The sequence below is a fragment of the Burkholderia sp. Ap-955 genome (assembly GCF_011753045.1).
In the GTDB taxonomy this organism is placed as follows: domain Bacteria; phylum Pseudomonadota; class Gammaproteobacteria; order Burkholderiales; family Burkholderiaceae; genus Burkholderia; species Burkholderia lata_D.
In genome coordinates this window covers 1-57,325 of the sequence record NZ_VWWH01000038.1, presented here as the reverse complement: position 1 = coordinate 57,325, position 57,325 = coordinate 1, and the positions used below count along the sequence as shown (strand labels likewise).

47 protein-coding genes (1 of these 47 cut by a window edge) are annotated in these 57,325 nt (G+C 67.9%); 29 read left to right on the top strand and 18 right to left on the bottom strand.

All coding sequences use genetic code 11. The features are described from left to right. On the bottom strand, positions 1 to 963 hold the 5' portion of the coding sequence (locus F3J15_RS20570) for a chemotaxis response regulator protein-glutamate methylesterase (protein WP_166893701.1). The gene continues 42 nt to the left of window position 1, outside the view; 963 of the gene's 1,005 nt are visible here — the first part of the coding sequence; it begins with the start codon at positions 961 to 963; its stop codon lies beyond the left edge, outside the window. A gap of 339 nt (positions 964 to 1,302) precedes the next feature. Here F3J15_RS20570 and F3J15_RS20565 point away from each other — a divergent pair, with 339 nt between their 5' ends. Further along, positions 1,303 to 1,731, top strand: a complete 429-nt coding sequence (locus F3J15_RS20565; protein ID WP_166893699.1) for a hypothetical protein — start codon at positions 1,303 to 1,305, stop codon at positions 1,729 to 1,731. A gap of 46 nt (positions 1,732 to 1,777) precedes the next feature. On the opposite strand, the gene F3J15_RS20560 is transcribed toward F3J15_RS20565, so the two are convergent. Then, positions 1,778 to 2,002 (bottom strand): hypothetical protein, encoded by a 225-nt coding sequence (locus F3J15_RS20560; RefSeq protein WP_089486105.1) that lies wholly within the window; start codon positions 2,000 to 2,002, stop codon positions 1,778 to 1,780. A 337-nt stretch (positions 2,003 to 2,339) separates the two neighbouring features. Here F3J15_RS20560 and F3J15_RS20555 point away from each other — a divergent pair, with 337 nt between their 5' ends. The 4 genes from F3J15_RS20555 to F3J15_RS20540 all read left to right on the top strand — a co-directional run bounded on the left by F3J15_RS20555 (position 2,340) and on the right by F3J15_RS20540 (position 5,448). After that, the gene (locus F3J15_RS20555; RefSeq protein ID WP_166893697.1) at positions 2,340 to 3,029 is read left to right on the top strand and encodes a DUF969 domain-containing protein; all 690 of its coding nucleotides are present in this window, start codon (positions 2,340 to 2,342) and stop codon (positions 3,027 to 3,029) included. Next, positions 3,026 to 3,976, top strand: a complete 951-nt coding sequence (locus F3J15_RS20550) for a DUF979 domain-containing protein (RefSeq protein WP_166893694.1) — start codon at positions 3,026 to 3,028, stop codon at positions 3,974 to 3,976. Before F3J15_RS20555 ends, F3J15_RS20550 begins: the two co-directional genes overlap by 4 nt. A gap of 10 nt (positions 3,977 to 3,986) precedes the next feature. Continuing rightward, entirely contained in the window at positions 3,987 to 5,009 is a 1,023-nt protein-coding gene (locus tag F3J15_RS20545) for a DUF2891 domain-containing protein (protein WP_166893692.1), read from the top strand. Between the two features lie 115 nt (positions 5,010 to 5,124). Then, entirely contained in the window at positions 5,125 to 5,448 is a 324-nt protein-coding gene (locus F3J15_RS20540; RefSeq protein WP_166893690.1) for a hypothetical protein, read from the top strand. Between the two features lie 30 nt (positions 5,449 to 5,478). Here F3J15_RS20540 and F3J15_RS20535 read toward each other — a convergent pair whose 3' ends face one another. Further along, entirely contained in the window at positions 5,479 to 6,303 is an 825-nt protein-coding gene (locus tag F3J15_RS20535; RefSeq protein ID WP_166893688.1) for an IclR family transcriptional regulator, read from the bottom strand. Between the two features lie 187 nt (positions 6,304 to 6,490). Between F3J15_RS20535 and F3J15_RS20530 the strand changes: the two genes are divergently transcribed. The 7 genes from F3J15_RS20530 to F3J15_RS20500 all read left to right on the top strand — a co-directional run bounded on the left by F3J15_RS20530 (position 6,491) and on the right by F3J15_RS20500 (position 18,094). Next, entirely contained in the window at positions 6,491 to 8,146 is a 1,656-nt protein-coding gene (locus F3J15_RS20530) for a choline dehydrogenase (protein ID WP_166893686.1), read from the top strand. Positions 8,147 to 8,273: 127 nt separating this feature from the next. After that, complete coding sequence (locus F3J15_RS20525; RefSeq protein WP_166893684.1) at positions 8,274 to 9,578, top strand: MFS transporter; 1,305 nt, start codon at positions 8,274 to 8,276, stop codon at positions 9,576 to 9,578. A gap of 570 nt (positions 9,579 to 10,148) precedes the next feature. Then, entirely contained in the window at positions 10,149 to 11,564 is a 1,416-nt protein-coding gene (locus F3J15_RS20520) for an FAD-binding oxidoreductase (RefSeq protein WP_166893682.1), read from the top strand. A 180-nt stretch (positions 11,565 to 11,744) separates the two neighbouring features. Beyond that, entirely contained in the window at positions 11,745 to 13,166 is a 1,422-nt protein-coding gene (locus F3J15_RS20515; protein WP_069251247.1) for an amino acid permease, read from the top strand. A gap of 241 nt (positions 13,167 to 13,407) precedes the next feature. Further along, entirely contained in the window at positions 13,408 to 16,344 is a 2,937-nt protein-coding gene (locus F3J15_RS20510; protein WP_166893680.1) for a molybdopterin oxidoreductase family protein, read from the top strand. Positions 16,345 to 16,360: 16 nt separating this feature from the next. Continuing rightward, positions 16,361 to 17,107 (top strand): 4Fe-4S dicluster domain-containing protein, encoded by a 747-nt coding sequence (locus F3J15_RS20505; protein ID WP_166893678.1) that lies wholly within the window; start codon positions 16,361 to 16,363, stop codon positions 17,105 to 17,107. A 39-nt stretch (positions 17,108 to 17,146) separates the two neighbouring features. Beyond that, a complete protein-coding gene (locus F3J15_RS20500) occupies positions 17,147 to 18,094 on the top strand; it encodes a DmsC/YnfH family molybdoenzyme membrane anchor subunit (protein WP_166893676.1) in 948 nt (315 codons plus the stop codon). Between the two features lie 32 nt (positions 18,095 to 18,126). On the opposite strand, the gene F3J15_RS20495 is transcribed toward F3J15_RS20500, so the two are convergent. Beyond that, the gene (locus F3J15_RS20495; protein ID WP_166893674.1) at positions 18,127 to 18,879 is read right to left on the bottom strand and encodes an IclR family transcriptional regulator; all 753 of its coding nucleotides are present in this window, start codon (positions 18,877 to 18,879) and stop codon (positions 18,127 to 18,129) included. A gap of 197 nt (positions 18,880 to 19,076) precedes the next feature. On the opposite strand from F3J15_RS20495, the gene F3J15_RS20490 reads away from it, so the two are divergent. Then, positions 19,077 to 20,063 carry an AAA family ATPase gene (locus F3J15_RS20490; protein ID WP_089486092.1) on the top strand — a complete coding sequence of 329 codons (987 nt, stop codon included), beginning with the start codon at positions 19,077 to 19,079 and terminating at the stop codon, positions 20,061 to 20,063. Further along, positions 20,060 to 21,781, top strand: coding sequence for a cobalt chelatase (locus F3J15_RS20485; RefSeq protein ID WP_166893672.1), 1,722 nt, complete (start codon positions 20,060 to 20,062; stop codon positions 21,779 to 21,781). The genes F3J15_RS20490 and F3J15_RS20485 overlap by 4 nt, the downstream gene beginning before the upstream one ends. Before the next feature lie 109 nt (positions 21,782 to 21,890). Here F3J15_RS20485 and F3J15_RS20480 read toward each other — a convergent pair whose 3' ends face one another. The 6 genes from F3J15_RS20480 to F3J15_RS20455 form a co-directional block, all read right to left on the bottom strand. Continuing rightward, positions 21,891 to 22,658 (bottom strand): sulfite exporter TauE/SafE family protein, encoded by a 768-nt coding sequence (locus F3J15_RS20480; RefSeq protein ID WP_069251254.1) that lies wholly within the window; start codon positions 22,656 to 22,658, stop codon positions 21,891 to 21,893. Next, positions 22,655 to 23,689, bottom strand: coding sequence for a phosphate acetyltransferase (gene pta, locus F3J15_RS20475; protein ID WP_166893670.1), 1,035 nt, complete (start codon positions 23,687 to 23,689; stop codon positions 22,655 to 22,657). Before pta ends, F3J15_RS20480 begins: the two co-directional genes overlap by 4 nt. 127 nt (positions 23,690 to 23,816) lie before the next feature. After that, the gene (gene xsc, locus F3J15_RS20470) at positions 23,817 to 25,634 is read right to left on the bottom strand and encodes a sulfoacetaldehyde acetyltransferase (RefSeq protein WP_166893668.1); all 1,818 of its coding nucleotides are present in this window, start codon (positions 25,632 to 25,634) and stop codon (positions 23,817 to 23,819) included. 160 nt (positions 25,635 to 25,794) lie between these two features. After that, a complete protein-coding gene (locus tag F3J15_RS20465; protein WP_089486087.1) occupies positions 25,795 to 26,193 on the bottom strand; it encodes a nuclear transport factor 2 family protein in 399 nt (132 codons plus the stop codon). A 375-nt stretch (positions 26,194 to 26,568) separates the two neighbouring features. Beyond that, positions 26,569 to 29,454 (bottom strand): GH92 family glycosyl hydrolase, encoded by a 2,886-nt coding sequence (locus tag F3J15_RS20460; RefSeq protein WP_205190886.1) that lies wholly within the window; start codon positions 29,452 to 29,454, stop codon positions 26,569 to 26,571. Between the two features lie 482 nt (positions 29,455 to 29,936). Next, complete coding sequence (locus F3J15_RS20455) at positions 29,937 to 31,463, bottom strand: PLP-dependent aminotransferase family protein (RefSeq protein WP_166893666.1); 1,527 nt, start codon at positions 31,461 to 31,463, stop codon at positions 29,937 to 29,939. Positions 31,464 to 31,732: 269 nt separating this feature from the next. Here F3J15_RS20455 and F3J15_RS20450 point away from each other — a divergent pair, with 269 nt between their 5' ends. Together F3J15_RS20450 and phnY are read left to right on the top strand one after the other, a co-directional pair. Further along, complete coding sequence (locus F3J15_RS20450; RefSeq protein WP_166893664.1) at positions 31,733 to 32,071, top strand: GNAT family N-acetyltransferase; 339 nt, start codon at positions 31,733 to 31,735, stop codon at positions 32,069 to 32,071. 43 nt (positions 32,072 to 32,114) lie between these two features. Further along, positions 32,115 to 33,569: a phosphonoacetaldehyde dehydrogenase gene (gene phnY / locus F3J15_RS20445; protein WP_166893662.1), complete on the top strand. Its 1,455-nt coding sequence runs from the start codon at positions 32,115 to 32,117 to the stop codon at positions 33,567 to 33,569. A 45-nt stretch (positions 33,570 to 33,614) separates the two neighbouring features. Here phnY and F3J15_RS20440 read toward each other — a convergent pair whose 3' ends face one another. Next, complete coding sequence (locus F3J15_RS20440; protein WP_166893660.1) at positions 33,615 to 35,855, bottom strand: TonB-dependent receptor; 2,241 nt, start codon at positions 35,853 to 35,855, stop codon at positions 33,615 to 33,617. Positions 35,856 to 36,178: 323 nt separating this feature from the next. Here F3J15_RS20440 and F3J15_RS20435 point away from each other — a divergent pair, with 323 nt between their 5' ends. Next, positions 36,179 to 37,243, top strand: coding sequence for an asparaginase (locus F3J15_RS20435; RefSeq protein ID WP_089486081.1), 1,065 nt, complete (start codon positions 36,179 to 36,181; stop codon positions 37,241 to 37,243). 97 nt (positions 37,244 to 37,340) lie between these two features. On the opposite strand, the gene F3J15_RS20430 is transcribed toward F3J15_RS20435, so the two are convergent. Next, entirely contained in the window at positions 37,341 to 38,315 is a 975-nt protein-coding gene (locus F3J15_RS20430) for a LysR family transcriptional regulator (RefSeq protein ID WP_166893658.1), read from the bottom strand. 142 nt (positions 38,316 to 38,457) lie between these two features. Between F3J15_RS20430 and F3J15_RS20425 the strand changes: the two genes are divergently transcribed. Further along, positions 38,458 to 39,864 carry an aspartate ammonia-lyase gene (locus tag F3J15_RS20425; RefSeq protein WP_089486079.1) on the top strand — a complete coding sequence of 469 codons (1,407 nt, stop codon included), beginning with the start codon at positions 38,458 to 38,460 and terminating at the stop codon, positions 39,862 to 39,864. A gap of 108 nt (positions 39,865 to 39,972) precedes the next feature. Further along, a complete protein-coding gene (locus F3J15_RS20420) occupies positions 39,973 to 41,484 on the top strand; it encodes an amino acid permease (RefSeq protein WP_166893656.1) in 1,512 nt (503 codons plus the stop codon). 62 nt (positions 41,485 to 41,546) lie between these two features. On the opposite strand, the gene F3J15_RS20415 is transcribed toward F3J15_RS20420, so the two are convergent. After that, a complete protein-coding gene (locus F3J15_RS20415) occupies positions 41,547 to 42,230 on the bottom strand; it encodes a phospholipase (protein WP_166893654.1) in 684 nt (227 codons plus the stop codon). A 212-nt stretch (positions 42,231 to 42,442) separates the two neighbouring features. On the opposite strand from F3J15_RS20415, the gene vapB reads away from it, so the two are divergent. Both vapB and F3J15_RS20405 read left to right on the top strand, forming a co-directional pair. Then, a complete protein-coding gene (vapB, locus tag F3J15_RS20410) occupies positions 42,443 to 42,685 on the top strand; it encodes a type II toxin-antitoxin system VapB family antitoxin (protein ID WP_089442828.1) in 243 nt (80 codons plus the stop codon). Continuing rightward, positions 42,682 to 43,089 (top strand): type II toxin-antitoxin system VapC family toxin, encoded by a 408-nt coding sequence (locus tag F3J15_RS20405; protein WP_166893651.1) that lies wholly within the window; start codon positions 42,682 to 42,684, stop codon positions 43,087 to 43,089. Before vapB ends, F3J15_RS20405 begins: the two co-directional genes overlap by 4 nt. Positions 43,090 to 43,151: 62 nt before the next feature. Here F3J15_RS20405 and F3J15_RS20400 read toward each other — a convergent pair whose 3' ends face one another. After that, positions 43,152 to 44,639: an aldehyde dehydrogenase gene (locus tag F3J15_RS20400; protein ID WP_166893649.1), complete on the bottom strand. Its 1,488-nt coding sequence runs from the start codon at positions 44,637 to 44,639 to the stop codon at positions 43,152 to 43,154. Between the two features lie 28 nt (positions 44,640 to 44,667). Then, complete coding sequence (locus F3J15_RS20395; protein ID WP_089486074.1) at positions 44,668 to 45,246, bottom strand: thioesterase family protein; 579 nt, start codon at positions 45,244 to 45,246, stop codon at positions 44,668 to 44,670. Positions 45,247 to 45,519: 273 nt separating this feature from the next. Here F3J15_RS20395 and F3J15_RS20390 point away from each other — a divergent pair, with 273 nt between their 5' ends. Beyond that, complete coding sequence (locus F3J15_RS20390) at positions 45,520 to 46,650, top strand: porin (protein WP_166893647.1); 1,131 nt, start codon at positions 45,520 to 45,522, stop codon at positions 46,648 to 46,650. Between the two features lie 215 nt (positions 46,651 to 46,865). Here F3J15_RS20390 and F3J15_RS20385 read toward each other — a convergent pair whose 3' ends face one another. From F3J15_RS20385 to F3J15_RS20375, 3 genes are read right to left on the bottom strand one after another with little or no spacing between them, the layout of a single operon-like run. Next, complete coding sequence (locus F3J15_RS20385) at positions 46,866 to 49,001, bottom strand: acetate--CoA ligase family protein (protein ID WP_166893645.1); 2,136 nt, start codon at positions 48,999 to 49,001, stop codon at positions 46,866 to 46,868. 52 nt (positions 49,002 to 49,053) lie between these two features. Next, entirely contained in the window at positions 49,054 to 50,211 is a 1,158-nt protein-coding gene (locus tag F3J15_RS20380; RefSeq protein WP_089427807.1) for an acyl-CoA dehydrogenase family protein, read from the bottom strand. A 3-nt stretch (positions 50,212 to 50,214) separates the two neighbouring features. Then, a complete protein-coding gene (locus F3J15_RS20375) occupies positions 50,215 to 51,003 on the bottom strand; it encodes an enoyl-CoA hydratase-related protein (protein ID WP_166893643.1) in 789 nt (262 codons plus the stop codon). A gap of 145 nt (positions 51,004 to 51,148) precedes the next feature. On the opposite strand from F3J15_RS20375, the gene F3J15_RS20370 reads away from it, so the two are divergent. The 7 genes from F3J15_RS20370 to F3J15_RS20340 all read left to right on the top strand — a co-directional run. After that, a complete protein-coding gene (locus F3J15_RS20370) occupies positions 51,149 to 52,315 on the top strand; it encodes an ABC transporter ATP-binding protein (RefSeq protein ID WP_166893641.1) in 1,167 nt (388 codons plus the stop codon). A 114-nt stretch (positions 52,316 to 52,429) separates the two neighbouring features. Then, the gene (locus tag F3J15_RS20365; RefSeq protein ID WP_166893639.1) at positions 52,430 to 53,539 is read left to right on the top strand and encodes an ABC transporter substrate-binding protein; all 1,110 of its coding nucleotides are present in this window, start codon (positions 52,430 to 52,432) and stop codon (positions 53,537 to 53,539) included. A gap of 25 nt (positions 53,540 to 53,564) precedes the next feature. Beyond that, complete coding sequence (locus tag F3J15_RS20360; protein ID WP_166893637.1) at positions 53,565 to 54,440, top strand: ABC transporter permease; 876 nt, start codon at positions 53,565 to 53,567, stop codon at positions 54,438 to 54,440. 20 nt (positions 54,441 to 54,460) lie between these two features. Next, on the top strand, positions 54,461 to 55,255 hold the full coding sequence (locus F3J15_RS20355; protein WP_166893635.1) for an ABC transporter permease: 795 nt from the start codon (positions 54,461 to 54,463) through the stop codon (positions 55,253 to 55,255). Positions 55,256 to 55,296: 41 nt separating this feature from the next. Continuing rightward, positions 55,297 to 56,025 (top strand): NAD(P)H-dependent oxidoreductase, encoded by a 729-nt coding sequence (locus F3J15_RS20350; protein ID WP_166893633.1) that lies wholly within the window; start codon positions 55,297 to 55,299, stop codon positions 56,023 to 56,025. A 64-nt stretch (positions 56,026 to 56,089) separates the two neighbouring features. Next, positions 56,090 to 56,728, top strand: a complete 639-nt coding sequence (locus F3J15_RS20345) for a MarC family protein (protein ID WP_166893631.1) — start codon at positions 56,090 to 56,092, stop codon at positions 56,726 to 56,728. A gap of 55 nt (positions 56,729 to 56,783) precedes the next feature. Then, positions 56,784 to 57,325 (top strand): thiamine pyrophosphate-binding protein (locus F3J15_RS20340; RefSeq protein ID WP_275691232.1); only part of this gene is annotated, 542 nt, incomplete at its 3' end.

Here is a 57,325-nt window from a genome sequence, read left to right as displayed (position 1 = left end):
GAGCGGCAGGATCGCGCGCGCCGCGCCGAGCGTCGCGGCCGCCTTCGGCATGCCGTACACGGCGCTCGTCGCCTCGTCCTGCGCGATCGTATGGTAGCCCTTCATCCGCAGTGCCTTCAGGCCGATCGCGCCGTCGCGGCCCATCCCGGTGAGCAGCACGCCGACCACGCGGCCGGGCCAGTGCTCGGTCAGGCTGTTGAAGAACACGTCGACCGACGGGCGATACGGCGTGGCGGCCGGCTCACGCGTGTATTCGAGCGTGCCGGCGCGCGTGATGCGCAGGTGGTCGTCGGTCGCGGCGAGCAGCGCGACGCCCGGCTGCGGGCGGTCGCCTTCGCGCGCGACGCGCACGGCGAGCGGCGTCTGGCCGTCGAGCCATTGCGCCATGCCTTCGGCGAACGCGCGGTCGACGTGCTGGACGATCACGATCGGTGCACTGAAATCGGCCGGCAGGCCGCCGAGGATCGACGCGAGCGCGCCGGGGCCGCCGGCCGATGCGCCGATCGCGACCAGCGGGCCGCCGCCGGCGCGCGAGGCCGTGCCGGCGAGGCGCGTGCCGCCGGGCGCGTCGAGCAGGCGGCCGATCTGGTCGATCTTCGCGAGCAGTAGCCGGGTCGTGTCGCCGGCCGCGCCGTCGCCGAGCCGCGGCGTATCGACTGCGTCGAGCGCGCCGGCGCCCATCGCCTCGAACACGCGCCATGCATTCGCGCCGATGCAGCTCGTCACGATCAGGATCGCGCACGGTCGTTCGGATCGCATGATCCGCCGCGTCGCTTCGATCCCGTCGAATTTCGGCATGATCAGGTCCATCAGCACGACGTCGGGCGGCTGCGCGGCGCACAGCTCGACGGCTTGCGCGCCGTCGGTCGCGACCCACAGCACGCGGTGCTCGGGCCGGCGCGCGATCGCGCGGCGCATCGCCTCGACGGCAAGCGGGAGGTCGTTGACGATGCCGATATTCACAAGCGGAATTCTCCGGTCGGTTCGTAGTGTTGGAGGTGGGCCGGGTTCATGGAAGGGGCTGCCTGTTCGGCGCCGCCGGACGGCATCGGCGGCCGGACGGCACGACATTGTTTTCGGTTGGCGACGCCCGCATGCTGTCATGCGGCGCGGGCGGCGGCAATCGAAAAATTCGCGCATTGTGCCGTTTCAGTGCGTTTCCTCTATGACGGTGGGGTGTTGGCGGAGGGTAGGGGAACCGGGCCGGCCCGCGCATGCCTGTCCGGCGGTTTCGGCACGACCGGCCGCGGAAGCCGGCATGTTACCGTGGCGACTTCGATAAAAAGACGGGGAGAATGCCGGATGACCGTGCCCGACACCCTGCTGGTCAGCCGCGATCCATACGCGCCGATCGTGACCGAGCAAGACGGCCGGTTGCTGTACCGGATCCACATCGAGAGCGGGCATGCGTCGTTCCACCGCGATTTCCCGGTCGATCCGGACGCGGTGCGCGTGCTGCGCGACGACGCCGAGCGCTTTTATTTCCTGTTCGCGGCGCTTCACCATCCGTACCAGCTACGCGCAACGAACCTGTCCGACGCGGAACGCGAACGCTACTTTCGAACGATCCTGTTTGCCGCTCGCGACGAAGTCGAAGCGTTCATGACGGAACTCGACCGCGCCAGCAACGGCGCGGTCGCGAACCTGCTGAGGATCTTCACGCAGGCCGACTACCGGCAACTACGCGCGGGCCGGTGGTTCGACATGGGCGCCGGTACGCCGGCCACGTAGCGCCCGCGCCGGCCCGCCATCCGCTTCAACGGGTGGGGCCGCGCCGTCAATGGCTGCGCGCGTACCCCTGGATCAGCGCGCGCATCATGCCTTCGACCGTTGCGTCGAGCAGGTCGGCTTCCTGCTCGGACTCCTCGACGAGCGCGGCATACGCGGTCGCGAGCGTCACGCGATCGACCTCATGGCGTTGCTCCTTCAGCGTCACCATCCCGTCCTTCGCCAGATGAGCGGAGAACGCGCGGCTGCCGATGGTCTGGAATACGTCAATCATGGCGGCTCTCCCGTCCGTTGCCGATGCTTTCCAGTGTAGTCGGCGCATCGGGGCTCCGCCACGCGCGGCGGCCCGCTGCACGTCGCCGGCCGGGCCGCCGACGCGCGTGCCGCAACCGGTGCGTTCGCGCCGTCCGTCCGTCCCCCGATTCCTCGGATGAAACACCGCCGACACCTGCCCCGGGCACGGTGTTCGCACGCTTCAACGTTTACCCGAAGCAGTAAATTGTCGACTTTTTGTCGATAAAGTCTCGTGTTAGATTGCGCCGTCAGAGCCCGGTCCAAACCGGGCAGGCGGCGCAGGCCAAGGCGCCGCGCGTCCGATACAAGGAGGAGCAATGCTGGTGCTGATTGGGGTGCCGATCGTCGTGATCGGTTTTGCGCTGCGCTTCAATGCGCTGCTGGTGGTCACGATCGCGGGGCTCGCGACGGGGCTGGCGGGCGGGCTGAATCTCGTCGACATCGTCAGCGCGTTCGGCAAGGCGTTCACCGAAAACCGCTACATGGGGCTCATCTGGCTGACGCTGCCGGTGATCGCGCTGCTCGAGCGCAACGGGCTCAAGGAGCAGGCGAAGCGGATGATCTCGCGCGTGCAGGCGGCCACCACGGGCCGCGTGCTGATGCTGTACTTCGTGCTGCGCCAGGCGACGGCCGCGCTCGGCCTCACGTCGCTCGGCGGCCATGCGCAGATGGTGCGGCCGTTGATCGCGCCGATGGCCGAGGCTGCCGCGGTCAACCGGCATGGCGAGCTGCCCGAATCGGTGCGCCAGCAGATCCGCGCGCATGCGTCGGGCGCCGACAACGTCGCCGTGTTCTTCGGCGAGGACATCTTCATCGCGATCCAGTCGATCCTGCTGATCAAGGGCTTTCTCGAACAGAACGGCATCGCCATCGAGCCGCTGCACCTGTCGGTGTGGGCGATCCCGACCGCGATCGCGGCACTCCTGATCCACTGCACGCGCCTCGCGCTGCTCGACCGCCGGCTCACGCGCGGCTGCGGCCTGATGGCGCAGGAGGGCGCGCGATGATCGGCCTCGAATCGCTGTACACGCTCGCGGGGCTGATGTTCGCCGCGTTCGCCTACTTCAACCTGACCGATCGCACGAACCCGCGCCGCATCGTCAATTTCGCGTTCTGGGCGATCTACGCGGTCACGTTCCTGTTCGGCGCGCGGCTGCCGCATTTCGTGACGGGCTGCCTCGCGATCGCGCTCGCGGTGATCGCCGGCTCGGGCAAGCTCGGGCGCGGCAAGTCCGACGAAGCCGGGGAAGCGGCGGCCGTGCGGCGCGAGACGCGCGCGCAGCGTTTCGGCAACACGCTGTTCCTGCCCGCGCTGCTGATTCCGGTCGTCACGCTGATCGGCACGTTCGCGCTGAAACTCGTGCCGTTCGTCGACCCGAAGAGCGTGACGCTGATCTCGCTCGTGCTCGGCACGCTCGTCGCGTTCGCCGTCGCGCTCGCGATGCTGCGCGATTCGCCCGTGCATGCGGTGAAGGAGGCACGCCACACGATGGACGCGGTCGGCTGGGCCGCGATCCTGCCGCAGATGCTCGCGGCGCTCGGCGCGCTGTTCGCGGTCGCGGGTGTCGGCGGCGTGGTGTCGGGGCTCGTGAAGGACTGGGTGCCGATCGATTCGCCGTTCGCGGTGGTCGCGGCCTACACGGTCGGCATGGCGCTGTTCACGATGATCATGGGCAACGGCTTCGCCGCGTTCCCCGTGATGACGGCCGGCATCGGCCTGCCGCTGATCGTCCACCAGTTCCACGGCAACCCGGCGATCGTCGGCGCGATCGGGATGCTGAGCGGCTTCTGCGGTACGCTGATGACGCCGATGGCCGCAAACTTCAACATCGTGCCGGCGGCGCTGCTCGAACTGAAGGACAAGAATGGCGTGATCAAGGTGCAGTGGCCGACGGCCTTGCTGCTGCTCGCCGTGAACACGCTGCTGATGTACGCGTTCGCATTCCGCTTCTGACGAGATCCCGATGACCGACCGACTGACCCCCGAACTCGCCTCGAAATTCGCGTCGCTCGCGCTCGCGCACCTGACCCGCGAATATCCGAACAAGCTCACGCATTCGCTCGAAGGTCCGCACGACGTGCAGGGGCCGCGCGCACTGCACCCGATCTTCTACGGCAGCTACGACTGGCACTCGTGCGTGCACGGCTACTGGCTCGTGCTGCGCGTGCTCGAACGCTATCCGGCATTGCCGGAGGCCGAACGCATCGTCGCCACCGTCGACGCGCACTTCACCGATGCGAACGTCGCCGGCGAGCGCGCGTATCTCGCGCGGCCGCACAACAGCGGCTTCGAGCGGCCGTACGGCTGGGCGTGGCTGCTCGCGCTGTCGGCGCAGCTGGAGCGGCTCGCACTGAAGGGGGCGATGCCGCAGGCCGCGCGCTGGGCGAAGACGATGGCGCCGCTGACGGACCTGTTCGTGTCGCGCTTCGAGACCTTCCTGCCGAAAGCGACCTATCCGCTGCGGGTCGGCACGCACTTCAACACCGCGTTCGCGCTGGCGCTCACGCTCGACTTCGCGCGCGACACGCAGCGCGACGGGCTCGCGGCGCTGATCGTCGATACCGCGAAGCGCTGGCACCTGAACGATGTCGCGTGCCAGGCATGGGAGCCGTCGGGCGACGAATTCCTGTCGCCCGCGCTGATGGAGGCGGAGCTGATGCGGCGCGTGCTGCCGGCTGCCGAATTCGACGGCTGGTTCGCGCGCTTCCTGCCCGATCTCGCGCGCGGCGAGCCGGCGACGCTGTTCGAGCCGGCGACGGTCAGCGACCGCAGCGACGGCAAGATCGCGCACCTCGACGGGCTGAACCTGAGCCGCGCGTGGTGCCAGCGCTCGCTCGCCGGCGCACTGCCGGAAGGCGATGCGCGGCGCGCGAAGCTGCTCGACGCGGCGGACCGGCATCTCGCGAGTGCGCTCGCGCACGTGGCCGGCGACTACATGGGCGAGCACTGGCTCGCGACGTTCGCGCTGCTCGCGCTGGAGGCGTAGCGCGCGAAACCCCGCCGGCGGCAAGGTCTTCGGCACGCGGCTATACTCGCCGCTCGGGCTGCATCGCGCCGCATGCGTTGCGCGATGCAGCCATCTGTTTCCTTGCCGCCTCGCCATGGACAAGCTCATTACCTACGTCGCCGCGATCCACGGGCTCGCGGGCCCGGTATCGATCGTGTCACACGCGACATCGCACGACCGCTGGACCGACGACGACGTCGAGGTCACGCGCGACGAAACCGAATACCGCTTCGACAACGGCGCGATCGTGCGCCGCTCGGTTGAGCAGGATCGCGCGCCGTCCGATCTGCTGTGTGCCGAATGCTGGATCGACTACGACGTGCTTCGTCATCCCGATGCGCAACCGATCGGCCCGACGCGGATGACGTTCGACAACGCCTGCCGCGAGACTTTCTGGTTGCGTTATCACCTGGCTTGAACGCTTCAACGCTTTAGCGCGTAACGGCAATCAACCCGGCGGCGCACCCTCAGCCGCATGCAGCAGCGGCGCGAGCCGCGTAGCCGCGTCCCGCATCTTCGGCACGTTCTCCAGCAGGTCGTTGAGCGTCGCGCGCGCGGTCGGCGCATGCACGGCGAGCGCCGCGAGCACGCGGCCGCTTGCTGCTTCCTTCACCGGCACCGCTACCGCCACCATCCCGCGCACGAACTCCTCGTTGTCGATCCCGATGCCGCGCGCGGCGAGCCGGTCGAGCTCGGCCGCGAGCAACTGTGCATCGGTCAGCGTCCGGTAGGTCATCTTCTTCAGCGTGAGCCGCGCGAGCATCGCGTTGCGCTCCAGCGCATTCATCTGCGACAGGAACAGCTTACCGCTCGCCGTGCAATGCAGCGGCACGCGCATGCCGGGCCGCATTTCGAGCCGCAACGGCTCGGTCGTTTCGACGCGTTCGACGTACAGCACCGTGTCGCCGTCGAGCGCGGTGAGGTTGCAGGTTTCGCCGAGCACGTCGACGAGCGCACGCAGTACCGAGCGGCAGCCGCGCGTGAACGTGTTGTTCGACAGCGCCGCGAGCGCGAACTGCGCGGCGCGCGGGCCGAGCGCGATGCCGCGATCGTGGCCGCGTGAGTCGGGCATGTGGATCACGTAGCCACGCGTTTCGAGCGATTCGATCAGGCGCAGCAGAGTCGCCTTCGGGATATGCAGCCGCGCGGCGAGCTGCGACAGCGTGTAGGGCTGGCCGGCCGACGCGAGCGCTTCGAGCACCGCGAGGGCGCGCAGGACGCGCGCGTCGTCGGCGGGCGCGCCATCGGGCGGCGCGGGGGCGGTGTCGCGCATATGTCTCCTCCGTCGGGATCGGCGTGCGTCCCGGGATGGTGTGTGCGTGGGAAATGAAACGAATTGAACGGTTTTTGTACCACATTCGCGGCGTGGACAATAAATCGGCTTGTATGCGTTCCGTGTGCTCAATAAATTTGAACAAAACATACCGGATTTTTCCAAAACCCCGGAACGGAGACACGGAATGACACGCAGCTTCGACTATGTCGTGGTCGGCGCGGGATCGGCCGGTTGCGTCCTCGCCAACCGGCTGTCCGACGGCGGCCGCCATACGGTGTGCCTGCTGGAGGCCGGCCCCGCCGACCGCTACATGTGGATCCACGTGCCGATCGGCTATGGCAAGACGATGTTCCACCCCGTGTACAACTGGGGCTTCCACACCGATCCCGATCCGAACATGCACAACCGCCGCCTGTACTGGCCGCGCGGCCGCACGCTCGGCGGCTGCAGCTCGATCAACGGGCTGATCTACGTGCGCGGGCAGCAGCAGGACTACGACCATTGGGCCGCACTCGGCAATCGCGGCTGGAGCTGGCGCGAGTGCCTGCCGTATTTCCGCAAGCTCGAACACAACACGCTCGGCGAAGGGCCGACGCGCGGCACCGGCGGCCCGCTGTGGGCGTCCGCGATCCGGCAGCGGCACGAACTCGTCGATGCGTTCGTGGCCGCGTCGAACCGGCTCGGCGTGCGCACGGTCGACGATTTCAACACGGGCGACCAGGAAGGCGTCGGCTATTACCAGCTCACCACGCGCAACGGGCTGCGCTGCTCGACGGCGGTGGCCTACCTGAAGCCCGCGCGCGGGCGGCCGAACTTGCATGTCGAAACCGATGCGCAGGCGCTGAAGGTGCTGTTCGACGGCGCCCAGGCATCGGGCGTGCGTTACGTCCAGCACGGCAAGGTGCATGAGGTGCGCGCGTTGCGCGAGGTGATTCTCGCGGCCGGCGCGCTGCAGTCGCCGCAACTGCTGCAGGTGTCGGGCGTCGGGCCGGCCGCGCTGCTGAACCGGCACGGGATTCCGGTCGTCGCCGATCGCGCGGGCGTCGGCGAGAACCTGCAGGATCACCTGCAGATTCGTCTGATCTACGAAGTAACGAAGCCGATCACGACCAACGACGAGCTGCATTCGTGGATCGGCCGCGCGAAGATGGGGCTGCAATGGGCGCTGTTTCGCGGCGGCCCGCTGGCGATCGGCATCAACCAGGGCGGGATGTTCTGCCGCGCGCTGCCGGACGAATCGGCGACGCCGGACATCCAGTTCCATTTCTCGACGCTGTCGGCCGATTCGGCGGGCGGCAGCGTGCATCCGTTTCCCGGCTGCACGTATTCGATCTGCCAGTTGCGGCCCGAATCGCGCGGCACCGTGCGCATCCGCACCGACGATGTGCGCGACGCGCCGTCGATCCAGCCGAACTATCTCGACACCGAGCGCGATCGCCGCACGACGGTGGCCGGCGTGCGCTTCGCGCGACGCGTCGCGGCGACCGAGCCGATGGCGCCGCTGATGAAGCGCGAGGTGCGGCCGGGCGCGGACGCGCAGACGGACGACGAGCTGCTCGAGTTCTGCCGGGAATACGGGCAGACGATCTTCCATCCGTCCGGCACCGCGAAAATGGGCGTCGCGAGCGATCCGCTCGCGGTCGTCGACGAGCGGCTGCGCGTGTACGGCACGCGCGGGTTGCGCGTGGTCGACTGCTCGATCATGCCGACCCTCGTATCGGGCAATACCAACGTGCCGATCGTGATGGTCGCCGAGAAGGCGTCCGACATGATCCTCGAGGACGCGCGCGCGGCCGATCGCGGCCGCAGCGTCGCGCCGGCCGCCGAAGCGCTCGCGTAGGGCCTCGCCACGCATCACCCGCGTGGCCCGTGCGCCTGCGCCCGGACGGCCGCCGCGCGTTCATCGATGCCCCCGCCGGTACGGCGCCGGGGCAGGTTGCGGCGCATCCTTACCTGGAGAAGCTCGCATGGCAATCGATTCCCGGGTCGTCCGACGCGTGGCCGCGGCCAGCGTGATCGGCGCGACCGTCGAGTGGTACGACTTTTTCCTGTACGGCGTGGTCGCCGGCATCGTGTTCGACAAGCAGTACTTTCCATCCGGCGACGCGTTCGTGTCGACGATGCTCGCGTATGCGACGTTCGCGGTCGGCTTCATCACGCGGCCGCTCGGCGGCTTGCTGTTCGGCCATCTCGGCGACCGCGTCGGGCGCAAGTCCGCGCTGATCCTGACGATGCTGATCATGGGTGTGTCGACGGCCGGCGTCGCGTTCCTGCCGACCTACGCGCAGATCGGGATGTGGGCGCCGGTGCTGCTGCTGACGCTGCGCGTGCTGCAGGGCATCGGCCTGGGCGGCGAGTGGGGCGGCGCGGTGCTGATGGCCTACGAGTACGCGCCGCCGCACCGGCGCGGGCTGTATGCGAGCCTGCCGCAGATCGGGCTCGCGATCGGGCTGTGCCTCGCGGCCGGCGTGGTCGCGGCGCTGTCACGCGCGCTGCCGGACGCCGCGTTTCTCGCGTGGGGCTGGCGCATTGCGTTCGCGGCATCGCTGCTGCTGGTCGCGGTCGGCTTCTACATCCGCACGCGCGTGGCCGATACGCCCGAGTTCGTCGCGCTCAAGCGCCAGCGGCGCGATACGAAGCTGCCGGTCGTCGAGCTGCTCGCCAACTATCGGCAGGCGATCCTGCTCGGGATGGGCGCGCGCTATATCGACGGCGTGTTCTTCAACGTGTTCGCGGTGTTCTCGATCGGCTACATGACGCGCAACCTGTCGATCTCGCGCGGCGACGCGCTGCTCGGCGTGATGAGCGCGGCGGTCGTGATGTGCGTGTTCATCCCGGTGTTCGGCAGCCTGTCGGACCGGATCGGCCGCGCACGCGTGTACCGGTGGGGCGCGACGCTGTGCGGGCTGTCGGTGCTGCCCGCGTTCTGGCTGCTGCAGACGCAGTCGACCCACCTGCTCGCCGTGTGGCTCGCGCTGGTGATCCCGTTCGGGATCTTCTATGCGATGGCGTACGGGCCGGAAGCCGCGCTGTTCGCGGAGCTGTTCGACGCGAACGTGCGTTACACGGGCATCTCGTTCGTCTACCAGGTGTCGGGCATCTTCGCGAGCGGGCTCACGCCGATCGTTGCGACCGCGTTGCTGCGCGTGAACGGCGGGGCGCCGTGGCTCGTCGGGGTTTACGTGATGTTGTCTGCACTCCTGTCGATCGTGTCCGCGCGGGCGATCGAGAAGCGCGGCGGCGTGGACGGCGTCGCGGTGCGCGCGATGTGACGGCGGGCGGGGCGGATGGGGCGGGGCGCGGTTGGGGTCGTATCGGCGCCCGGTCTTGTGGCGGTGTCGTGCTTGCGACGCTGACCGTCGCCGTCTGCCGGTCGCTCGCTGTCGCCCGCCGTTCGGTGTCCCGGTCGTCCGGCGGCGTCGTGCCCACGCCGCTGACCCTTGCCGACCGACGCCGTCTGCCGTCTGCCCGCTGTTGCCCGCCGCTCAGCGTCCCGATTGCCCGGCGGCGGCGCGCCTGCGCCGCTGATCCTTGCTGACCGTCGCCGTCCACCTGTCGCCCGCTGTTACCCGCCGTTCGCTGTCCCACACGCTGGTCCAAGCGAATCCGGTCCACTGGCCCTACCTGCGAAAAATCGGCCTGCCTACACTTTCCTCGACAGATCGCCGCATTGAAGCATCTGCACACGATCGACCCGAAGAGAACGATCAGGAGACAGGCATGACCAACAGGCAGTCGGCAGCATTCGCCCGTGCGGCGAACGCGCGCCCCGCATCAGTCAGTCGAATCGCCTCGTGCGCCCGTTGCGGCGCGGCAGGCCAGCCCGCGTCGGAGGTCTGAGCATGTCGACCCCTTCCATCGAACGGTCCGCGAGCGGCTTTGCCGGCGGCCGGCCGAACGACACGCGTTACGACCCGACCTACGATCCGCTCGTGTCGCCGGGGCCCGGGTGCGGCAGGCAGTACGCGCCGACCTACTGGGTCGCGACGGCCGGCGCCCCGCCGCCCGACGACGGCCCCGTGACGCGCGATCTCGATGTCGACGTCGCGATCATCGGCGCCGGCTATACGGGCCTCGCGACCGCGCTGTGCCTCGCGCGGGACCATGGCATCAAGGCCGTCGTGCTGGAAGCCAACCGCACGAGCTGGGGCTGCAGCAGCCGCAACGGCGGGCAGGGGCAGAACGCATCGGGCCGGCTGTCGCGCTCGCAGTGGATCGAGCGCTGGGGCAAGGACGTCGCGCTGAAGATGCACGACGAGATCCTCGAAGGCTTTGAGCACTTCAAGTCGCTCGTGTCGGAAATCGACTGCGACCCGCAGTCGGGCGGCCATTTCCTGATCGCGCACCGTCCGCGCATCATGGCGAAGCTCGCGGCCGAGGCGAAGGTGTGGAAGGACGTGTTCGGCTATCCGTCCGAACTGCTGAGCGCGGAAACCTTCCGCCGCGAATTCATCAATGATCACGAAGCGGCCGGCGCGCTGCACGAGCCGGAAGGCATCGGCATCCATGCGCTGAAGCTCGCGTTCGGCTACCTGCGCCTCGCGCGCGAAGCCGGTGCGAAGGTGCATACGAGCAGCCCGGTGCTCGGCTTCGAGACGATCGACGGCGTGCACCACCTGCGCACGCCCGGCGGCGTCGTGCGGGCCCGTGCGGTGGGCATCGCGACCGGCGCGTACACCGCGCAGACGCTGCATCCGTCGCTGCGCAGCAAGGTGATGCCGATCCTGTCGAACTCGATGGTCACGCGCCCGCTCACCGACGCGGAGATCGATTCGTGCAACTTCCGCACGACACAGGTGCTGACCGATACGCGCACGCTGCGCTTCTACTACCGTTTCCTGCCCGATCGCCGTCTGCAGATCGGCAGCCGCAGCGCGATCACCGGTGACGATGCGCCGAACCCGCGTCACTTCGAATTGCTGAAGGAAGGGATGGCGCGCAAGTTTCCCGCGCTGCGCGGCGTGGAGATCGACTATTCATGGTGGGGCTGGGTCGACGTGAGTCACGACATGATGCCGCGCGTGTGCCAGCCCGACCCGCGGCAGTCGGTGTACTACGCACTCGGTTACGGCGGCAACGGCGTGTCGTATTCGCAGCAGGCCGGCCGCCGTCTGGCCGAGCAGATCGCGGGGAAGGGCGCACGCCAGACGCTGCCGATCTTCACGTCGCCGCTGCCAGGCCATCCGTTCGCGCCGTTCCGGCGCCTCGGGCAACGGATGCTCTACCTGTCTTACTTCAGGAACGACGAAAAGCCCTGAACGTAGTGCATATCGCCCGGCGTGACGTAACGCGCGCCGGGCTGTCGAACACAATAAAAGCAACAGAAATCCGTGCGGCCGGGGCTGCAGGCGCCCCTGCACGCGCCGTCGCCGGCGGCGCCCGCGCTCACCCGATGGTGGCGTGCGGGCGGCGTCCGGACAACTGGATATGGAGAAGACATGCAACCCTCGAATCAGAGTGACCTGAAGTGTGGCCTCAAGCAGCGCCACATGACGATGATCGCGCTTGGCGGCGTGATCGGTGCCGGGCTGTTCGTCGGCAGCGGCGTGGTGATTCAGCAGACCGGGCCGGCCGCGATCCTGTCGTTCCTGATCACGGGCGGGCTCGTCGTGCTCGTGATGCGGATGCTCGGCGAGATGGCATGCGCGATGCCGGCCGTCGGTTCGTTCTACGAATACGCGCGGCTCGCCTTCGGCAACTGGCGCGGGCCCGGCAAGATGGCGGGCTTCCTGACCGGCTGGATGTACTGGTATTTCTGGGTGATCGTCGTCGCGCTCGAAGCGGTGGCGGGCGCCAAGCTGATCCAGTTCTGGCTGCCGGATACACCCGCGTGGATCATCAGCCTCGCGCTGCTGGTCGTGCTGACGCTCACGAACCTGATCTCGGTCGGCAGCTACGGCGAGTTCGAGTTCTGGTTCTCGTCGATCAAGGTCGGCGCGATCATCGTGTTCCTGTTCCTCGGCGGCCTTTACGTGCTCGGCCTGTGGCCTGCGTCGATGCATACGACGTCGGTGCTGCCGACGTTGCTCGGCCACGGCGGCTTCATGCCGCTCGGCATCGGGCCGGTGATGAGCGGGGCGGTCGCGGCGACCGGCTTCTACTTCGGCGCTGAAATCGTCACGATCGCGGCGGCCGAGGCCAGGGAACCGGCGAAAGCGGTCGCGAAGGCCACCAATTCGGTGATCACGCGCGTGCTGGTGTTCTACGTCGGCTCGGTCGCGCTCGTCGTCGCGCTGGTGCCGTGGAACTCGCATCAGATGGCCACGCCGTACGTGAGCGCACTCGAAGTGATGGGCCTGCCGGCTGCCGCCAACGTGATGAACGCGATCGTGCTGACGGCGGTGCTGTCCGCGCTCAACTCGGGCCTCTATGCGGCGTCGCGGATGCTGTTCGCGCTGACCCGCCACGGCGACGCGCCGGCCGCGCTCGCGAAGGTCAACAAGCGCGGCGTGCCGGTGCGCGCGATCCTGCTCGGCACGGTGTTCGGCTACGTGTCGGTGGTGATGTCGTACGTGTCGCCCGATACCGTGTTCGCGTTCCTCGTCAATTCGTACGGCACCGTCGCGCTGTTCGTGTACGTGCTGATCGCGTTCTCGCAACTGCGCCTGCGCAAGCGTCTCGACCCGGTGGCCGCCAGCAAGCTGCGCGTCAAGATGTGGGCGTATCCGTACCTCACCTGGGTCGCGATCATCGGCATGGTCGGCATTCTCGTCGCGATGGCGTTCATTCCGGACCAGCGCAAGCCGCTGTGGCTCGGTGTCGCCAGCCTCGGCGTGCTGGTCGTCGCCTACGGGCTCACGCGCCGCAGCCGCCGCGAGCATCTCGACGACAGCGAACTGCTCGCCTATCCGCCGCGTTGATGCGGGGTAATACGCGGTAACGCCTGACGCCGAAGGCCCGGCCCGCGTGCCGGGCCTTCATGCATGCGGCTTCCGGCGCGATCCGATGGTTGATCGGCGCAACTATCGGGCCGACCGATAGCACCGATCAGAGGATGCGACTTTATGTCGGCCGCGTGCCGGCATAGCATGGATGAACCGATTCACGGGTGCGCCCCGCCGGGCGCACCCTCATCCGCGAATCCGCGAACGAGGACAAACGATGGAACATCGGGCACGCGAGCGGGACGAGCAGGCCGAGATCAAGACGACGACGTGCTACATGTGCGCGTGCCGCTGCGGCATCCGCGTGCACCTGCGCGACGGCGAGGTGCGCTATATCGACGGCAATCCCGCGCATCCGCTGAACCAGGGCGTCATCTGCGCGAAAGGTTCGTCGGGAATCATGAAGCAGTATTCACCCGCGCGGCTCACGCAGCCGCTGATGCGCAAGCCGGGCGCCGAGCGCGGCGACGCGCAGTTCGAGCCGGTGTCGTGGGACGTCGCGTTCGACGTGCTCGAAAAGCGTCTCGCGCACCTGCGCGCCACCGATCCGAAGCGCTTCGCGCTGTTCACCGGCCGCGACCAGATGCAGGCGCTCACCGGCCTGTTTGCAAAACAGTTCGGTACGCCGAACTATGCGGCGCATGGCGGGTTCTGCTCGGCGAACATGGCGGCCGGGATGATCTACACGATCGGCGGCTCGTTCTGGGAATTCGGCGGCCCCGATCTCGACAACGCGAAGCTGTTCTTCATGATCGGCACCGCGGAGGACCACCATTCGAATCCGCTGAAGATCGCACTCGGCAAGTTCAAGCGCGCAGGCGGCCGCTTCATCGCGATCAACCCGGTGCGCACCGGCTACGCGGCAATTGCCGACGAATGGATTCCGATTCGCCCCGGCACCGACGGCGCGTTGTTCATGGCGCTGATGCACGAGCTGATCGCGCGCGACGCGTTCGACCTCGAATTCGTGTCGCGCTTCACGAACGCGGCGGAGCTGGTCGACCAGCGCGACGGCGCCGACACGTTCGGGTTGTTCGTGCGCGACGCCGGCGCGCCGGAGGTCAACGCGCTGTATCCGCAGAACCGGATGTGGTGGGACACGAAGACGAACCGCGCGGTGCTGCATCACACGGAAGGCGCGGAGCCCGCGCTCGACGGCCGCTATACGCTCGACGACGGCACGCCCGTCGCGCCGTCGTTCACGCTGCTGCGCGAACAGGTGGCCGAATGCACGCCCGAATGGGCGGCCGACATCACCGGCATCGCGGCCGACACGATCCGCCGCCTGGCGCGCGAGATGGAGACGGTCGCGCGCGACCACGCGATCGCGCTGCCGGTGCGCTGGACCGACTCGTGGGGCAAGGAACACGAATCGGTGAAGGGCGTGCCGATCGCGTTTCATGCGATGCGCGGGCTCGCCGCGCATTCGAACGGATTCCAGACGATCCGCGCGCTCGCCGTGCTGATGTCGCTGCTCGGCACGATCGACCGGCCGGGCGGCTTCCGGCACAAGGCGCCGTATCCGCGCGCGGTGCCGCCGTCGGCGAAACCGCCGAACGACCCGGCGCAGATCAAGCCGAACACGCCGCTCGCCACCGGCCCGCTCGGCTGGCCCGCGGGCCCCGAGGATTTGTTCGTCCATCCGGACGGCACGCCCGCGCGGCTCGACAAGGCGTTCTCGTGGGAGTACCCGCTCGCGGTGCACGGGCTCATGCATTCGGTGATCACCAATGCGTGGCGTGGCGATCCCTATCCGATCGACACGCTGTTGATCTTCATGGCCAACATGGCGTGGAATTCGTCGATGAACACGACGGAAGTGCGCAAGATGCTGGTCGACAAGCGCGACGACGGCGAATACCGGATCCCGTTCCTCGTCGTGTGCGATGCGTTCGCGTCGGAGATGACGGCGTTCGCCGACCTGATCCTGCCCGACACGACCTACCTCGAACGGCACGACGTGATGTCGGTGCTCGACCGGCCGATCTCCGAATTCGACGGGCCGGTCGACTCGGTGCGGGTACCCGTCGCGCCGCCGACCGGCGAGTGCAAGCCATTCCAGGAAGTGCTGATCGAGCTTGCGAGCCGGCTGAAGTTTCCGGCCTTCACGACCGCGGACGGGCAGCGCAAGTACCGCGACTATCCGGATTTCGTCATCAACTTCCAGACCGCGCCCGATTCCGGCACCGGCTTCCTGATCGGCTGGCGCGGCAAGGATGGTGACAAGGCCGTCGTCGGCGAGCCGAACCCCGACCAGTGGAAACGCTATGCGGAGAACAACTGCGTGTATCACCACCGGCTGCCGGAGCCGCTGCAGTACATGCGCAACTGCAACGGCCCGTATATGCAGTGGGCGGTCGACAACGGGATGCGCAAGTTCGGCGTGCCGATCGTGATCCAGCTCTACTCGGACGTGATGCAGAAATTCCGGCTCGCCGCGCAGGGCCGCACGTCGGGCCGCCAGCCGCCCGACCATCTGCGTGAGCGTATCGCGCGCTATTTCGATCCGCTGCCGTTCTGGCATCGGTCGCTCGAAAGCGGGCTGACCGATGCGGGCCGCTATCCGCTCGCGGCGATCACGCAGCGGCCGATGGCGATGTATCACTCGTGGGATTCGCAGAACGCGTGGCTGCGGCAGATCCACGGCGAGAACCACCTGTTCGTGAACCCGGTCACGGCCGCCGCGCAGCAGATCGACGACGGCGCGTGGATCTACGTCGAATCGCCATGGGGCAAGGTGCGTTGCCGCGCGCGCTACAGCGAGGCGGTCGAGCCCGGCACCGTGTGGACCTGGAACGCGATCGGCAAGGCGGCCGGCGCGTGGAACCTCGGGCCGCAAGCGGGCGAGTCGCAGCGCGGCTTCCTGTTGAACCACGTGATCACCGACGAGCTGCCGGATGCGGCGCGCGGCGGCGCGCGGATGTCGAACTCCGATCCGATCACGGGGCAGGCCGGCTGGTACGACGTGCAGGTGCGGATCTATCCGGCCGAAGCCGATGCGGCGACGACCTTGCCGCAGTTCGCGCCGATGCCGGCGCTGCCGGGCACGCCGCGCGTGCTGCAGCGCGTGCAGGCGTATTTCGCGGGAACCGGCGCGTTCGCCGCGCGGCTGCGGCGCGCGACATCGGCCGGCCCGAAGTCTGAAGATCGCTGATCGAAGGAGCACCACCATGACCCAGATGGCCCTCGTCATCGACCTGAACGTGTGCGTCGGCTGCCATGCCTGCGTGACGAGCTGCAAGGAATGGAACACGTCGGGCGAAGCCGGCAGTCTCGCGGATATGCGCCCGTACGACGACGATCCGTCCGGCACGTTCTTCAATCGCGTGCAGACCTACGAAGCGGGCGTGTTCCCGATGACCGACACGATCCATTTCCCGAAGTCGTGCCTGCACTGCGAGGATCCGCCGTGCGTGCCCGTCTGTCCGACCGGCGCGAGCTACAAGCGCAAGTCGGACGGGATCGTGCTGGTCGACTACGACAAGTGCATCGGCTGCAAGTACTGCGCGTGGGCGTGCCCGTACGGCGCCCGCGAGCTCGACGAAGGCCGCAAGGAGATGACGAAGTGCACGCTGTGCGCGGACCGCATCGACAACCCGGCGCTGCCCGAACGCGACCGCAAGCCGGCCTGTGTGCTCGCGTGCCCGACGTCGGCGCGGCTGTTCGGCGACGTGCATGATCCGGAGTCGGAGGTGTCGCGCGCGATCCGCGAACGCGGCGGCTATCAGCTGATGCCCGAATGGGACACGCGGCCGTCGAACCATTACCTGCCGCGCGTGAAGACCGAATCATCGTGCGGGTGCGGGAGTAGCGGCGGATGCGGCAGCACGTCGAACGGCCGCGACGAGGACGCGTCGTTCGAAGCTCGCGCGGCCCGTGGCGACATCGATCTCGTGTCGCTTGCGACGCAGCGCTGAGCGCGCAGCCCCTTACTCATACGAAAAAACGGAGTCCCCATGCGCCCAGCCTTTTCGGTCGTTTTTCTCACCACCCTGTGCGGCGCGGCACAGGGTCTGTTGCTGACGCTCGTGATCGTCGAGGCAATTGCGCGCGCGGCAGGTGTCGATATTGCTGCGTCGTTCTACGTGACGGGTGCCGCGCTGTCGGTCGCGCTCGGCGCACTCGGCCTGCTGGCGTCGTTCTTCCATCTCGGCCATCCCGAACGCGCCTGGCGTGCGATCGCGATGTGGCGCACGTCGTGGCTATCACGCGAATGCATCGCGCTGCCGGTGTTTCTCGCGTGCGCGTTCGCGTATGGCGCGGCGCACCTGTTTGGCTGGCCCGGCACGTTGCTGATCGGCGCGGCTGGCGCGCTTGCAAGCGTCGCGCTGTTCGTGTGCACCGCGATGATCTACGCGTGCCTGCGCTTCCTGCAGGAATGGGCAAGCCCGCTGACGCTCGTGAACTTCGTGCTGCTCGGCTGCGCGTCGGGCTGCACGCTGGCGACGGCGTGCGCCGCGTGGCTCGCGCCGGCGCTGGTCGGCCGGCTCGCGGTGGCCGCCTGCGTGCTGACGCTCGCGGGCGGCGTGGCGCGTCTCGCGTCGCTCGCACGCAATGCGCGGCTGCGGCCGAAGTCGACCGTGCAGAGCGCGACCGGGATCCGCAGCGAGAAAGTCGAACAGAAGTCGCGCGGCTTCACGGCCAGCGCGTTCAATACGCGGGAGTTCTTTCACGGGCAGGGCAACGGCACGCTGCGTGCGGTGAAAGCCGGGTTCCTGATCGGCGCATTTGCGGTGCCGTTCGTGCTGACCGGCGCGGGCGCGCTCGCGCCGACGTCGGTCGCGGCCGCCGTCGCGCTCGGCGCGGCGTTCGTGATCCAGTACGCGGGGCTGGTCGCGGAACGCTGGTTCTTCTTCGCGGATGCGCGGCATCCGCAGAACATCTACTACCAGCGCGCGTCGTGACGTTGCGTGTGTGCCGCCACGCCGTGCGGGAACTAGAACGTTTCCGCGAGCGCGCGCGCCGCTTCCTGCAAACGCGGCACATGGTCGAGCAGCCGCGACAGCGGTGCGCGCGACACGGGCGCATGCACGGCGACCGCGGCGATGCACGCACCGTCGTCGCCGACGATCGGTGCCGCGATGCACACGATGCCCGCGACGTATTCCTCGTTGTCGATCGCGACGCCCTTGTGCGCGGTGCGGTCGAGTTCGGCTTCGAGCAGCTCGGGGTCCGAGATCGTGTTCGGCGTGTAGCGCGGCAGCGCCAGTGCGCGTACCAGCGCGGTGCGTTCGTCGCGCGGCAGCAGCGCGAGCAGCAGCTTGCCGCTGGCGCTGCAATGCGCGGGCACGCGCGAGCCGGGCTTCAGGTCGAGCCGCAGCGGCCAGTCGGCTTCGACGCGGTCGAGATAGACGACTTCCGTGTCGTGCAGCGCGGTGAGGTTGCAGGTTTCGCCGAGATCGGCGACGAGCCGTTCGAGGATCGCGTGGCGCAGCCGGCGCGCGCCCGCATGCAGCATCACGCCGGTGCCGAGCCGCGCGAGGCGCGGGCCGATCGCATACGCGTTCTTGCGGCCCGGTTCGCGGATCACGAGGCCGCCGGCCTCGAGCGACGCGAGCATCCGGTGCAGCGACGCCTTCGGGATATCGACTTCACGCACGAGATCGGCGAGCGACACGGCATCGCCGGCCTGGACGAGATGTTCGAGCAGCGCGAAGGCGCGCAGCGTGGGCGTATCCGCGGGCAGCATGGCAGGCGTTCCGGAAACTGGATTGCGGCCATTGTACCGAACGGCCTGGAAGGTCGGCCGCCGTGGGGCAGTGGGCGCGGCAACCCGGCACGCATTTTCAGTGATGGAACGAATCGTTCCGTCAACACGACCGGCGCGGGCGCGACGATCGACGCCCGCGCGGCCAGCAACGACAGCAACGACAGGAGCGCAACGCAATGGATGGGGTGGCGAACAAGCCGGATTGCATGGTGTCGGTCCGTGAACGGTTCGGGTTCGATTCGGACCTGATGGTGCCCGCGTTCAGCACGCGCGACGACCACGTACCCGATATCGACGACGCATACCGGTTCAATCCGGACGTCACGCTTGCGATCCTCGCGGGCTTCGCACGCAACCGCCGCGTGCTCGTGCAGGGGATGCACGGCACCGGCAAGTCGACACATATCGAACAGGTCGCGGCACGGCTGAACTGGCCGTGCGTGCGTATCAATCTCGACGGCCACATCAGCCGGCTCGACCTCGTCGGCAAGGATGCGATCGTCGTGCGCGACGACGTGCAGGTAACCGAATTCCAGGAAGGAATCGTGCCGTGGGCGCTGCAGCGTCCGGTCGCGCTGATTTTCGATGAATACGATGCGGGGCGGCCCGACGTGATGTTCGTGATCCAGCGGATTCTGGAGCGCGACGGCAAGTTCACGCTGCTCGACCAGAACCGCGTGATTCACCCGCATCCGTCGTTCCGGCTGTTCGCGACCGCGAACACGGTCGGGCTCGGCAACCTGAACGGGCTCTACCACGGCACACAGATGCTCAACCACGCGCAGATGGACCGCTGGAACGTGGTCGCGACGCTCGACTACCTGCCGCGCGACGAGGAGATCGGCATCGTGCGCGCACGCGTGCCGGAACTCGCGGACGAAGCCGGCCGCCCGCTGCTCGAATCGATGGTGAGCCTCGCGGAGCTGACGCGCAACGGCTTCGCGACCGGCGATCTGTCGACGCTGATGTCGCCGCGCACGGTGATCAACTGGGCCGAGAACTGCCAGATCTTCCGCGATCCGGCGCTCGCGTTCCGGCTCACGTTCCTGAACAAGTGCGACGACGCGGAGCGGCCGGTCGTCGCCGAGTATTACCAGCGCTGTTTCGGCGAGGAGCTGGCGGTTGCGTCGCGTGTCGGCGGCGAGCCGGGAGCGGGGCGGTGAGCGCCGATCGCGACGCCGCGCGCCGCGCATCGGCGCGCGAAGCGCTGGGCGCGTCGACGGTGCGTGCGCTGACGCGTGACGCGGCGCTGCATTACCGCGCGGGCCGCGTGTGCCGCGACCTGCGGCCGTTGCCGATCCATGCGCCGCACCTGCGAGCGCAGGCCGCCGACGACGATCTCGCGTCGTGGCGCGGCGCCGCCGATGGTGCCGCACTCCGCGTCCTGCATTCGGATGCGGACCTGCATCGCGCGTTGTCCGGCGACGATCCGGTCGAACGCGTGCTGTTTGAAATGCTCGAGCAACTGCGCTGTGAGTCGCTGGCGGCGCCCGCCATGCGCGGTGTCGTGCAGAACCTGCGCCATCGTTTCGAGACCTGGTCGCGCGCATTTCACCGGTCGGGGCAGGCCGATACGCATGTCGGGATTCTCGTGTACACGGTCGCGCAGATCGCATGGTCGCGGCTGACGGGCTGGCCCGTGCTCGAAGAGACGGAAGACCTGATCGAAGCGTCGCGTGCGGCGATCGTGCCCGAGATCGGCGTGCAGCTCGCGGGGCTCAAGCGGTGCCGGCACGATCAGCGCGCATTCGCGGAACATGCGCTGACGCTTGCGAAGCGCATCGCGGCGATGATCCGCGACGCGCGTGCGGCCGTCGTCGAAACGGCGGCCGAAGACGCGCGCGAGCAGGACGATGCACTGACGAATTTCTCGCTGTGGGTCGATTTCGACGAGACTGGCATCGATATGCCGGCTCTCGTGGAGACGGGCGACAGCGTCGTGCTGCAAGGTGGCGACGCTGTCTACCGTGCGTACACGACGCGTTACGACCGCGAACTCCGGCCGGCCGCGCAGATCCGTGCGGCGCTGCTGCGCGAGTATCGCGACCGGCTCGACGGCCAGGTCGCCGCGCAGCGGATCAACGTCACGCGGCTCGCACGTGTGTTGCGTGCGGCGCTCGTCGTGCCGCAGGCCGACGGCTGGTCGTTCGGCGAGGAGCATGGCCGGCTCGACGGCCGCCGCCTCGCGCAACTCGTCAGCTCGCCGGCCGAACGGCGATTGTTCCGGCTCGAACGCGTGCGGCCGCATGCCGACTGCGCGCTCGCGTTCCTGATCGACTGCTCGGGGTCGATGAAGACGTGGATCGACGGCGTCGCGCTGATGGTCGACACGCTGGCCCGCGCGGGCGATGCCGCCGGTCTCGCAACCGAAGTGCTGGGCTTTACGACGCTCGCCTGGAACGGCGGCCGCGCACGGCAGGACTGGCTCGCGCGCGGCAAGCCGCGCCATCCGGGCCGGCTCAACGAAACCGGTCACCTGGTGTTCAAGGACGCGGATACCCGCTGGCGACATGCGCGCACGGGCATTGCCGCGCTGTTCAAGGCGGACCTGTTCCGTGAGGGTGTGGACGGCGAAGCGGTCGAATGGGCGTGCGCGCGTCTCGCGGCGCGGCCGGAGGCGCGCAAGATCCTCGTCGTGATCTCGGACGGCAGCCCGATGGATGGCGCGACGGCGCTCGCGAACGATCCGTTCTACCTCGACAACCATCTGAAGCAGGTGGTTGCGCGCCAGGAGTCGGCCGGCCGCGTCGAAGTGCTCGGGCTCGGCGTCGGGCTCGATCTCGGTCCGTACTACCGGCACCGGCTCGCGATCGATCTCGCGTCAGCGCCGGACATGAAGCGGCTCGTCGAAATCGCCGGATGGATCGGCGCGCGGCGATGACGCGGGTGACTGCATTCGACACGGACGCGGACGCGGCAACTGTGTACGCATCGAGTCCGAATCGATCGCCGGGAACAGGGCGGTTCGACGCGCCGCGCGCCGCGCGACATCAAGCGCGATGCAGCAGCGGCGGCAGCGACGTCGCGATCAGCCCGATGCCGATCGCCATCAGCACGCCGAATGCAAGCCGGCGCAGCGCGACCGGCGACAGCGGCGGCGGGTAGTGGCGCGCGGCGACCGTCGTCAGCATCACGACCGGCGTCGCGATCGCGGCCAGCAGCCAGATGTCGCGATCGAGCTGGCCTTCGCATGCGCTGTACAGCACGCGCGTGGCCGAGGTCGTCGTGAACAGCACGATCAGCGCGCAGCGGATCTGCACGAGCGTCAGCGGCTGCCGGTAGAACTGGAAGATCAGCGGCGGACCCGACACGCCGAACATTCCGCTCAGCAACCCGCCGAACAGGCCGCTGACGAAGAAGCTGCGGTTGTCCGAGCGCTCGGTGAGCGGCGTCGGGCGCAGCGCCGCACTCAGTCCGCCGTACAGCACGACCGCGCCGAGGATCAGTTGCAGCAGGTCGGCCGCCGATCGGCTCAGGCATTCGAGCAGCAGCACGCCCGCGACGACGGACGGCAGGATGCCGAGCGTCGCCGCGCCGACCGCGCGCCAGTCGATGTGATGCAGCCGGCCGGGCAACGCGGTCGCGCCGTTCGCGAGCGACACGACGCTCATCAGCGTCGCGACGGTCGCAAGCGGCGCGAGCCCGAAGCCGCTCGTCGCGCCCATCACGATCATCCCGAGCCCGAAGCCGGTGACGGTCTGGAAATAGCTGCCGGCGCCGATCACCGCGATCAGGATCGCCAGTTTGTCGGCTGTCATGCGTGCGCAGCCTCGCCGGTTGCGGCGCGTTGCGCGGCCGCCTGCGCCTGCACGGTGGTCGCCGCGATCACGTGATACACGTCGTCGGCGCTGCAGCCGCGCGACAGGTCGTTCGCGGGGCGGCGCAGCCCCTGCAGCAGCGGGCCGACGGCCTTCGCGCGGCCGATCCGCTCGGCGAGCTTGTAGCCGATGTTGCCGGCTTCGAGGCTCGGGAACACGAGCACGTTCGCGTGGCCGCCCACCTGCGAATGCGCGATCTTGCGCTCGGCGATTTCCGCGACGATCGCCGCGTCGAGCTGCACGTCGCCGTCGATCGCGAGGGTGGGGCGCAGTGCGCGCACGTGCGCGGTCGCGGCCGTCACCTTGTCGACCGCCGCGTGATGCGCGCTGCCGCTCGTCGAGAACGACAGCATCGCCACGCGCGGCGCCTCGCCGAGCAGTGCGTGCGCGCTGTCGGCGGCAGCCATCGCGATTTCGGCGAGCTGATCGGCGTCCGGATCGACGACCAGCGCGCAGTCGGAGAAGATCAGCCCGCCCTTGATCGTGTGAAACGGCTCGCACAGCATCATCAGGAAAAAGCTCGACACGATCCGGAACGCGGGATCGACGCCGATCAGCTGGATTGCCGCGCGCACGACGTCGGCCGTCGCATGCACGGCGCCCGCGACCGAGCCGTCCGCATCGCCGAGCCGTACCATCAGGTTCGCGTGGCAGAGCGGGTCGAGCACCGCGTCGCGCGCGGCGTCGGCCGTCATGCCCTTGCTCTTGCGCAGCGCGTGCAGCGTGTCGGCATAGGCATCGCGTTGCGTGGCGGTGGCCGGATCGACGAGCGTCATGCCGTCGAGATCGATCGCGTCGCGCGCGGCCGCCGCGTGGATCGCCGCACGGTTGCCGACGAGCACGATGCGGGCGATGCCGTCGCGTGTCGCGCGTGCGGCGGCCTGCAGCACGCGCGGATCGTCGGCTTCGCACAGCGCGATGCGCATCGGCTGGCGGCGCGCGGCGTCGAGAATGCGGTCGAGGGCTTTCATCGTTTGCTCGGATAAGGAAGAAAAACGGCCGGATGCGGCGGCCCGCACGGGGCACGGCGTCCGGCCGGAGGGCCGGCCGCGCGAGAGGGGCGCGCGACCGGCAACGGGGTGCGTCGGCGACGCGGCGTTACACGTAGTCCTTGTACTTGTCGAGCATGCGCACCGGCTTCGACAGCGCATCGCGACGGAACGGATCGCCGAGTTCGCGCGTGCACATGATCTCGATGATCGTCGTCTTGCCTTCGTTCATCTGCATGTCGATGGCACGCTTGAGCGCCGGGCCCACATCCTCGAGGCGGTCGACCGTGATCCCTTCGGCGCCCATCGCACGCGCGATCGCCGCGAAGCTCTGGTTGTCGAGTTCACCGGCGACGAAGCGGCGGTTGTAGAAGTCGACCTGGTTCTTCTTCTCCGCGCCCCACTGGCGGTTGTGGAACACGACGGCCGTCACCGGGATGTTGTGGCGCACGCAAGTCATCGTTTCCATCAGGCTCATGCCCCATGCGCCGTCGCCCGCATACGACACGGCCGGGCGGTGCGGCGCGGCGACCTTCGCGCCGATGATCGTCGGGAACGCGTAGCCGCAGTTGCCCCAGCTCATCGCCGCGAAGAAGCTGCGCGGCTTGTTGAAGCGCAGGTAGCTGTTCGCGACCGAGTTGATGTTGCCGATGTCGGTCGACACCATCACGTCCTCGGGCATCGCCTTCTCGAGCTCGCGCAGCACCTGGCGCGGATGCAAGTACTGGCCGCCGCTGAACGGCTTCTCGTGCTTCTGCTCCTCGATCATGTCGAGGCTGTACGCGTCGCGCTCGTGCGTCCAGTCGTCGAGTTCCTTTTCCCATGCGGCCTTCTCGGTCGCGATCTGGTCGGCCCGATCGCCGCGCGAGCCGTCGCACGCGAGCGTGCGGCCTTCGAGGCGTTGCGTGAGCGCGACCGCCGCGGCCTTCGCGTCGCCGCAGATGCCGACCGAGATCTTCTTCACGAGGCCGAGCATCTTGTGATCGGCGTCGATCTGGATGATCTTCGCGTCCTTCGGCCAGTAGTCCATCCCGTGCTGCGGCAGCGTGCCGAACGGCCCGAGGCGCGAGCCGAGCGCGATCACGACGTCCGCGCGCGACAGCAGCTTCATCGCGGCCTTCGAGCCCTGGTAGCCGAGCGGGCCGCACCACAGCGGATGGTTCGCCGGGAACGAGTCGTTGTGCAGGTAGCTGTTGACGACCGGCGCGCCGAGCCGTTCGGCGAGCGCCTTGCATTCCTCGATCGCGTCGGCCATCACGACGCCGCCGCCCGAGATGATCACCGGGAACTTTGCCTGCGCGATCAGTGCGGCTGCGTCGTCGAGGCTCTGTTCGCCGCCGGCGCCGCGATCGAGCCGGCGCGGTTGCGGAATCTCGACCTTGACCTTGCCGTAGAAGTAGTCGCGCGGGATGTTCAGCTGGGTCGGGCCCATCTCGGCCTGCGCGCGGTCGAAGCAGCGCGCGGTGAATTCGGCCATCCGCGCCGGGTGCGTGACGTGGCCCTGGTATTTCGTGAACTCCTGGAACATCGGCAGCTGGTTTGCTTCCTGGAAACCGCCGAGGCCGATGCCCATCGTGCCGGCTTCCGGCGTGACGATCACGACCGGGCTATGGGCCCAGTACGCGGCCGCGATCGCCGTCACGCAGTTGCTGATGCCGGGGCCGTTCTGGCCGATCACGACGCCGTGGCGGCCCGACACGCGCGCATAGCCGTCGGCCATGTGGCCCGCGCCCTGTTCGTGCACGACCGGGATCAGCCGGATGCCGGCCGGCGCGAAGATGTCCATCGCATCCATGAACGCGGAGCCCATGATGCCGAACATGTCGGTCACGCCGTTGGCCGCGAGGGTCTCGACGAAGGCTTCGGACGGCGTCATGTCCTGCGGACCGTTCGCCGATGCACGCAGGGAGGTGGATTGTTCGCTCATGGGTTGTCTCCGATTGTTCAATTAACGGAACGTCTTGTTCCAGATGCTATTTGCTGGGGAAGGCCGGTCAAGTCATTCCGCCCGCTGCCGGGGAATGTGGAATGAAATGAAATGATTCGTTTCAAAATGCGCTTGGAGCACGGTGGCCGGGGCGGTGCGCTCAGGCCGGCTGCTTCGGCCGTTCCTTGCGGAATGCCCGCTTGACGGCGATCAGCCCGTCGCGGAATTCGAACAGGTCGCAGCCTTCGGCCTCGATGCGCCAGCCTTCGGCGTGCGTGCCCGTGAACACCCACTCGGAGACGCCGCGCTCGCCGGCGATGGTGTGGCGACCGTGGCCCCAGTGGGCGTCGGGGAAGGTCTTGAACACGGCTTCGAACGCGGCGCGTACCGCGTCACGGCCGACGAAGCGCGTGCCGTGGATGTCGGGGCCGCCGGCCGCGTCGAACACGCAGTCCTCGGTCATGAAGCCCATCAACGCATTGGCGTCGTGCCGGTTGAAGGCGTCGGAAAAGGCCGCGAGCGTGGCGGCCGTGACGGGGGCGGTGAGCGTGTCTGCCATAACGTGTCTCCTGTCGAATGGTGGGCGGTGCGCAAGGCGCTGGCGCGCATGCGGCACGCGGTATCGACACGTTAGTGAGCGCTCGTTTTTGGCGGTAGCGCCAGTCGGGGGGATTCGCTTGGGCCAGCGGCGGCGCCTGACCGGCGCGCCTGTCTGCCGGCGCCCCGCGGGCTCACGACGGTGAGTGCCTTGACGCGCATCGATCGGAATCGTCGACGCGGCGCGATGGGCAAAAAGCGCTGCCGCAGGGGCATATCGCGAAACCGTTGCAGTGACGCGAGGACGTCTCGGCGACCGTGGGCCGCGCGGCAGCAGCGCCGGCCGGCGAGGGGATACATCGGAAGGCCCGATGCATCCCCGCCGGTCATGCGGACGTCAGGACGCCGTCATGCCGATGCCGAACACATGCATCTTGCCGGCGCTCACCTGGCGCGGCAGCACGATGCTCGTCACCACCTTGCCGGGCGGCACCGGAATCTTCTGCGCGAAGATATAGGTCTTGACGTTGTCCGGCTGGCCGCTGCCCGAATTGCGGTACGCCATCGTGACGGCGATCGCCGCGCTGGCGTGCGCGCTGCCGCCGTTCAGCGTCCAGTCGTCGAACGCCAACGTGACAGCCTGACTCGTGCCATCCGCGAAATTCAGCTGCGCCGTGCCGCTGCTCGGGCCATTGTTGGACGAGCCGAGCACCACCACGCCGGTGCCGGCCGATCCCGGCGGCAGCATCACGGTCTGGCCGACGGTCACGGTGTTGTCGAGCGAGAGCGGCCCGCCCGCTACCGCGACGCTGGCGCCGGCCACCGCGAACGGCTTGCCGGGCTGCACGCCCGCCGCTGCCAGCGCATTCAGCGAGTAGCTGAACAGGCTGCCGTCGAAGTCCGCGCCCTGGCCGTCGGCATTGGTCGCGCCGTCCGCGCTGAAGCCGCGATTGTTGTAGCTGTCGACCGCGTTGATCGCCACCGGTACGCCGAACGACGGCGGCTGCTTCCGGCTGCCCCATTGCGACGGCGCGCTGCCCATCGCGAAGTGCAGCGTCGCGCCGTTCGCGATGTCGTCGTAGGCGACCCACGGCACATCGTGGGCGTGACCGTTGATCGACAGCGACTGCACATAGCCGGACGCGGGCGCGCCTTCGGCACGAATCCGCCACGTGCGGCCGTTGCCGAGCCGGACGTCGATCTGCGGGAACTGCGGACTGCCGATCGCCAGGCCCGCGACGCCGGGGATCTGCGGATACAGGCCCAGCGCACCCCACACATACCAGCCCGACACGGCGCCGAGGTCGTCGTTGCCCGGCAAGCCGTCGGGGCCGGTGCCGAACGCGCTGGCGAGGATCTGCTGCACCACGCGCTGCGTGCCCGACGGCTGCCCGGCCCAGTTGTAGAGCCAGGGCACCTCGAAGGTCGGCTCGTTGCCCATGTAGAAGTTGGGCAGGCTCAGGCCCGCATTGAGCACCGTGAAGAACTGGTCGAGCCGCGACGTCACCGCCGCATTGCCGCCCAGCTGCGCGAACAGGCCGGCGCCGTTGTACGGCACCATCCACGTGTACTGTTCGGCATTGCCTTCCACGTAGTTGTCGCCGCTGCTCGGCGTCTCGGGTATCCACGCGCCGTTCGACTGGCGCGCCGCGATCAGCGGCGGCGTCAGCGCGGTGTCGAGCAGGTTCTGCCAGTAGGCCGAGCGGCTCAGCAGCATGCGCTGCGTGGCGGCGTCGCCGAGTGCCCCGGCGAAGCGCGAGATCGCGAAATCGCTGCTCGTATATTCGAGCGTGGACGAAGCCTGCCCCCACTCGCCGTTGGTGATGTAGCCGGTCTGCAGGTAGCTCGCGCGACCGCCGTTGGTGGTCACGTTGTTGCAGGCCGTGCCGGGGATGTTCGCCATCTTCACCATGTGCTGCAGCGCGGATCGCGTATCGAAGCGCCGCGCGCCGAACGCATAGGCGTTCGAGACGATCAGCGAACCGGCGTCGCCCGGCATCACGCCGTCCTCGACGTTGTCGTTGACCCAGTGCGGAATCGCGCCGCATTGATCCGCGTCGTTGATCAGCGACTGGATCATGTCGCTCGTTTCGGACGGGTTGAGGATCGACTTCAGCTGGATCAGCGAGCGGTAGATGTCCCAGCCCGAGAACGACGAATACTGGGCCTGCTGGCCCTTGGCGACCTGATGCACGGTATTGTCGAAGCCGATGTACTGGCCGTTCACGTCACTGAAGATGCTGGGTGCCCACAGCGCGTGATACAGCGCCGTGTAGAACTTTTTCTTCGCGTCGAGCGTGCCGCCCGCCACGCGGATGCTATTGAGGCGGTCGTTCCAGATGCGGTCGGCCTGCGTGCGCACGCCCACGAAGTCCCAGCCGCGATTTTCCGCGTCGAGATTGGCTTTCGCGTTGGCGACGCTGACGTAGGAGATGCCGATCTTCATCCTGACCGTCTGGCCCGAGCGGAAACCCAGCTGGGCCACGCCGTGCGTAATCGACGCCGACGTGAAGGCCTGGTCGAAGGCGGCGTAGAAGTAGACGGGTACCGGCACCGAGTTGCCGCAGAAGCCGCCGCCCATCGTGCTGCCGGAAATGGCGCTGTCGGAAACCTGCGTGATGGCGCCAGTGGTCGAGGTCTTGGTGTTGGTGCGGGTCGCATCGAGTACCAGCAGCGCGGGTTTGCCGGCCGGGTAGGTGAACTGGCCGAAGCCGGTGCGCAGGGTGGCGGTCAGCTCGACCTTGATCTGCGAGTCGAGCAGTACGGAGTAGTAGCCGGGCCTGGCCGTTTCATTCGCATGACTGAAGGTCGGCGCGAGCTGCGTCGGGTCGGTGGTCGGCATGACCGGAAATTCGCCGTTGTTGCCGCTGCAGCCGGCGCCCGGCATGTGCGTCATGCTGAAGCCCTGGATCGAATGGATGTCGTAGTAGTAGCCGGCGGGCGAGTTCGGCTCCTGGCTGTTGTTCGGCGCGGGCGTGGTGTTGGTGTCGGGCGCCCACTGCACCATGCCCGACGGCAGGCCGGCGGCCGGTTCGACGCTGCCGGCCTGTCCCGCCGGCACCGGGTTCGGCGAATTGCTCGCGAGCGTGCCGATCAGCGGATCGACGTACTGTGTCAACGACAGGTTGCGGTTGTCATCGAGATTGGTCGTATCGGCCGCGGCGTCCGACGAGCGTGTAGCCAATATCGACGCCGCGGTTCCGTCGCTGCCGTCACCGCCTCCGCACCCGCTCAACGCGCACGCCGCGGCCAGGATTGCCGCGAGCGTCGTGAATCGAATCATGATCGCCCCCTCCGGTTATCCATGCACTTTTTCGTCGGCAGTCCAATCGATCGAACCGTCGGTTCGTCGTGGCGTGTTGCCGTCTTTCAGCGTCGTAACACTAGGATTTGGATGAATCCGTTGTCAATCGGATTTGGAGAGTTGTAATGTTTTTATTGGATTTACTAAACGAATCGAAACGAAAATAATCCAGGCGATCGTGTGTTGAAGCCGCACTGTAGCGGTGTGCAAGCGTGAGCGATGCACGCGGTGTCCGATGAACCAGCGGAATATGGCCTACCGGTCGAATCGATGCGTCTTGCGTTCACGTCTGCGGTTCATCGATACTCGACGAGGCGGTCGGCAAGCGTGCGGCCGTGAGTCACGTTGCAGGATGACTCACGGCCGATCATTGAAACGGGTTTCGCGAGCTGCCGCACACGCAACGTTCGTGCTTCCGGGTGACTGCGCCGCGCCGGCGCACGACGCCTTTTCGCGTGCGGTCAGGCCACCGGACGTTGCGTAAGCACGCATTGCGCGAGCGCTCGCACACCCGGCTCGATCCGCTCGAGCGGGATCGCGGAAAACCCCATCCGGAAGCAGCGCCGCGCATCGCCTTCATCGTTCATGAAGAACACGCTGCCCGGCTCGATCAGGATGCCGGCTTCCTGTGCATCGGCGGCGAGGCGCGTCGCATCGAGCCACGGCGGCCCCTCGACCCAGCACGATGCGCCGCCCGTCACCGGCACGTACCGCGCTTCCGGCAAGTGCGCATCGAGCGCGGCCATCAGCGCCTGCGAGCGCTCGCTGTACGCATGCGCGAGCCGGCGCAGCAGCGCGTCGTGATGGCCGAGCGCGAGAAAGGTCGCGAACGCGCGCTGGATATACGCGACCGGGTGGCGCACCATCAGCCGCCGCAGCGCACGCAGTTCGCGGATCAGCTCGCGCGGCCCGACCACGTAGCCGAGCCGCAGCCCCGGCGCGAACGTCTTCGACAGGCTGCCGACGTAGATCACGCGGTCGGCCGTATCGAGGCTCTTCAGCGCCGGATGCGGCGTGCCGGAGAACGTGTTCTCGCTCTCGTAGTCGTCCTCGATGATCACGAAGTCATGCTGCTGCGCGCAATCGAGCAGCGCGCGGCGGCGTTCGACCGGCATCGTCGCGGTGGTCGGGCACTGGTGGCTCGGCGTCACGTACACGTAGTCGCAGCGCGAGAGCGTCGCGCCGAGCGCGCCGGGTGCGATCCCGTGGCCGTCGACGGGCAGCGGTAGCAGCCGTGCGTTGCGGTTCTCGAAGATGTTGCGCGCGTCCGGATAGCCGGGGTTCTCGAAGCCGACCGTCGTGTGCTTGCCGCACAGCAGGTCCGCGATCAGGTACAGCGCCTGCTGGCAGCCGTTCGTGACGACGATCTCGTCGGGCATTGCGAACACGCCGCGCCGCGGCAGCACGCGCGTGCGGATCTGCTGGATCAGCGATTCGTCGTCACGTTCGATCAGGTCGGGCGCCCAGTTGCGGATCTCCATCACCGACAGCGCCTTCAGGCAGCATTCGCGCCAGTCGTTGGTCGGAAACAGCGACTGGTCGAATTGCCCGTAGATGAACGGATATTCGTAATGCTGCCAGTTCGCGGGCTTCACGATGTTGCGCTGCCTCGACGGCGGATGCGCGATGCGCTTGTCCCATGCGGGACGGCCCGGCGTGTCGTCGCTGCCGCCGGGCTGCACGGCGGGCTTGGCGGCCGCGAAGCCGGGCAGACCCTCGAGCATCTTCGGGTTCACGAAGTGCCCGCTGCGTTCGCGCGAGATCAGGTAGCCCTCTTCGACGAGCATCTGGTACGCGAGCACGACGGTGTTGCGCGCGACGCCGAGCTGGTCGGCGAGCTCGCGGCTCGACGGCAGCGCGGCATCGGGCGCGAGCTGGCCGTCGAGGATCGCGGCCACGAGCATCCGCCGGATCTGGTCCTGCAGGCTCGACGCCGACGACCGCCGGAACTGCTGGGCCCATAAGGCGGTCGGGGTACGACTCGGCATGCTTCCTCCTGTGATCGGTACGGGAAACGCGAGGCGGTGCGCGTGGTGCGCGCGGCCCGCGAGGGGCGCGGTGTCGCGAGAATACGCGCGTCGCGCCGTGGATGTGGACTCAATGAAAGGTGCCGTCTGGCACTACTGCGTGCCGATGTGGCAAGACGATACTCAAACCGTCGCCCCTGGACGATCCGGATTAGTCCCCGGTTCGCGGGCGCAGGGAGGCGTGCGCGCATCGCGTTCGCCTGCAGCGTGATGCCAAGGAGAGGGACGCCATGCACGTCGTCGTATTCAGGGATCGCTGCGAGCGCGTGATCCGCATCGTGTTCGACGATGCACGTGCGACGGCGGTCGCGTATCGCGACGACGAGGCGATCGGCGAACTCGGCATCGACGACGGTGGCAGCGCCATGCGATCACCGTCGCTCACGCGGCTGTACGTCGAACCCGCGTATCGGCGCAGCGGCATCGCGCACACGCTGCTCGCTTGCGCGTCGCGCGAATTCGGGCGGCCGATCCGCATCGATGCTCGCGCGCGGGAATGGCCCGATACGCCGGCCTGGGCGACGCTGTGCCGCTGCCTCGAATACGAAGGGCTGGTGGTGGTGCGGTAACCGAAGCGTGACGACGATCACGCTGCACAAAGACGGAGACGACATGAGCACGGTCCTGAAGCCGATTCCCGCATCCGACGTGCGGCACGAGGCGTTGCGCATCGACGGGCAGCGCGTGTGGCGCGACGCCGTCATCGACGTGCGCAACCCGTACGATGGCGCACTGGTCGGCACCGTGCCGAAGGCGACGCTGGACGACGTGCGGCGTGCCTTCGCCGCCGCGCGCGCCTACCGGCCGACGCTCACGCGCTACGATCGCGCGGCGATCCTGCGCCGCGCAGCCGACATCGTGCGTTTGCGCACCGCCGAGATTGCAGCGCTGATCACGGCCGAGTCTGGTCTGTGCATCAAGGATTCGACATACGAAGCCGGCCGCGTGGCCGACGTGCTGACGTTCGGCGCCGGTGAAGTGCTGAAGGACGACGGGCAGATCTTCTCGTGCGACCTGACCCCGCACGGCAAGAAGCGCCGCGTGTACACGCAGCGCGATCCGCTGCTCGGCGTGATCTCGGCGATCACGCCGTTCAATCATCCGATGAACCAGGTCGCGCACAAGATCGTGCCGTCGGTGGCGACCAACAATCGGATCGTCGTGAAGCCGTCGGAGAAGGTGCCGCTGTCGTGCTACCTGTTCGCGGACATCCTGTATGAAGCCGGCCTGCCGCCGCAGATGCTGCAAGTGCTCACCGGCGACCCGAAGGAGATCGCCGACGAGCTGATCACGAACCCGGCGATCGACCTCATCACGTTCACGGGCGGCGTGTCGATCGGCAAGTCGATCGCGTCGCGGATGGGCTACCGGCGCGCGGTGCTCGAGCTCGGCGGCAACGATCCGATCATCGTGATGGAAGACGCCGACCTCGACGAAGCGAGCACGCTCGCGGTGTCGGGCTCCTACAAGAACTCGGGGCAGCGCTGCACGGCGATCAAGCGGATGCTCGTGCACGAGTCGGTGGCCGATCGCTTCACGGAGCTGGTGGTCGAGAAAACCAGGGCGTGGTCATACGGCAATCCGGCCGATCCGTCGGTCGACATGGGCACGGTGATCGACGAGGCCGCCGCGAAGTTCTGCGAACAGCAGGTGAACGACGCGATTGCACGCGGTGCGCGGCTGCTGGTCGGCAACGTCCGCAGCGGCGCGCTGTATTCGCCGACGGTGATCGATCGCGTGACGCCCGACATGCCGCTCGTGAAGTACGAAACCTTCGGCCCCGTGTCGCCGATCATGCGCTTCCGCGACATCGACGAAGCGATCCGGATGTCGAACAGCACCGACTATGCGCTATCGTCGTCGGTCTGCACGAACCGCTTCGACCACATCACGCGCTTCATCACCGAGCTGGAAGTCGGCAGCGTGAACGTGCGCGAGGTGCCGGGCTATCGGCTCGAAGTGACGCCGTTCGGCGGCGTGAAGGATTCGGGGCTGGGGTACAAGGAGGGCGTGCAGGAAGCGATGAAGAGCTTCACGAACGTGAAGACGTATTCGCTGCCATGGTGAGCGAGGCCGGGAGGGACATGCCACGCCCTCCCACCGTCAATAGCGTTACTGATAGAAGTTGAGCGTGACCATCGCCGAACGGCCCGGCGCCCACGTCGCGTAGATCGGATACGCGCTCGCGTAATACTTCTTGTCGAACAGGTTCTGCACGTTGAGCTGAACGTCCATTGTCTTGTTCACGCGCCACGTCGCGGCCGCGTCGAAACGCGCATAGCCGGGCGTCCACTTCTTCGTCGTCGCCGATACCGACGCATAGGTCTGGCTCATCACCGTTGCACCCGCGCCGAGCGTGAGCTTCGGCATCACGTCGTAGCTCGTCCACAGCGTGAAGTTGTGCTTCGGCACCATCACCATCGGCAGGCCCGATGCGCCCGGGCTGCCGGGGCCGGCATCGGTCGTGATCGCGTTCAGGTACGAGTAGCCGCCGAACACGTGCCACTTCGGCGTCAGGTTGCCCGCGAAGCCGAATTCGACGCCGCGCACGCGCTGCTTGCCCGCGTTGACCGTGTGACCGAGGCCGTCGCTCACGCGCGCGTTGGTCTTCTCGGTCTGGAACAGCGCCGACGTCAGCGACAGCTGGTCCTGCAGCACGTCCCATTTCGCGCCGATCTCGATGTTGCGCGAGCGCTCCGGCGCGAGATCCTGGTTCGTCGCGGTGATCTGGTCGGTGCCGCCGCCGAGGCCGCCGTTCGACCCTGGCGGGTTCGACGACGTGCCATACGACGCATACAGGCTCACGTTGGTCACCGGCTTGAACACGAGGCCGAACTGGTAGCTGAACAGGTTCGACGTGTTCGACAGGTCGGCCACGCCGGCCTGCTTGCCGGTCGTGTCGTAGCGGTCGAAGCGCAGCCCCGTGTTGAACTGCCAGCGCTCGGACAGCTTCACGGTATCGAAGATGTACGCGGAAACCGTGTCGGTGCGCGTGTTGGTCGTCGCGCCGGGGAAGCCCTTGTCGCCGTTCAGCACGATGCTGCCGGTCCACGGCATGTTCGGGTTCCAGCCGCCCGCGAGCGGCGTGCAGTTGCCGGCCACCGAGCACGGGCCGCCCGAGCGGATGTTGTTGCCGGCCGAATCCGACACGAGGTAGCCCTCGTAGCGCGCCTGTTCATGGCTGAATTCGACGCCGGCCGTCATCGTGTGGTTCATGCCGAACAGGCTCGCGCTGCCGGTTACTTCCGTCTGGTTCGAGAAGCCATTGAGCGCGTATTTGCCGCTCTTCGCCTGCAGGCTCAGCATGCTCGGGTTCGACGCGAGGATCTGCGGGTTCGTCGCGACGTAGTCGAGCGTCGAGCGGCCGAACATCGTCGTGTTCTTCAGCTTCCAGTCGTCGTTGAGCTTGTGCTCGACGCGCACCTGGGCGGTGTCGGTCTGTCCGTAGCGGTAGTCGCGCGTGTTCAACCCGAAGAACTGGCCGCGATCGGTCGGCACCGGCGTGCCGCCCGACGCGCGGAACGGCACGCTGAAGTCCGGCATGTCGTACGAGTTCATGTGGTAGTAGCTGACCGTGACCGTGGTCGGCGTGTTCAGCCCGAACACGATCGACGGCGCGACGCCCCAGCGCTTGTTGTACACGTCGTTGCGGCCGGCCTGGTTCGCGTCGTGCCCCATCACGTTCAGCCGCACGGCCGTCGTGTCGTTGATCTTGTGGTTCGCGTCGACCGTCGCGCGCTTGTAGCCGTCGGTGCCGAAGCCGATGCTGCTGTTGATGAAGTTGTCGTTCTTCGGCGTCTTCGTGACGATGTCGATGCTGCCGCCCACCGAGCCGCGGCCCGCGTAGACCGAATCGGGGCCCTTGATCACGCTGATCTGCTCGACCGCGAACGTTTCGCGGTTCTGCAGCCCCGAGTCGCGCATCCCGTCGACGAAGATCGAGTTGCGCGATTCGAAGCCGCGGATCACCGGGCGATCGGCCGACGGGTTCGCGGCCGCATCGCCGCCGAGGAACGTGATGCCCGGCACCGAGCGCAGCGCGTCCGCGAACGACGTGACGTTCTTTTCCTTGATGAGCTGCTCGGGGATCACCGTGATCGAGCGCGGCGTGTCGAGCAGCGGCGCGGTGAACTTGTACGACGGCGAACGCTTCACCTGCATGTCCGACGGCGCGGTCGACTGGACGTTGATCGTCGGCAGCGTCGCCTGCACGTCCGCGGACGGGGCCGGCTGGTCGGCGGCGGGCGCGGGAGCAGGGGCGGTTTCGGCGGAAGCGAGCAGCGGGGTCAGGAAAACGGAGCAGGTCAGCGCCGACACGAGGGCGCGAGGCCTCGTCTTGAACTGGGCGGGCATATCGAGAGGCAGCAGAAGATTCGGTGAGCGGGTGCGTTTTCTCGATGCCGGGCAGGAAGCACGGAACATCGGAAAACGTCAATGTAAATGCGTATGATTCGCGTTTGCGATCGCAATTGTACGGATTGGTACTGATTCTGTAAACGATCGAATGGTTTTTGTACTAATTTGGTCAGGCTTTCGTGGGGGGCGGATTGCCTTTGCGTGGCGTGCAACACCACTTTCCATCACCCGGCCGGTGCGCGGCGGCGACGACTCGATACACTGCCGTACCGGTTGGACGGGCCCCGGCAAGCAGGCCCCGAGCATGGAGACAACACAAGATGGACACCCAACGCGCAGCAGTCGTCACGTACCGAGGCGATGCGATCGAGAACACGCACGTCGCCCATGTGGCGGTGGTCGATGCACGCGGCAGGCTGCTGGCCCGGTTCGGCGATCCGTTCCGGATGACGCTTGCGCGCTCGGCGGCCAAGCCGGCGCAGGCGCTGTCGGTGATCGAGACGGGCGCGCCCGAGCGCTTCGGCTTCGACGATGCGGATATCGCGCTGATGTGCGCGTCGCACAGCAGCGAGGACCGGCACATCGAACGCACGCGCGCGATGCTCGCCAAGGTCGCCGCGCACGAATCCGACTTGCGTTGCGGCGGCCATCCGCCGTTGTCGGACGCGGTGTACCGCGCGTGGATCAAGCGCGACTACACGCCGACCGGCGTGTGTAGCAACTGTTCGGGCAAGCACGTGGGGATGCTGGCCGGCGCGCAGGCGATCGGCGCCGCGATCGCCGATTACCATCTGCCCGAGCATCCGATGCAGGTGCGCGTGAAGCACGTGGTGGCCGATGCGTGCGGGCTGCGCGACGACGAGGTCGAGTGGGGCATCGACGGGTGCAACCTGCCGACGCCGGCGTTTTCGCTGGACCGGCTCGCGCGGCTTTACGCGTCGCTGGCCGACGGGGCGGATACGGTGGAAGCGGGCGGAGGCGACATCACCGAGCGCGTCCGCGCGCTGGCGCGCATTCATCATGCGATGACCGCGTATCCGGAGCTGGTTGCCGGCGAAGGGCGCTATTGCACGGTGCTGATGAATGCGTTCGACGGGCAGGTGGTCGGCAAGCTCGGCGCCGATGCGTGCTACGGGATCGGCGTGCGTGCGTCGGCGCGCACGCGGGCGCTGGGCGCCGATGGCGCGCTCGGCATCTCGGTGAAGATCGAGGACGGCAATCTCGACGTGCTCTACATGGTCGTCAGCGAGCTGCTCGAGCGGCTGCAGATCGGCACGGCCGAGCAGCGTGCGCAACTGGCCGGCTTCCATCGGCCGCGGATGCTCAACACGCAGGGCGTCGAGATCGGGCACGCCACGTTCCCGTTCGAATTGCAGGCGGCCTGAACGGCCTGAACGACCTGAACGGCGTGAATGCACTGCTGCCGGTGGTCCGCGACGCGGGCCGCGCGCAGCGGCGCGACCGTGACCAAGGGCGCGTGCGCTACACGCTCGCGCCGCGAATCTTCGTCAGCTCCAGCGCCGACAGCTCGCCGATATGCGCGAGGTGTTCCGCGAGAAAGTCCTTCAGCACGCGCAGCTTTGCCGAGCTGCGCCGGTTCGCCAGATACGCGATGTAGATGTATTCGCCGGTCAGCCGGTTCTGCAGCCGGTAGCGCGGCAGCACGGCTTCGAGCCGGCCGCTCGCGAGCAGGTCGCGCACCAGCCAGATCTCGAACTCCGCGATGCCGAGCCCCGCGCAGGTCGCTTCGAGCAGCAGCTCCGAATGGTCGGTGACGAGGTTGCCGGCCGGCAGCACGCTGTGACGCGCGTCGCCGTTCACGAGATCCCAGCGCGGATCGCCTTCCGGATGCACGTAGCGCAGGCAGTTGTGTTGCTTGAGGTCGTCCGGCGTGGACGGGCGCCCGCAGCGGTCGAGATAGCCGGGCGTCGCGCACAGGATGCTGTCGTTGCGTGACAGGCGATGAACGACGAGGTTGTCCAGGTAGTTCTCGCCTTCGTGAATGTCGAGATCGAAGCCGCCGGCCACCAGGTCGTTGTGGTTGTCGGTGAGCCGCACGTCGAGCTGGATCGTCGGGTAGCGCGCGAGGAATGGTGCGACCAGCGGCGCGAGATGGCGGCGGCCGAATGCCACCGGCGCGGTGAGCTTCAGTGGGCCGCTCGGCTGCGCATTCAGCTCGGCGACGACGCGCAAGGTGTCGTCGAGATCGGCGATCAGCGTGACGGCGCGTTCCAGGTAGATATGGCCGGCTTCGGTGAGCGTCACGCTATGCGTGGAGCGGTGCAGCAGCGCGACGCCGAGCGCCTCCTCGATCGCCGTGACCTTGCGTGCGACGGTGGACGTCGACACGTGCATCTCCTTGGCGACCGCCGAAAAACTCCCCGTTTCGACCACTCTGACGAACGCGCGCATCGCACCCAGGTGATCGATGCCGGTTTCCCTCGCGCCTTTTTTCATTCGACTCTCATTGTTGCGTCCCACGCAAAACCGCTTTCGATAATACAGAAGTGAGCTTGTTTTTGCAAAGGCATAGAATGCGAACCCGTCGCGTCGGGAAGCGGCGAACGACGAGCGGCACGAGACACCCAGGAGGGGCACGATGACAGAAAACGGCTTCCGCGTCGAAGCGGATCTTTTAGGTAAGCGAAGCATTCCGAATGAGGCCTACTACGGCGTCCATACGCTGCGCGCGAAGGAGAATTTCGACATTTCGGGCCGCACCATCGCGTCGCTGCCGTACTTCGTGATGGCGCTCGCCGCGGTGAAGGAGGCGGCGGCCGACGCGAACTGCGAGCTCGGGCTGCTGCCGCGGCCGTACCGCGATGCGATCGCCGCCGCGTGCGTCGAGATCCGCGAAGGGCGCCTGCACGACCAGTTCGTCGTCGACATCATCCAGGGCGGGGCCGGCACGTCGACCAACATGAACGCGAACGAGGTGATCTGCAACCGCGCGCTCGAAATCATGGGCCACGCGCGCGGGCAGTACGAATACCTGCATCCGAACGAGCACGTGAACCTCGCGCAGAGCACCAACGACGTCTATCCGACCGCGATCCGCGTGGCGACCTGCTTCGCGGTCGAGCACCTGCTCGAAGCGATGGCACGCCTGCGCGATGCGTTCGCGGAGCGCGCCGACGCGTTCGCCGGTTTGCTGAAGCTCGGGCGCACGCAGCTGCAGGACGCGGTGCCGATGACGCTCGGCCAGGAGTTCTCCACCTACGCGGTGATGCTGACGGAAGACATTGCGCGCCTGCAGGAAGCCGGCTGGCTGATTCGCGAGATCAATCTCGGCGCGACCGCGATCGGCACGGGGATCACCGCGCATCCGCAGTACGCGGAGAAGGCACTGGCGGCGCTGCGGCGCATTACCGGGCTCGACCTGAGCACCGCGCCGAACCTGATCGAAGCGACGCAGGATTGCGGCGCGTTCGTGCAGGTGTCGGGTGTGCTCAAGCGGATCGCGGTGAAGCTGTCGAAGATCTGCAACGACTTGCGGTTGCTGTCGAGCGGCCCGCGCGCGGGGTTCGGCGAGATCAACCTGCCGCCCGTGCAGGCCGGCTCGTCGATCATGCCCGGCAAGGTGAATCCGGTGATCCCGGAAGTCGTCAACCAGGTCGCGTTCGAGGTGTTCGGCAACGACCTGACCGTGACCTTCGCGGCCGAGGCCGGGCAGCTTCAGTTGAACGCGTTCGAGCCGGTGATCGCCAGCGCGCTGTTCCGCAGCTTCAGCCACCTCACGGCCGCCTGCACGACGCTCGCGCAGCGTTGCGTGAGCGGGATCACTGCGAACCCCGAACGGCTGCGCGAAACGATGGAGCGCTCGGTCGCGCTCGCAACCGCGCTGAACCCGTACATCGGCTACAAGCGCGCGACCGCCGTGGCGGCCGAAGCGCACGCGACCGGCAAGTCGATCCGCGAGGTCGTGCTGGAGCGCGCGTGGATGACCGCTGCGCAGGTCGAGGAAGCGCTGCAGCCCGAAGCGCTGATCCGGCCGCGCGTGCTTTGACACCGGCCGCGCGGGCCGCTGGTGCGTGACGCCGGCGGCCTGCGTGCGGCTGCACCCTGAGCGTCCCCGTGCGGGGCGCGATACATCAAGAAACAACGGAGACTCACGATGACCCACAGTAGCGAGCGCCCGGCCGATCCGGCCGGCGGCGCGGATTCCCGACATGCCGACCCCGATGCGATGTTCGCGTCGCACGAAGCCGGCTATGCGAAGCAGTTGAAGCCGCGGCACGTGCAGATGATCGCGATGGGCGGCGCGATCGGCACCGGCCTCTTTCTCGGTGCGGGCGGGCGCCTGCAGCACGCGGGGCCGGCGCTCGCGCTCGTGTACCTCGTCTGCGGCGTGTTCGCGTTCCTGATCATGCGCGCGCTCGGCGAGCTCGTGATGCACCGGCCGACCAGCGGCAGCTTCGTGTCGTATGCACGGGAGTTCATGGGCGAACGCGCCTCGTTCGTCGCGGGCTGGATGTACTACCTGAACTGGGCGACCACCGGCATCGTCGACATCACCGCGGTCGCGATCTACATGAAGTACTGGGCCGTGTTCACGGACGTGCCGCAGTGGGTGTTCGCGCTCGGCGCGCTCGGGATCGTGTCGGTGATGAACATGATCGGCGTGAAGGTGTTCGGCGAGATGGAGTTCTGGTTCTCGCTGGTCAAGGTCGGCACGCTCGCGGTGTTCCTCGCGGTCGGCGCCGTGTTTCTCGCGAGCGGCCATCCGGTCGCCGGCCAGATGCCGGGGCTTCACCTGGTCGCGGATCACGGCGGGATCTTCCCGCACGGCATCCTGCCGGCCGTGCTGATCGTGCAGGGCGTCGTGTTCGCGTATGCGAGCATCGAGCTCGTGGGCGTCGCGGCGGGCGAGACCGCCGATGCGCGCAAGGTCTTGCCGAAAGCCATCAACAGCGTGATGTGGCGCATTGCGCTGTTCTACGTCGGCTCGGTCGTGCTGTTGACGATGCTGCTGCCGTGGACCGCGTACAGCGCGCACGAAAGCCCGTTCGTGACGTTCTTCAGCAAGCTCGGCGTGCCGTACGTCGGCACCGTGATGAACGTCGTGGTGCTGACCGCCGCGCTGTCGAGCCTGAACTCCGGCCTCTATTCGACCGGGCGCGTGCTGCGCTCGCTCGCGATGGGCGGATCGGCGCCGCGCTTCGTGTCGCGGATGAACGCACGCGGCGTGCCGTACGGCGGGATCCTGATCACGGTCGCGATCAATGCGATCGGCGTGCCGCTGAACTACATCGTGCCGGCGCAGGCGTTCGAGATCGTGCTGAACATGGCGTCGCTCGGGATCATCACGACGTGGGGCTTCATCGTCATGTGCCAGATCCTGTTCCGCCGCGCGGTCGATCGCGGCGAGTTGAAGGCCGTGTCGTTCCGGATGCCCGGCGCGCCGTTCACGTCGTGGCTCACGCTGGCCTTCCTCGTCGGCGTGCTGGTGCTGATGGCATTCGACTATCCGGGCGGCACGTGGACCATCGCGACGATTCCGGTCGTCGTGCTCGCGCTGGTGGTCGGCTGGAAGCTGGCGAAGCGCGGCGCCGCGCGGGAGCGGGCGGCGGATGCGCTTGCATCTTCGGCCACGCGCGCCGTCGCCGATCCGGCGCGGGGCGTCTGAAGAAGGGATGAGCCGGGCGCGCCGGGTCGTTCGCGGCCGGCGCGCCCGGCGCCTCGTGACGGTCAGTTCAATCCGGTGCGTTCGCCGACCCAGCGGCCGAAATCGCCGGCCATCTCCGCGGTCAGTTCGTGGCCGGCCGCGTACAGCCGCGTATCGTGCGCGACGCCGAGCGCCGTGAGCTTCGCGTCGGCGGTGTCGGCCCACGCGACGGGCAGCTTGTCGTCGGCGCGGCCGTGCACGATCAGCGCATGGAGCGGGCGAAGGGCATCGCGCGGCGCGATCAGCGGATCGATTTCGGGCAGGATGCGCCCGCACAACACCGCGAATGCGGTGACGTCCTGCGGCGACGTGAGGCCGACGCTCGCGCTCATGATGCCGCCCTGGCTGAAGCCGGCAATCACCGTCGGCAAGGTCGCGCCCGTGTCACCGCCGGCGTGGAAGGCGCGCAGCAGCGTGATCAGCTTGACGCGGCTCGCGTCCGCGCGGGCCGCGTCGATTTCGGGGCCGTTGGGGCCGAAGCGCACCGGAAACCACGCGTGCTGGTCGGGGCCGAACGCGAGCGGGGCGCGCAGGAAGGCGATCTCGATGCGCGGATCGATGACGTCGGCCAGGTTCAGCAGGTTGGTTTCGTTGCCGCCGACGCCATGCAGCAGCAACAGGCGGGCAGCGGGGCGGCCGGTGGCCGGGCGCAGCCGGTACTGGAGGCCCGACTCGGGATCGGTGGTCAGCGGCAGGACGTCGGTCATTGCGTGGGGTCCGAAAGGGGAGCGATGCGACAGTCTAGGGCGTGCGGGCGGTGACGTGAATCGCCGGCGTGCGATTGATTGTTTCCTGGTGGGAATGAATCGGGTTTCCGCGACGCCCCGTTGCTCATTGTTCATATACCGATCGGGTGACTCGTCATCAGCGCGCGGAGTGGTTAAAATAGATACATTTCGTAGATACGCGAGGGGCGAAGATGGATACTGCCAAGATTTTCAAGCATGGCGGATCGCAGGCTGTCCGTCTGCCGAAGGATTTCCGCTTCGACACGACCGAGGTCCGGATTCGTCGCCACGGTTCATCGGTGATTCTCGAGCCGGTGCCGCAAGACTGGGCATGGCTCACGCCGCTGATCGGCCCGGTCGACGCCGATTTCGAAGCCGCCGCCACGACCGAGCCTGCCGCTCAGGAACGCCCGGATCTGGACGTATTCGAATGAAATTTCTGCTGGACACCAACGCTGTAATCGCCATCATGAAAGGCGAGCCGGCCATGCTGGCTCGGCTGCGCACGTATCAGCCAGCCGATTTCGGCATGCCGGCGATCGTCGCGCATGAACTCTATTACGGCGCCTACAAGAGCCAGAGAGCGGCAGCGAACGTGGCACGTGTCGAGGCACTTCAGTTCGAGGTGGTGTCGTTCGATGTGGAGGATGCTCAGCACGCGGGCGAGATTCGTGCGCATCTGACTGCGGCGGGCACCCCGATCGGTCCGTACGATGCGTTGATCGCAGGGCAGGCACGCGCTCGGCGTCTGGTGCTCGTCACACATAACGTGCGCGAGTTTGCGCGAGTCCCGGGGCTACAGGTCGAGGATTGGCTCGCCGAGGCGCGTGAAAACTGATCGCATGGCGGTCATGCCGCAACGGGAGCGGATTCGTCCTGCGGGCGCGCGCCGCCCGGACCTCACCGCAACCGGATCACCGTCGACTTCAACTCCGTATATTTCTCCAGCGCGTGCAGCGAGTTGTCGCGTCCGTTGCCCGATTCCTTGAAGCCGCCGAACGGGAAGTTCATGTCGTCGGTTTCCTCATAGCCGTTCACCCACACCGTACCGGCCCGCAGCCGGCGCGCGGTTTCGTGCGCGGTCGTCAGGTTGGCCGTCCATACCGATGCGGCCAGCCCGTAGCGCGTGTCGTTCGCGTGCGCGATGGCCGTATCGAGATCGTCGAACGCCGTGACCGCCAGCACCGGCCCGAAAATCTCCTCGCGCACGATCCGCGCGTCGGCACGCGGGCAGTCGAACACGGTCGGTTCGACGTACTGGCCGCCGCTCCCGGCGCGCGCACGCTTGCCGCCCGCGAGCAACGTCGCCTCGTCGCGGCCCGCGTCGACGTAGCCGAGCACGCGTTCGACCTGCGCGGCATCGATCAGGCTGCCCATGCGCGTCGCGGGCGACAGCGGATCGCCGGGCGCGTACTCGGGTGCGATCGCGAGCACGCGCGCGACGAGTTCGTCACGGATCGCACGATGAACGAGCAAACGGGAACCCGCCGTACACATCTGCCCGGTGTTGTAGAACACCGCATGCGCGACGGTGCGCGCCGCGCGTTCGAGGTCCGGACAGTCGGGCAGTACGATCTGCGGCGACTTGCCGCCGAGTTCGAGCCACACGCGCTTCAGGTTCGAATCGGCCGCGCAGCGCGCGACCTTGTGGCCAACCGCGGTCGAGCCGGTAAATGCGATGCAGTCGACGTCCGGATGCCGCGCGAGCGCTTCGCCCGCATCGCCGAAGCCCGGCAGCACGTTCAGCACGCCGGCCGGCAGCCCGGCCTGCGCGGCCAGCGCGGCGAGTCGCAACGCACTGAGCGGCGATTTCTCCGACGGTTTCAGCACGACGCTGTTGCCGGCCGCGAGCGCCGGCGCGCATTTCCACATCGCGATCATCGCGGGGAAATTCCATGGCACGACCGCCGCGACCACGCCGATCGGCTCGCGCGTGACGAGCCCGACGAGATGCGCGTCGGCTGGCGCGACTTCGCCGCCCGTCTTGTCGATCGCTTCGGCGAACCACTCGGCGCAGTAGGCGGTCGACGGGATGTCGATCGTGGTCGTGTCGCCGATCGGCTTGCCGGTGTCGAGCGTTTCGAGCAGCGCGAGATCGTCCGCGTGCTCGCGGATCAGCGTGGCCCAGCGCAGCATCACGCGCTTGCGTTCGCGCGGCGACGCGTCGCGCCATGCACCGCTTTCGAATGCGCGCCTCGCGGCCGCGACCGCGAGGTCGGCGTCGGCCTGCCGGCAATGCGCGACCTGCGCGAGCGCGCGGCCGTCGATCGGGCTCGTGCAGGCGAAGGTGGCGCCGTCGTGCGCGTCGCGGAACGTACCGTCCACGAAGGCGCGGGAATCGATGTCGAGCTGGCTGGCGCGCGTGCGCCAGGCGTCGTTCGTCTGCATGAGAACACTCCGTCGTGGGTCGGCGAGATCAGCGTGAAGCGGGCGTAGGGCGGCGGATCGCAATCGCGCGGCCCGCATGCGGCTCGTGCGGCGCGCGCGCATGTTCGGCGTGAATCGCGTCGAGATGCCGGCGGATCGCGGCCGGGAACGGCGCGGAGCGTTTCGCGCGCATGTCGACGTGGGTCAGCAGTTGCTCGCCGGTCGCGAGTTGCGCGCCCGTCGTCGCATGGTGCATCGAATGGAACACGTGCAGCCGCCGGTCGTCCATGTCGAGCAGCCGCACCGTGAGCCTGAGCGGTTCGCCGAGCATCGCTTCGCGCAGGTGGCGGATATGCGTTTCCGCCGAGTAAATCGAGCAGCCGGCCTCGCGATAGTCGTCGTCGATGCCGAAGTAGCGGAAGAACGCATCGCTGCTGTCGCCGAACACGAGCAGATAGCACGATTCGCTCATGTGGCCGTTGTAATCGACCCACTCGGGCTGCACGGTGCAGCGATGCAGGACGAGGGGCGTCGCGATCGGTGCGGCGGGGTCGTACGGACGCGCCTTCTGTCCTTCGTAGGCCGAGCGCAGGCGCGGCTCGGCGGCGGGGCTGAGGTGGGTCGTCATCCAGTGCACTCCAGGGTTCGGAACGGGCCCGCACGTCGTCCGCGGGGCTGCCGGTCGATGTTATGACGGGTTGAACGTTTTTTCAATAAAGATATCACCGATGCGTGTAAACACCGGTGCGGATTCCTCTCCCAATCAATTGAACATTCATTCAACGAAACCTATACTCGCCAGCGCCGCGATGCCGAAGCGAAGCAGGGCGGGCGGCGCATCTGCATGTCACGTACAACGAACAATCGATCCGCCTCGTGCGGAAACCGGAGACACCGAAAAATGAAGAAGCGCTTCCTGCTGGCCGGCATGATGTCGGTGATGGTCCACGGCTACGCACACGCCCAGAGCAGCGTATCGCTGTACGGGATCATCGACGGCGGCATCACCTACGTGAACAATACGGGCGGCGCGCATGCGTACCTGTTCGACGACGGCGTGTCGTACGGCAACCGCGTCGGCCTGATGGGCACGGAGGATCTCGGCGGCGGCAACAAGGCCGTGTTCAAGCTCGAGAACGGGTTCCGGCTCGGCACCGGCAAGCTGAACCAGGGCGGCGCGATGTTCGGGCGGCAGGCGTACGTGGGGCTTGGCAACGACTGGGGCACGCTGACGTTCGGCAACCAGTACGACTTTGCGTTCGATTTCACTGCGAACTACAACGTCAGCGCGTTCGGCAGCGGCTACGGCGTGCACCTGGGCGACTTCGACCGTCAGAGCGGCGACCGGCTGCAGAACGCGGTGAAGTTCGTCAGCAACAGTTTCCACGGGCTCGTGGTCGGTGGCATGTATTCGTTCAGCAACGATGCGGGCAGCTTCCACGACGGCAGTGCGTGGAGCCTGGGCGCGAGCTACACGCACGGCGATTTCTCGGCAGGCGGCAACTATACGCGGCTCAACGCGCCGCGCCGGCTCGCGGCGCTCGATCCGTATGCGCAGATGGGCGTGAGTACGATGCTCGGACAGACGGTCGCGACCGTCGATCCGGCGACGGGCGCGGTCACGGACCTGCACGACTCGACGCCGTTCTCGATCGACTCGCAGTCGATCTTCGGGATCGGCGCGTCGTACACGCTCGGCAAGCTGACGCTCAACGCGGATTTCAGCAACACGACGTTCAAGGGCTACGGGCAATCGTCGACGATGCGCGTGTACGAGGCGGGCGGCCTGTACCAGGCGAGCCCGGCGCTGTCGCTCGTCGCGGGCTACCAGTACACGACGTTCGAAGGCCATCACTGGCACGAAGTCGCGCTCGGAACGCATTACGCGCTGTCCAAGCGCACGGACGTCTATGCGGCCGTCGACTGGATGCGCGCATCGAACGGCGTCGATGCGGTGATCGGCTACAGCTTCACGCCGTCGACGAGCCGCACGCAAGCCGCCGCGCGCATCGGCATGCGGCACAACTTCTGATCGTTCCCCCGGCCCGGGCCGGGCAGAGCCGGCCCCGTCGGCCCGGCTCGGGCCTGCGTCGAAGGGTGTCGTCGCCGCGCTGCGCGACGCGGCCGGCGACGATTGCGTGAGCACGGACGGCACGCTCGGCGAGCGTCATTGAACGAACTGCGGCGAAGACCCGCGCACGCTTGCCGCCGGCCCGCTCGGGCGATACCTGAGCGGGCCGGCGGGTGTCAGGCGTCGAGCCTGACCAGCGCATCAACGGCCACCGCGCCGCGTTCCATCACCAGCAGCGGATTGACGTCGAGTTCGACCAGCGTGTCGGCGTGTGCCTGCGCGAAGCGTGCGATCGCCATCACGTTTGCCACCACCGTATCGAGATCGGCCTTCGGACGTCCGCGATAGCCGGTCAGCAGCGGGCCGAGCTTCAGCCCGAGCAGGGCGTCGCGCACATCGCTTTCACGCACCGGCAGCAGGAGTGTCGCGGTGTCGCGGATCAGCTCGACCAGCACGCCGCCGGTGCCGAGCACGAGCGCAAGACCGAAATTCGGCTCGCGCTTCACGCCGACGATCAGTTCGAGCAGCGGCGCGTCGGCCATCTTTTCGACGAGGATGCGCTCGACGCGCACGTCCGGCGCGTAACGCGCGACCTGTTCGGTCATCCGCTCGACGGCGGCGGCGACGGCTTCGGGCGACGCGAGCTTCAGCGCGACCGCGCCGGCCTCGGTCTTGTGCGGCAGGCGATCGCTGACCACTTTCACGCAGACCGGAAACCCGAGCCGCTGCGCGGCGAACGGTGCATCGGCGGGCGCGACGCATTCGGCGGACGGCACGTCGAGCCCGTGCGCGGCCAGCATCCGCTTGCTCGCCCATTCGTCGTGCAGCGTCGTGGCGCCGTGACTGGCGCCGCCGTTGCCGGCCCGCAGTACCGGCAGCGCGTTCAGCGCATCGGCGTCGAGCACGCGGCGGCGCGTCTCGCCGTAAGTCATCGCCGCGCCGATTGCGTCGATCCCGTCGGCGAGCCCCTGCAGCGGCGCGATGCCGGCCGCGGCCATGCGTGCTGCGTGATCGGGCGGCGTGAGGTCCGGAAACACCGAGATCACCGCGCCGACCACGCCGTGCTGGCGCGCGGACGCGGCGAACGCTTGCGCCGCGATGTCGCACAGCGGCCGTTCGCCGGTCGCTTCCTGCGGATAGTCGAGAATCATCGCGGCCGCGCCGGGGCGGTCGGCCAGCAACGCGTCGCAGCACGCGCGCATCTTGTCCGGATCGCCCCACGGCGTCGTCGTGAAATCGAGCGGGTTCGCGATCGTCGCGTACTCGGGCAGCACGTTGCCGAGCGCGTCGCGCCCGGCATCGCCGACCGGCGGGAATGCGATGCCGCGCGCCTCGCCGAGATCCGCGACGAGCCCTGCATCGCCGCCGGACGTCGCGAGCGCGGCGAGCGTGCGGCGCTCGGGCACACCGGCGATCGCGAACAGCTTCAGCGTTTCGACGAGGCCGACCGGGTCCTTCACGCGGATCACGCCGAGCCGCCGGAACAGTGCGTCGTACAGCGCGTCCGAGCCCGCAAGCGAACTCGTGTGGCTGATCGCGAGCTGCGCGCCGAGCGCCGAAGTCCCGCTCTTCAGTGCGACGATCGGCACGCCGCGCGCGAGCGCGCGGGCGGCGGCCTCGCTGAACGCGCGCACGTCCTTCAATCCTTCGAGATGCACGCCGATCGCGCGGATGCGCGGATCGTCGACGAATGCATCGACGAGGCGCGCGATGTCGACCGACGCCTGGTTGCCGACGCTCGCCAGGTACGCGAACGGCACCGAGCGTGCGCTCATCGACAGGTTGTACGCGAGGTTGCCGCTTTGCGTGATCACCGCGACGCCCGACTCGACGCGCGGCGCGCCGTGCGCGACCGGCCACAGCGCGCTGCCGTTCAGGCCGTTGATCAACCCGTAGCAGTTGGGCCCGAGCACGGCCATGTCGCCGGCGGCGTCGACGAGCGCCTGCTGTAATCCGGCGCCGCCGGCGCCCGTTTCGGAGAAACCCGACGCGTACACGATCGCGCCGCCGGCGCCGCGTTCGGCGAGCGCGCGCACGACGTCGATCGCCTGCCGCGCGGGGACCGCGACGAACACGGCATCGGGCGCGGCGGGCAGGTCGGCGACGCTTGCATGGCAGTGCACGCCGTCGATCTCGGCATGGTTCGGATTGACGAGCCAGATGTCGCCGGCATAGCCGTAGTGGCGACAGCGCTGCACGGCGCCCGCGATGCCGCGCCCGCCGACGAACGCGATGCTGGCCGGCTCGAGCAGCCGGCGCAGGTTGGCCGCGGCGGCGGCACGGCGATCCCTGACTTCAGGGGAAGAGGTCATGATGGTCCTTTCGGAACGCGCGCCGGCTTGCGCGCCGGCGCGACGTTTCGCGTCAGCTGTAGCGTCGGAGGATTTCCTTGGACAGGATGTGGCGCTGGATCTCGGACGTGCCTTCCCAGATACGCTCGATGCGCGCATCGCGCCAGAAGCGCTCGATCGGCAGTTCGTCCATCAACCCCATGCCGCCGTAGATCTGCACCGCGTGATCGGTTACGCGGCCGAGCGTCTCGGTGGCCAGCAGTTTCGCGAGCGCGGCGTCGCCGTCGGTCATCGTGCCCTGGTCGAGCTTCTGCGCGGTGTAGAGCGTGACGAGTTCCGCCGCGCGGATCTCGGTCTGCATGTCGGCGAGCTTGAACGACGTGCCCTGGAAATCGCCGATGCGCTTGCCGAACTGATGGCGCGTCGCGGCCCATTCGGCGGCCATCTCGAACGCGCGCTGCGCGCGGCCGATGTTGTTCGCGGCGACCATCACGCGGCCGGCGGTGAGCCAGTCGTTCGCGAGCTCGAAGCCGCGATGCTCTTCGCCGAGGATCTGCGCGGCGCTCACGCGGCAGTCGGACAGGAAGATCTCCGACTGGTGGTAGCCGCGCAGGCTCGTGCAGTGCGGGCCGCGCCGCACGGTCATGCCCGGCGTGTCCTTGTCGATCAGGAAGCAGGTCACGCGCTTGCGCTTCTGGCCGCGCACTTCCTCCTCGCCGGTGACGGCGAACAGGATCACGAAGTCGGCCGTATCCGCGTGGCTGATGAAGTGCTTGCTGCCGTTGATCACGTAGTCGTCGCCGTCGCGCACCGCGCGCGTGCGGATGCCCATCGCGTCGGAGCCGGCGCCCGGTTCGGTCAGCGCGAAGCAGTCGACGCGCTCGCCGCGCACGGCCGGCTTCAGGTAGCGCTCGATCTGGTCGCCCTTGCATGCCATCAGGATCTTGCTGGGCCGCGCGACGAACACATGCAGCGCCCAGCTCGTGCGGCCGAGCTCGCGCTCGACCAGCGCCTGCGTCACGTAGTCGAGGCCCGGGCCGCCGGCGCTCTCGGGCATGTTGAACGCGTAGAAGCCAAGCTCGAGCGACTTGCGGCGGATCGAATCGGCGAGTTCGGCCGGCACGTCGTCGGCGCGATCGACTGCGAATTCATGAGGCTGCAGTTCCTTCTCGACGAACTGACGCAGCGACGTCACCAGCATGTCCTGCTCTTGGGTCAGCGAAAAATCCATCAATCATCTCCCGACAAAATGGGGTGCGCGGCCTTCGACCGACGCGCGAAGCGCTTCCTGGCCGTCCTCGCTGTGACCGCAAGCGACGCCGGCCGCCAACTCGCCGCGCAGTTGCTCGGCAAGGGTATGCGTGAGCGACTGCGCAAGCAGTGCCTTGGTATGGCCGAACGCGACGCTCGGCCCCTGAGCGAGCCGCGCGGCGAACGCGGCGACATGCTCCGCGAACGCATCGGCGTCGACGACTTCGGACACGAGCCCGGCCGCGAGCGCATCCTGCGCATTCCAGCGTTCATTGAGGAAGATGAAGCGGCGCACGACGTCGGGGCGCGCGAGGCGCGGCAGGAACCAGCTTCCGCCCATGTCGGGGCTGTAGCCCATGCCCGTATACCCGCAGCGCAGCGTCGCGGCCGTGCTCGCGATGCGGAAGTCGCACGCGAAGCCGATGTCGGTGCCCGCGCCGACCGTCGAACCATTCAACGCGGCGATCGTGGGGCGCGGAAACGCGGCGAGCGCCTGCACGAAACGGTGCGCGCGTTCGGTCCACCCGTAGGTGTCGAGTTCGCCATTGCGCTCGGCCTCGGCCCACTCGTCGACGTCCGCGCCCGCGCAGAATGCGCTGCCGGTGCCGGTCAGCACGACGCAGCGCACCGCCGGATCGTTCGCGAGCGCGTCGAGCGTCTCGCGAAGAAAGTCGAGATGCGGCCGCGCGAGCGAATTGCGCTTCGCCGGGCGGTTCAGTCGAAGGGTCACGACGCCGTCGTGCCGTTCGATTCGGATGTCCTCGATGCTCATGCTGATCACTGTCTCCTGGTTGTTGTGTGTCGGGGTGTGTCAGAGCCGGCAAGGGTCGCCGCTACTTGCGGACCGCATTTCGGCATAGTATAAGTTCTGTTAAATGAACGTTCAACCCAATTGTGAGTCGACCAGGAGACACACGATGAGCGTGGTGATGGAGACGTCGGCAGGTGTGGAGGAAGGAAGGGTCGGGGCGCATGTGGCACGCACCGCATCGGCGGGGCGCATCGCGAGCGGCGCAGGCCTGCAGATCGATCGCGTGTCGAAGCGCTACGGCAGTGTGCATGCGTTGCGGGAAACTTCGATCGAGATTCCACGCGGCGAATTCCTGACGATCCTCGGGCCGTCGGGTTCCGGCAAGACGACGCTGCTGACGATCGTCGCGGGCTTCGAGCATCCGACCACCGGCGACCTGTGCGTGGGCGGCCGCAGCATCGTCGCGTTGCCGCCGGAGAAGCGCAACTTCGGGATGGTGTTCCAGGGCTATGCGCTGTTTCCGCACATGACGGTCGAACAGAACGTCGCGTATCCGCTGATGGTGCGCAAGCAGAAGGGGCCCGACGCGGTGAAGCGCGTGAAGGCCGCGCTCGATCTCGTGCGGCTCGGCCATCTCGCGGATCGCCTGCCGCGCCAGTTGTCGGGTGGCCAGCAGCAACGCGTCGCGATCGCGCGCGCGCTGGTGTTCGATCCCGATCTCGTGCTGCTCGACGAACCGCTTGGCGCGCTCGACCGCAAGCTGCGCGGCGAGGTGCAGGTCGAACTGAAGGCGCTGCACGAACGGCTCGGGGCAACGTTTCTGTTCGTCACGCACGACCAGGAGGAAGCGCTGTCGATGTCGGACCGGATCGCGATCATGCGCGACGGTCGGCTCGAGCAGATCGGCACGCCGGACGGGCTGTACGAACAGCCGGCGAACCGCTTCGTCGCGGATTTCCTCGGCAAGAGCAACTTCATCGAAGGCGTGGCACTCGGCGGCGATGCGGCCACCACGCACTATCGCGTCGGCGATACGCGGTTCGTCGCGCCCGCGTGCGGCGCGCGCGCCGACGACACGCTGCTGTTCGCGCTGCGCCCCGAGAAGGTCGCCGTGTCGGCGACGTCGTGCGGCGGCGCGCACAACGAAGTGGCCGGCCGCATCCGTCATTGGAGCTATTTCGGTTCGTCGTACCGCTTCGAGATCGAGACGTCGGCGCTCGGCTGCATGACGGCGGACGTGCCCGCGTGGCGAGGGCTCGCGTCGCCGCACACCGGCATGGACGTGTTCGTGCAGTGGGAGCGCGACGCGACCTGCCGGATCGCGGCCGACTGACGCGGCGAACGCTGTATCCCGCGCGACGCGGCGCCTGCCGTCGTCGCCGGCCGATTCCCCGTGCCCGACAACGACGAGATGCGTGCGGGCGCTGCCCAGCCTGGAGGAGACACCATGACGAACCGCCATCTGCAGGACCTGCTCGACCAAGCACGCGAGCTGCAACCCGTGACCTCGCAGCGCCGCCGCGATTTCCTGCGGCTGTGCGCGGCGGCCGGCATCGCACCGACGCTGCTGTCGCTCGGCGCGAAGGACGCGCTGGCGTCGAACCCGAAGGAAATCGTGCTCAGCGCATGGGGCGGCGAAGCGCGTTCGGCGTTCCGCTCCGCGTACATGGACCCGTTCACGAAGGCGAGCGGGATCAGGATGGGCTACGACTCGTCGCCGGAGGACGGCAAGATCAAGGCGATGGTCGAGAACAGGAACGTGATCTGGGACGTGATGGATCTCGACGGCTTCGCGGCGATCAAGCTCGGCAAGCAGGGCTTCCTGCGGCCGATCGATTATTCGGTCGTTGGCCGCAACACACTGCCTGGGCTCGCGTCGGATTTCGGCGTGCCGTCGTACCTGCTGAGCTACGTGCTCGTCTACGACGCGCGCAAGTTCGGCGCGAATCCGCCGAAGAACTGGGCCGATTTCTGGAACGTCGGCAAGTTTCCGGGCAAGCGCGGGCTGTGGAAGTGGATGGGCGGCGCGCTCGAAGCCGCGCTGATGGCCGACGGCGTCGACAAGGACAAGGTCTACCCGATCGACGTGCCGCGCGCGCTGAAGAAACTCAAGGAGCTGCGCTCGAACGTGCTGCTGTGGGATTCGGGCGCGGACAGCCTGCAGCTGCTGCGCAACGGCGAAGTCAGCATGGCGTGCATCTGGCATACGCGCGCGAACGTGATCCAGCGCGAGAGCAACGGCCGGTTCCGCTATACGTGGGAGCAGGGGCTCGCGTCGTGCGACGTGTGGGGCGTGCCGAAGAACAACCCGTCGGGCGATGCCGTCTGGCAGTTCATCAAGTTCGTGCAGGGTGTGGAGCCGCAGGTGCGCCTGCTGTCGCTGCTCGGCAACGGGCCGGTGACGCCGGCCGCGACCGCCGCGGTGCCGCAGGCGCTGCGCGCCGACAATCCCGGCACGCCCGAGAACTGGGCGAAGCAGTGCAAGGTGAATCCCGAATGGTGGGCGCAGCATTACGAAGCGACGCTCGCGCAGTACACCGACCTGATGTCGTCCTGATCCGCCGCCTCGTGAGCGTGACGCCATGACTCCCCTGTCTACTCCCGCCGCGGGCGCCGTCCCGCTCGGCCGCGCGAAGGCCGACCGCTACTGGCTGCTCGTCGTGCCGCTGCTCGCGGTGCTGATCGTGCTGTACGTGGTTCCGCTCGTGCGCGTGCTGTGGCTCGGCTTCACGGTGCCGGAGCCCGGCCTGCAGAACTACGCGCGGCTGCTCGACAACCACGGCGTGCGCCGCGTGCTATGGACGACGCTGCGCGTGTGCGCGGTCACAACGGTCTTTTCGGTCGCGCTCGGCTACGCGATCGCCTATGCGATGGCGCACGTCGGCCCGCGTCAGCGGATGGCGCTGATGTTCGGGTTGCTCGTGCCGTTCTGGGCGTCGGTGCTGGTGCGCGCGTTCTCGTGGCTGTTCCTGCTCGGCGAGCAGGGGCTCGTCAACACGCTGCTGATGCGCGTCGGGCTGATCGACGCGCCGCTGCCGCTGATGCGCAACGAGATCGGCGTCGTGATCGGGATGATCCACTTCATGATTCCGTATGCGGTGCTGCCGCTGTACGCGAACATGAAGGGCATCGACCCGCAGCTCGCGCGTGCGTCGCAGGGGCTCGGCGCGGGCGCGTTCGTCACGTTCCGCAAGGTGTATTTCCCGCAGACGCGGCCGGGCATCGTCGGCGCGGCGATCCTCGTGTTCATCTTCTCGCTCGGTTTCTACGTGACGCCGGTGATTCTCGGCGGCGGCCGCACGGTGATGATCGCCGAATACATCAGCACGCAGATCCTGCAGCTCGTGAACTGGGGCAGCGGGGCGGCGCTCGCGTCGCTGCTGCTGGCGTCGATCCTGGCTGCGCTCGCGCTGCTCGCGCGTTTCGTCGACCTGCGCGAGCTGTTCGGCGCGCGCTGATTCGAACGGAGGACGAACCGATGAAGAACCGCATGACCGCAGGGCGCGCGCTGGTGGTCGGTGTCGCGTGGGCCGCGATCCTGTTCCTGATGCTGCCGCTGCTCGTATCGGTGCCCGTCTCGCTGACCCCGAGCGACTACCTGTCGATGCCGGACGGCACGCTGTCGTTGCGGCACTACGGCGTGCTGCTCGACGACGACGGCTGGGTGTCGAGCTTTCTCCAGAGCGGGTTGATCGCACTGGCGTCGTCGGCGATCTCGGTCACGCTCGGCACACTGTGCGCGATCGGGCTGTGGAAGGTCGCGTCGCGGCGCGGAGAGTTCGTGCGCGGCGTGATCCTGTTTCCGCTGATCGTGCCGCCGATCGTGTCGGCGCTCGCGTTCTATCGGCTGTGGGGCGAGCTCGGGATGCTCGACAGCCTGCCGGCCGTGATCCTGTCGCACGTCGTGCTGTCGGTGCCTTACGTGGTGGTGGCCGTATCTGCGTCGCTCGCGACGGTCGGCTTGCGGATCGAGCAGGCGTCGCGCAGCCTCGGCGCGAACCTCGCGCAAACGCTGCGCTACGTGATCCTGCCGTCGGTCCGGCCGGGCGTGCTGTCGGCGGCGGTGTTCGCATTCATCCTGTCGTGGGACGAGCTGGTCGTCACGCTGTTTATCTCGAGCCGGAGCGTGTACACGCTGCCGCGCCGCATGTGGGACGGGATGCGCGAGAACGTCGACCCGGCGATCGCGTCGGTGTCCACGCTGCTGCTCGTCGCGACCTGCGTCGCGATCGGCCTGTCGCTGCTGCGCAAGCGCGCGGCCGGGGCCGTGTGAGTTCAACCCTTCAACGTTACGTTGCGGAGAAAAATCGCATCATGAAAGTCCTGATCGTCCACGCCCATCCCGAGGCGCAGTCGTTCACCACGTCGATGCTGCACCGCGCGGTGAGTACGCTCGAAGCGCAGGGGCACACCGTGACGGTGTCCGACCTGTACGCGATGCAGTGGAATCCGGTCGCGAGCGCGGCGGATTTCGGCGTGCGCAAGAACCCCGACTATCTCGTCTACGCGCTGGAGCAGCGCGAGAACGTCGCCGCGCACGCGATCGCGCCGGACATCGCCGCCGAACTCGACAAGCTGGCCGCATGCGACCTGCTGATCCTGAGCTTCCCGCTGTTCTGGTGCTCGGTACCGGCGATCATGAAGGGCTGGATCGACCGCGTGCTCGTGTCGGGCAAGGTGTACGGCGGCGTGCGCTTCTACGATCGCGGCGGGATGCGCGGCAAGCGCGCGCTGCTCGCCTATACGTGCGGCGGCCGCGACTACATGTTCGGCGCGGACGGCGTGCATGGCGAAATGGACCTGATGCTGCGCCACGTGCTGCGCGGCACGCTCGGCTATGCGGGCTTCGACGTGCTGCCGTCGTTCGTCGGCTATCACGTGCCGTATATCGGCGATGCCGAGCGCGCGGCCGTGCTCGACCGCTACGACGACCATCTCGCGCAGCTCGATCGGCTCGAACCGATGGCGTTTCCGACGCTCGACGACTTCGACGGCGACATGCGGCCGCGCGAGCGCGCGCCGCAGGAAGCCGCGCTGGACTGATCGCGACACCCGGCCACGATGCCGATACGCCTCTCAACCATCCGACCGCATCCGAGTTCGAACGATGACCCTGACGTCGAGCGACGTGCTGCTGTTCCTGACCGGCCTGCTGACGCTGTTCTGTCCGCCGGTTGCGATCCCGATGTACGCGGCCGTTACCGGGCATTTTCCCGACGTGACGCAGCGACAGATCGCATTCAGGCTGTTCGCGTGGATCGCGGTGCTGATGGTCGGCGCGGTATGGGGCGGGCAGTTCCTGCTGCGCATGCTCGGCCTCACGCTCGGCGCGTTGACGCTGACGGGCGGCCTCGTGCTGTGCCTGTGGTCGATTCCGATGATGCGCGGCACGGCAAACGACGAACGCAGCGGCGGCGACACGCGGCTCGAGTACGCACAATGGCGCAACTACATTGCCGTGCCGCTGATCTTCCCGCTGTCGATCGGCAGCGCGGTGATGTCGCTCGTGATCACGACGGCGACGCGCTTTCATACGCCGTCCGACCTGCTCGCGCTGAGCGCGGCCTGCGTGCTGCATGCGGGCGTGATCGGGCTCACGTATGCGTGCTCGGCGTCGTGGTGCCGGCGGCTCGGCGAGATCGGCCGGACGCTCGTCGAGCGGCTGTCGGGCATCGTGCTGACCGCGATCGCGTTCCAGATGCTCGCGCAAGGCGTACGCGAACTGCTGCCGGGGCTCGCGCACTGACGGCTTCGCCGCTTGGCGAACGATCCAGAAACCTGTCCTGAACGATGGAGGCGAAATGAAAACAGTTGGCATGTATCTCGTCGACCTGCTCGCCGCATACGGCGTCGACACGGTGTTCGGCATTCCCGGCGTGCACACGATCGAGCTGTACCGCGGGCTGGCCGGCAGCACGCTGCGTCACGTGAGTGCGCGCCACGAGCAGGGCCTCGGTTTCATGGCGGACGGCTATGCGCGCGCGACCGGCAAGCCCGGCGTGTGCTTCGTGATCACCGGCCCCGGGATGACGAACATCGCGACGTCGATGGCGCAGGCGTTTGCGGATTCGATTCCGATGCTGGTGATCTCGAGCGTCAACGCGTCCGGCGATATCGGCTCGGGCAACGGCCATCTGCACGAGCTGCCGGACCAGCACGCGTTCGCCGGGAACGTTGCCGCGTTCAGCTATACGGTGCCGCGCGCCGATGCACTGCCGCAGGCGATCGCGCGCGCGTTCGCGGTGTTCTCGGGCGGCCGGCCGCGCCCGGTGCACCTCCAGATCCCGCTCGACGTGCTCGCGGCGCCGGCCGACACGTTGCCGCCCGTGCCGGCGGCGCCGCC

What these genes read in the sequence shown, in the direction of transcription:
- F3J15_RS20495 (WP_166893674.1), bottom strand. Translation starts at nt 18,879, where the DNA reads ATGCTGCCCGCGGATACGCCCACGCTGCGCGCCTTCGCGCTGCTCGAA.
- F3J15_RS20390 (WP_166893647.1), top strand. Translation starts at nt 45,520, where the DNA reads ATGAAGAAGCGCTTCCTGCTGGCCGGCATGATGTCGGTGATGGTCCAC.
- F3J15_RS20425 (WP_089486079.1), top strand. Translation starts at nt 38,458, where the DNA reads ATGACAGAAAACGGCTTCCGCGTCGAAGCGGATCTTTTAGGTAAGCGA.
- F3J15_RS20365 (WP_166893639.1), top strand. Translation starts at nt 52,430, where the DNA reads ATGACGAACCGCCATCTGCAGGACCTGCTCGACCAAGCACGCGAGCTG.
- F3J15_RS20360 (WP_166893637.1), top strand. Translation starts at nt 53,565, where the DNA reads ATGACTCCCCTGTCTACTCCCGCCGCGGGCGCCGTCCCGCTCGGCCGC.
- F3J15_RS20355 (WP_166893635.1), top strand. Translation starts at nt 54,461, where the DNA reads ATGAAGAACCGCATGACCGCAGGGCGCGCGCTGGTGGTCGGTGTCGCG.
- F3J15_RS20440 (WP_166893660.1), bottom strand. Translation starts at nt 35,855, where the DNA reads ATGCCCGCCCAGTTCAAGACGAGGCCTCGCGCCCTCGTGTCGGCGCTG.
- phnY (WP_166893662.1), top strand. Translation starts at nt 32,115, where the DNA reads ATGAGCACGGTCCTGAAGCCGATTCCCGCATCCGACGTGCGGCACGAG.
- F3J15_RS20505 (WP_166893678.1), top strand. Translation starts at nt 16,361, where the DNA reads ATGACCCAGATGGCCCTCGTCATCGACCTGAACGTGTGCGTCGGCTGC.
- F3J15_RS20500 (WP_166893676.1), top strand. Translation starts at nt 17,147, where the DNA reads ATGCGCCCAGCCTTTTCGGTCGTTTTTCTCACCACCCTGTGCGGCGCG.
- F3J15_RS20550 (WP_166893694.1), top strand. Translation starts at nt 3,026, where the DNA reads ATGATCGGCCTCGAATCGCTGTACACGCTCGCGGGGCTGATGTTCGCC.
- F3J15_RS20540 (WP_166893690.1), top strand. Translation starts at nt 5,125, where the DNA reads ATGGACAAGCTCATTACCTACGTCGCCGCGATCCACGGGCTCGCGGGC.
- F3J15_RS20535 (WP_166893688.1), bottom strand. Translation starts at nt 6,303, where the DNA reads ATGCGCGACACCGCCCCCGCGCCGCCCGATGGCGCGCCCGCCGACGAC.
- F3J15_RS20370 (WP_166893641.1), top strand. Translation starts at nt 51,149, where the DNA reads ATGAGCGTGGTGATGGAGACGTCGGCAGGTGTGGAGGAAGGAAGGGTC.
- F3J15_RS20565 (WP_166893699.1), top strand. Translation starts at nt 1,303, where the DNA reads ATGACCGTGCCCGACACCCTGCTGGTCAGCCGCGATCCATACGCGCCG.
- F3J15_RS20480 (WP_069251254.1), bottom strand. Translation starts at nt 22,658, where the DNA reads ATGACAGCCGACAAACTGGCGATCCTGATCGCGGTGATCGGCGCCGGC.
- F3J15_RS20545 (WP_166893692.1), top strand. Translation starts at nt 3,987, where the DNA reads ATGACCGACCGACTGACCCCCGAACTCGCCTCGAAATTCGCGTCGCTC.
- F3J15_RS20415 (WP_166893654.1), bottom strand. Translation starts at nt 42,230, where the DNA reads ATGACCGACGTCCTGCCGCTGACCACCGATCCCGAGTCGGGCCTCCAG.
- F3J15_RS20435 (WP_089486081.1), top strand. Translation starts at nt 36,179, where the DNA reads ATGGACACCCAACGCGCAGCAGTCGTCACGTACCGAGGCGATGCGATC.
- F3J15_RS20450 (WP_166893664.1), top strand. Translation starts at nt 31,733, where the DNA reads ATGCACGTCGTCGTATTCAGGGATCGCTGCGAGCGCGTGATCCGCATC.
- F3J15_RS20400 (WP_166893649.1), bottom strand. Translation starts at nt 44,639, where the DNA reads ATGCAGACGAACGACGCCTGGCGCACGCGCGCCAGCCAGCTCGACATC.
- F3J15_RS20350 (WP_166893633.1), top strand. Translation starts at nt 55,297, where the DNA reads ATGAAAGTCCTGATCGTCCACGCCCATCCCGAGGCGCAGTCGTTCACC.
- F3J15_RS20385 (WP_166893645.1), bottom strand. Translation starts at nt 49,001, where the DNA reads ATGACCTCTTCCCCTGAAGTCAGGGATCGCCGTGCCGCCGCCGCGGCC.
- F3J15_RS20530 (WP_166893686.1), top strand. Translation starts at nt 6,491, where the DNA reads ATGACACGCAGCTTCGACTATGTCGTGGTCGGCGCGGGATCGGCCGGT.
- F3J15_RS20490 (WP_089486092.1), top strand. Translation starts at nt 19,077, where the DNA reads ATGGATGGGGTGGCGAACAAGCCGGATTGCATGGTGTCGGTCCGTGAA.
- F3J15_RS20560 (WP_089486105.1), bottom strand. Translation starts at nt 2,002, where the DNA reads ATGATTGACGTATTCCAGACCATCGGCAGCCGCGCGTTCTCCGCTCAT.
- pta (WP_166893670.1), bottom strand. Translation starts at nt 23,689, where the DNA reads ATGAAAGCCCTCGACCGCATTCTCGACGCCGCGCGCCGCCAGCCGATG.
- xsc (WP_166893668.1), bottom strand. Translation starts at nt 25,634, where the DNA reads ATGAGCGAACAATCCACCTCCCTGCGTGCATCGGCGAACGGTCCGCAG.
- F3J15_RS20430 (WP_166893658.1), bottom strand. Translation starts at nt 38,315, where the DNA reads ATGAAAAAAGGCGCGAGGGAAACCGGCATCGATCACCTGGGTGCGATG.
- F3J15_RS20525 (WP_166893684.1), top strand. Translation starts at nt 8,274, where the DNA reads ATGGCAATCGATTCCCGGGTCGTCCGACGCGTGGCCGCGGCCAGCGTG.
- F3J15_RS20460 (WP_205190886.1), bottom strand. Translation starts at nt 29,454, where the DNA reads ATGATTCGATTCACGACGCTCGCGGCAATCCTGGCCGCGGCGTGCGCG.
- F3J15_RS20380 (WP_089427807.1), bottom strand. Translation starts at nt 50,211, where the DNA reads ATGGATTTTTCGCTGACCCAAGAGCAGGACATGCTGGTGACGTCGCTG.
- F3J15_RS20420 (WP_166893656.1), top strand. Translation starts at nt 39,973, where the DNA reads ATGACCCACAGTAGCGAGCGCCCGGCCGATCCGGCCGGCGGCGCGGAT.
- F3J15_RS20455 (WP_166893666.1), bottom strand. Translation starts at nt 31,463, where the DNA reads ATGCCGAGTCGTACCCCGACCGCCTTATGGGCCCAGCAGTTCCGGCGG.
- vapB (WP_089442828.1), top strand. Translation starts at nt 42,443, where the DNA reads ATGGATACTGCCAAGATTTTCAAGCATGGCGGATCGCAGGCTGTCCGT.
- F3J15_RS20405 (WP_166893651.1), top strand. Translation starts at nt 42,682, where the DNA reads ATGAAATTTCTGCTGGACACCAACGCTGTAATCGCCATCATGAAAGGC.
- F3J15_RS20555 (WP_166893697.1), top strand. Translation starts at nt 2,340, where the DNA reads ATGCTGGTGCTGATTGGGGTGCCGATCGTCGTGATCGGTTTTGCGCTG.
- F3J15_RS20395 (WP_089486074.1), bottom strand. Translation starts at nt 45,246, where the DNA reads ATGACGACCCACCTCAGCCCCGCCGCCGAGCCGCGCCTGCGCTCGGCC.
- F3J15_RS20520 (WP_166893682.1), top strand. Translation starts at nt 10,149, where the DNA reads ATGTCGACCCCTTCCATCGAACGGTCCGCGAGCGGCTTTGCCGGCGGC.
- F3J15_RS20375 (WP_166893643.1), bottom strand. Translation starts at nt 51,003, where the DNA reads ATGAGCATCGAGGACATCCGAATCGAACGGCACGACGGCGTCGTGACC.
- F3J15_RS20510 (WP_166893680.1), top strand. Translation starts at nt 13,408, where the DNA reads ATGGAACATCGGGCACGCGAGCGGGACGAGCAGGCCGAGATCAAGACG.
- F3J15_RS20345 (WP_166893631.1), top strand. Translation starts at nt 56,090, where the DNA reads ATGACCCTGACGTCGAGCGACGTGCTGCTGTTCCTGACCGGCCTGCTG.
- F3J15_RS20515 (WP_069251247.1), top strand. Translation starts at nt 11,745, where the DNA reads ATGCAACCCTCGAATCAGAGTGACCTGAAGTGTGGCCTCAAGCAGCGC.
- F3J15_RS20465 (WP_089486087.1), bottom strand. Translation starts at nt 26,193, where the DNA reads ATGGCAGACACGCTCACCGCCCCCGTCACGGCCGCCACGCTCGCGGCC.